Annotated in this window: 52 protein-coding genes and 1 tRNA gene; 29 read left to right on the plus strand and 24 right to left on the minus strand. The window is 69.5% G+C overall.

The features are described from left to right. Positions 1 to 306: 306 nt before the first annotated feature. Positions 307 to 1,077, minus strand: a complete 771-nt coding sequence (locus LDQ05_RS07845; protein ID WP_226436339.1) for a pyrimidine reductase family protein — start codon at positions 1,075 to 1,077, stop codon at positions 307 to 309. Between the two features lie 166 nt (positions 1,078 to 1,243). Next, the gene (locus LDQ05_RS07850) at positions 1,244 to 3,280 is read right to left on the minus strand and encodes a propionyl-CoA synthetase (RefSeq protein WP_264184608.1); all 2,037 of its coding nucleotides are present in this window, start codon (positions 3,278 to 3,280) and stop codon (positions 1,244 to 1,246) included. Between LDQ05_RS07850 and LDQ05_RS07855 the strand changes: the two genes are divergently transcribed. Further along, positions 3,279 to 3,947 (plus strand): GOLPH3/VPS74 family protein, encoded by a 669-nt coding sequence (locus LDQ05_RS07855; protein WP_226436341.1) that lies wholly within the window; start codon positions 3,279 to 3,281, stop codon positions 3,945 to 3,947. The two genes, LDQ05_RS07850 and LDQ05_RS07855, sit on opposite strands and share 2 nt — an antisense overlap. Before the next feature lie 9 nt (positions 3,948 to 3,956). Here the strand turns inward: LDQ05_RS07855 and LDQ05_RS07860 are convergent, their stop codons facing one another. The 10 genes from LDQ05_RS07860 to LDQ05_RS07905 all read right to left on the minus strand — a co-directional run bounded on the left by LDQ05_RS07860 (position 3,957) and on the right by LDQ05_RS07905 (position 14,438). Then, the gene (locus tag LDQ05_RS07860; RefSeq protein ID WP_226436342.1) at positions 3,957 to 5,462 is read right to left on the minus strand and encodes a carboxyl transferase domain-containing protein; all 1,506 of its coding nucleotides are present in this window, start codon (positions 5,460 to 5,462) and stop codon (positions 3,957 to 3,959) included. Between the two features lie 217 nt (positions 5,463 to 5,679). Next, positions 5,680 to 6,873, minus strand: coding sequence for an ABC transporter permease (locus LDQ05_RS07865; RefSeq protein ID WP_226436343.1), 1,194 nt, complete (start codon positions 6,871 to 6,873; stop codon positions 5,680 to 5,682). Beyond that, positions 6,870 to 7,760: an ABC transporter ATP-binding protein gene (locus LDQ05_RS07870; RefSeq protein WP_226436344.1), complete on the minus strand. Its 891-nt coding sequence runs from the start codon at positions 7,758 to 7,760 to the stop codon at positions 6,870 to 6,872. Before LDQ05_RS07870 ends, LDQ05_RS07865 begins: the two co-directional genes overlap by 4 nt. 1 nt (position 7,761) lies before the next feature. After that, on the minus strand, positions 7,762 to 8,292 hold the full coding sequence (locus tag LDQ05_RS07875; protein ID WP_226436345.1) for a hypothetical protein: 531 nt from the start codon (positions 8,290 to 8,292) through the stop codon (positions 7,762 to 7,764). Between the two features lies 1 nt (position 8,293). Beyond that, positions 8,294 to 8,566 carry a helix-turn-helix transcriptional regulator gene (locus LDQ05_RS07880; protein ID WP_226436346.1) on the minus strand — a complete coding sequence of 91 codons (273 nt, stop codon included), beginning with the start codon at positions 8,564 to 8,566 and terminating at the stop codon, positions 8,294 to 8,296. A gap of 192 nt (positions 8,567 to 8,758) precedes the next feature. Beyond that, the gene (locus LDQ05_RS07885; protein WP_226436347.1) at positions 8,759 to 9,133 is read right to left on the minus strand and encodes an RNA-binding S4 domain-containing protein; all 375 of its coding nucleotides are present in this window, start codon (positions 9,131 to 9,133) and stop codon (positions 8,759 to 8,761) included. Between the two features lie 2 nt (positions 9,134 to 9,135). Further along, positions 9,136 to 10,773, minus strand: coding sequence for an ABC-F family ATP-binding cassette domain-containing protein (locus LDQ05_RS07890; protein ID WP_226436348.1), 1,638 nt, complete (start codon positions 10,771 to 10,773; stop codon positions 9,136 to 9,138). 7 nt (positions 10,774 to 10,780) lie between these two features. Next, a complete protein-coding gene (locus tag LDQ05_RS07895; protein ID WP_226436349.1) occupies positions 10,781 to 12,121 on the minus strand; it encodes an MFS transporter in 1,341 nt (446 codons plus the stop codon). 95 nt (positions 12,122 to 12,216) lie between these two features. Continuing rightward, positions 12,217 to 13,320 carry a S1C family serine protease gene (locus LDQ05_RS07900; protein WP_226436350.1) on the minus strand — a complete coding sequence of 368 codons (1,104 nt, stop codon included), beginning with the start codon at positions 13,318 to 13,320 and terminating at the stop codon, positions 12,217 to 12,219. Next, a complete protein-coding gene (locus LDQ05_RS07905) occupies positions 13,317 to 14,438 on the minus strand; it encodes an NAD(P)-binding domain-containing protein (RefSeq protein ID WP_226436351.1) in 1,122 nt (373 codons plus the stop codon). The genes LDQ05_RS07900 and LDQ05_RS07905 overlap by 4 nt, the downstream gene beginning before the upstream one ends. A gap of 153 nt (positions 14,439 to 14,591) precedes the next feature. Here LDQ05_RS07905 and LDQ05_RS07910 point away from each other — a divergent pair, with 153 nt between their 5' ends. From LDQ05_RS07910 to LDQ05_RS07925, 4 genes are all read left to right on the plus strand, one after another. Further along, positions 14,592 to 15,479, plus strand: a complete 888-nt coding sequence (locus LDQ05_RS07910) for an SPFH domain-containing protein (protein WP_226436352.1) — start codon at positions 14,592 to 14,594, stop codon at positions 15,477 to 15,479. Positions 15,480 to 15,491: 12 nt separating this feature from the next. Continuing rightward, positions 15,492 to 15,695: a type II toxin-antitoxin system antitoxin gene (locus LDQ05_RS07915; protein ID WP_226436353.1), complete on the plus strand. Its 204-nt coding sequence runs from the start codon at positions 15,492 to 15,494 to the stop codon at positions 15,693 to 15,695. 115 nt (positions 15,696 to 15,810) lie between these two features. After that, a complete protein-coding gene (locus tag LDQ05_RS07920) occupies positions 15,811 to 17,544 on the plus strand; it encodes an ABC transporter ATP-binding protein (RefSeq protein WP_226436354.1) in 1,734 nt (577 codons plus the stop codon). Beyond that, positions 17,541 to 19,493, plus strand: a complete 1,953-nt coding sequence (locus tag LDQ05_RS07925) for an ABC transporter ATP-binding protein (RefSeq protein ID WP_226436355.1) — start codon at positions 17,541 to 17,543, stop codon at positions 19,491 to 19,493. Before LDQ05_RS07920 ends, LDQ05_RS07925 begins: the two co-directional genes overlap by 4 nt. A gap of 35 nt (positions 19,494 to 19,528) precedes the next feature. Here the strand turns inward: LDQ05_RS07925 and LDQ05_RS07930 are convergent, their stop codons facing one another. Beyond that, on the minus strand, positions 19,529 to 20,545 hold the full coding sequence (locus tag LDQ05_RS07930) for an Acg family FMN-binding oxidoreductase (RefSeq protein WP_226436356.1): 1,017 nt from the start codon (positions 20,543 to 20,545) through the stop codon (positions 19,529 to 19,531). Positions 20,546 to 20,746: 201 nt separating this feature from the next. Between LDQ05_RS07930 and LDQ05_RS07935 the strand changes: the two genes are divergently transcribed. The 15 genes from LDQ05_RS07935 (at position 20,747) to LDQ05_RS08005 (ending at position 37,275) form a co-directional block, all read left to right on the plus strand. Beyond that, positions 20,747 to 21,478, plus strand: a complete 732-nt coding sequence (locus LDQ05_RS07935) for an enoyl-CoA hydratase (protein ID WP_226436357.1) — start codon at positions 20,747 to 20,749, stop codon at positions 21,476 to 21,478. A 52-nt stretch (positions 21,479 to 21,530) separates the two neighbouring features. Beyond that, positions 21,531 to 22,685 carry an MBL fold metallo-hydrolase gene (locus LDQ05_RS07940; protein ID WP_226436388.1) on the plus strand — a complete coding sequence of 385 codons (1,155 nt, stop codon included), beginning with the start codon at positions 21,531 to 21,533 and terminating at the stop codon, positions 22,683 to 22,685. Between the two features lie 52 nt (positions 22,686 to 22,737). Then, positions 22,738 to 25,227: a cation-translocating P-type ATPase gene (locus tag LDQ05_RS07945; protein WP_226436358.1), complete on the plus strand. Its 2,490-nt coding sequence runs from the start codon at positions 22,738 to 22,740 to the stop codon at positions 25,225 to 25,227. A 65-nt stretch (positions 25,228 to 25,292) separates the two neighbouring features. Beyond that, the gene (locus tag LDQ05_RS07950) at positions 25,293 to 25,484 is read left to right on the plus strand and encodes an antitoxin (RefSeq protein ID WP_226436359.1); all 192 of its coding nucleotides are present in this window, start codon (positions 25,293 to 25,295) and stop codon (positions 25,482 to 25,484) included. A 25-nt stretch (positions 25,485 to 25,509) separates the two neighbouring features. Beyond that, positions 25,510 to 25,905 carry a thiol-disulfide oxidoreductase DCC family protein gene (locus LDQ05_RS07955; protein ID WP_226436360.1) on the plus strand — a complete coding sequence of 132 codons (396 nt, stop codon included), beginning with the start codon at positions 25,510 to 25,512 and terminating at the stop codon, positions 25,903 to 25,905. 39 nt (positions 25,906 to 25,944) lie between these two features. Continuing rightward, positions 25,945 to 27,582, plus strand: a complete 1,638-nt coding sequence (locus LDQ05_RS07960; protein ID WP_226436361.1) for a Na+/H+ antiporter — start codon at positions 25,945 to 25,947, stop codon at positions 27,580 to 27,582. 4 nt (positions 27,583 to 27,586) lie between these two features. Further along, positions 27,587 to 28,807 carry a sensor histidine kinase gene (locus tag LDQ05_RS07965; RefSeq protein WP_226436362.1) on the plus strand — a complete coding sequence of 407 codons (1,221 nt, stop codon included), beginning with the start codon at positions 27,587 to 27,589 and terminating at the stop codon, positions 28,805 to 28,807. Between the two features lie 31 nt (positions 28,808 to 28,838). Then, entirely contained in the window at positions 28,839 to 29,615 is a 777-nt protein-coding gene (locus LDQ05_RS07970; RefSeq protein ID WP_226436363.1) for a LytR/AlgR family response regulator transcription factor, read from the plus strand. Positions 29,616 to 29,770: 155 nt separating this feature from the next. After that, positions 29,771 to 30,103 carry a hypothetical protein gene (locus LDQ05_RS07975; protein ID WP_226436389.1) on the plus strand — a complete coding sequence of 111 codons (333 nt, stop codon included), beginning with the start codon at positions 29,771 to 29,773 and terminating at the stop codon, positions 30,101 to 30,103. Positions 30,104 to 30,110: 7 nt separating this feature from the next. Then, positions 30,111 to 31,943: a sodium/solute symporter gene (locus LDQ05_RS07980; RefSeq protein WP_226436364.1), complete on the plus strand. Its 1,833-nt coding sequence runs from the start codon at positions 30,111 to 30,113 to the stop codon at positions 31,941 to 31,943. A 215-nt stretch (positions 31,944 to 32,158) separates the two neighbouring features. Further along, positions 32,159 to 32,449: a DUF485 domain-containing protein gene (locus tag LDQ05_RS07985; RefSeq protein ID WP_372461056.1), complete on the plus strand. Its 291-nt coding sequence runs from the start codon at positions 32,159 to 32,161 to the stop codon at positions 32,447 to 32,449. After that, a complete protein-coding gene (locus tag LDQ05_RS07990; RefSeq protein ID WP_226436366.1) occupies positions 32,446 to 34,080 on the plus strand; it encodes a monocarboxylic acid transporter in 1,635 nt (544 codons plus the stop codon). Before LDQ05_RS07985 ends, LDQ05_RS07990 begins: the two co-directional genes overlap by 4 nt. A 122-nt stretch (positions 34,081 to 34,202) precedes the next feature. Continuing rightward, a complete protein-coding gene (locus LDQ05_RS07995) occupies positions 34,203 to 36,461 on the plus strand; it encodes an ATP-dependent DNA ligase (RefSeq protein ID WP_226436367.1) in 2,259 nt (752 codons plus the stop codon). A 133-nt stretch (positions 36,462 to 36,594) separates the two neighbouring features. Continuing rightward, a complete protein-coding gene (locus LDQ05_RS08000; RefSeq protein WP_226436368.1) occupies positions 36,595 to 36,897 on the plus strand; it encodes a LuxR C-terminal-related transcriptional regulator in 303 nt (100 codons plus the stop codon). 48 nt (positions 36,898 to 36,945) lie between these two features. Further along, positions 36,946 to 37,275, plus strand: coding sequence for a YnfA family protein (locus LDQ05_RS08005; protein WP_372461054.1), 330 nt, complete (start codon positions 36,946 to 36,948; stop codon positions 37,273 to 37,275). A 6-nt stretch (positions 37,276 to 37,281) separates the two neighbouring features. On the opposite strand, the gene LDQ05_RS08010 is transcribed toward LDQ05_RS08005, so the two are convergent. Beyond that, the gene (locus LDQ05_RS08010; RefSeq protein ID WP_226436369.1) at positions 37,282 to 37,740 is read right to left on the minus strand and encodes a hypothetical protein; all 459 of its coding nucleotides are present in this window, start codon (positions 37,738 to 37,740) and stop codon (positions 37,282 to 37,284) included. Between the two features lie 195 nt (positions 37,741 to 37,935). Between LDQ05_RS08010 and LDQ05_RS08015 the strand changes: the two genes are divergently transcribed. After that, positions 37,936 to 38,544: a GNAT family N-acetyltransferase gene (locus LDQ05_RS08015; protein WP_226436370.1), complete on the plus strand. Its 609-nt coding sequence runs from the start codon at positions 37,936 to 37,938 to the stop codon at positions 38,542 to 38,544. A 39-nt stretch (positions 38,545 to 38,583) separates the two neighbouring features. Continuing rightward, positions 38,584 to 39,474 (plus strand): siderophore-interacting protein, encoded by an 891-nt coding sequence (locus LDQ05_RS08020; RefSeq protein WP_226436371.1) that lies wholly within the window; start codon positions 38,584 to 38,586, stop codon positions 39,472 to 39,474. Positions 39,475 to 39,630: 156 nt separating this feature from the next. Here the strand turns inward: LDQ05_RS08020 and LDQ05_RS08025 are convergent. Beyond that, positions 39,631 to 39,703 (minus strand) — tRNA-Arg (locus LDQ05_RS08025). 243 nt (positions 39,704 to 39,946) lie between these two features. Between LDQ05_RS08025 and LDQ05_RS08030 the strand changes: the two genes are divergently transcribed. Both LDQ05_RS08030 and LDQ05_RS08035 read left to right on the plus strand, forming a co-directional pair. Further along, positions 39,947 to 40,777 (plus strand): M23 family metallopeptidase, encoded by an 831-nt coding sequence (locus tag LDQ05_RS08030; protein WP_226436372.1) that lies wholly within the window; start codon positions 39,947 to 39,949, stop codon positions 40,775 to 40,777. A gap of 116 nt (positions 40,778 to 40,893) precedes the next feature. After that, positions 40,894 to 42,420, plus strand: a complete 1,527-nt coding sequence (locus tag LDQ05_RS08035) for a glutamate-cysteine ligase family protein (protein ID WP_226436373.1) — start codon at positions 40,894 to 40,896, stop codon at positions 42,418 to 42,420. A 229-nt stretch (positions 42,421 to 42,649) separates the two neighbouring features. Here LDQ05_RS08035 and LDQ05_RS08040 read toward each other — a convergent pair whose 3' ends face one another. Continuing rightward, positions 42,650 to 43,876, minus strand: a complete 1,227-nt coding sequence (locus LDQ05_RS08040; protein ID WP_226436374.1) for a globin domain-containing protein — start codon at positions 43,874 to 43,876, stop codon at positions 42,650 to 42,652. An 18-nt stretch (positions 43,877 to 43,894) separates the two neighbouring features. Continuing rightward, the gene (locus LDQ05_RS08045) at positions 43,895 to 44,335 is read right to left on the minus strand and encodes an RrF2 family transcriptional regulator (protein WP_226436375.1); all 441 of its coding nucleotides are present in this window, start codon (positions 44,333 to 44,335) and stop codon (positions 43,895 to 43,897) included. A gap of 145 nt (positions 44,336 to 44,480) precedes the next feature. On the opposite strand from LDQ05_RS08045, the gene LDQ05_RS08050 reads away from it, so the two are divergent. From LDQ05_RS08050 to LDQ05_RS08060, 3 genes are all read left to right on the plus strand, one after another. Beyond that, positions 44,481 to 45,386 carry a universal stress protein gene (locus tag LDQ05_RS08050; RefSeq protein WP_372461055.1) on the plus strand — a complete coding sequence of 302 codons (906 nt, stop codon included), beginning with the start codon at positions 44,481 to 44,483 and terminating at the stop codon, positions 45,384 to 45,386. Positions 45,387 to 45,453: 67 nt separating this feature from the next. Beyond that, entirely contained in the window at positions 45,454 to 46,494 is a 1,041-nt protein-coding gene (locus LDQ05_RS08055; protein WP_226436377.1) for an LLM class F420-dependent oxidoreductase, read from the plus strand. A gap of 25 nt (positions 46,495 to 46,519) precedes the next feature. Next, positions 46,520 to 47,431 carry a universal stress protein gene (locus LDQ05_RS08060; protein ID WP_226436378.1) on the plus strand — a complete coding sequence of 304 codons (912 nt, stop codon included), beginning with the start codon at positions 46,520 to 46,522 and terminating at the stop codon, positions 47,429 to 47,431. Between the two features lie 48 nt (positions 47,432 to 47,479). Here the strand turns inward: LDQ05_RS08060 and LDQ05_RS08065 are convergent, their stop codons facing one another. Then, positions 47,480 to 47,758 (minus strand): hypothetical protein, encoded by a 279-nt coding sequence (locus LDQ05_RS08065; RefSeq protein ID WP_226436379.1) that lies wholly within the window; start codon positions 47,756 to 47,758, stop codon positions 47,480 to 47,482. Between the two features lie 22 nt (positions 47,759 to 47,780). Continuing rightward, positions 47,781 to 48,731, minus strand: coding sequence for a nitroreductase family protein (locus LDQ05_RS08070; protein ID WP_226436380.1), 951 nt, complete (start codon positions 48,729 to 48,731; stop codon positions 47,781 to 47,783). A gap of 187 nt (positions 48,732 to 48,918) precedes the next feature. Here LDQ05_RS08070 and LDQ05_RS08075 point away from each other — a divergent pair, with 187 nt between their 5' ends. Further along, entirely contained in the window at positions 48,919 to 49,566 is a 648-nt protein-coding gene (locus LDQ05_RS08075) for a response regulator transcription factor (RefSeq protein WP_226436381.1), read from the plus strand. Between the two features lie 14 nt (positions 49,567 to 49,580). Here LDQ05_RS08075 and LDQ05_RS08080 read toward each other — a convergent pair whose 3' ends face one another. Then, positions 49,581 to 50,600: an alpha/beta fold hydrolase gene (locus LDQ05_RS08080; RefSeq protein WP_226436382.1), complete on the minus strand. Its 1,020-nt coding sequence runs from the start codon at positions 50,598 to 50,600 to the stop codon at positions 49,581 to 49,583. A gap of 52 nt (positions 50,601 to 50,652) precedes the next feature. Between LDQ05_RS08080 and LDQ05_RS08085 the strand changes: the two genes are divergently transcribed. Next, complete coding sequence (locus LDQ05_RS08085) at positions 50,653 to 51,225, plus strand: TetR/AcrR family transcriptional regulator (protein ID WP_226436383.1); 573 nt, start codon at positions 50,653 to 50,655, stop codon at positions 51,223 to 51,225. Positions 51,226 to 51,261: 36 nt separating this feature from the next. Here LDQ05_RS08085 and LDQ05_RS08090 read toward each other — a convergent pair whose 3' ends face one another. The 4 genes from LDQ05_RS08090 to LDQ05_RS08105 are packed head-to-tail and all read right to left on the minus strand — an operon-like array spanning position 51,262 to position 55,586. After that, positions 51,262 to 52,926: a sensor histidine kinase gene (locus LDQ05_RS08090; RefSeq protein ID WP_226436384.1), complete on the minus strand. Its 1,665-nt coding sequence runs from the start codon at positions 52,924 to 52,926 to the stop codon at positions 51,262 to 51,264. Continuing rightward, on the minus strand, positions 52,923 to 53,567 hold the full coding sequence (locus tag LDQ05_RS08095) for an alpha/beta hydrolase family protein (RefSeq protein WP_226436385.1): 645 nt from the start codon (positions 53,565 to 53,567) through the stop codon (positions 52,923 to 52,925). Before LDQ05_RS08095 ends, LDQ05_RS08090 begins: the two co-directional genes overlap by 4 nt. Before the next feature lie 29 nt (positions 53,568 to 53,596). Beyond that, complete coding sequence (locus LDQ05_RS08100) at positions 53,597 to 54,670, minus strand: tellurite resistance/C4-dicarboxylate transporter family protein (protein ID WP_226436386.1); 1,074 nt, start codon at positions 54,668 to 54,670, stop codon at positions 53,597 to 53,599. A 49-nt stretch (positions 54,671 to 54,719) separates the two neighbouring features. Continuing rightward, the gene (locus LDQ05_RS08105) at positions 54,720 to 55,586 is read right to left on the minus strand and encodes an Fpg/Nei family DNA glycosylase (RefSeq protein ID WP_226436387.1); all 867 of its coding nucleotides are present in this window, start codon (positions 55,584 to 55,586) and stop codon (positions 54,720 to 54,722) included. Positions 55,587 to 55,650: the final 64 nt, after the last annotated feature.

Consider the following 55,650-nt stretch of genomic DNA (forward strand, 5'->3'; position numbering starts at 1 on the left):
TCGAACATCGCCCGCGCCTGCCGACGCCTGGCAGCAGACCCGTATCAGGCCGTCGGCCTGATCCTGGAAGGATGAAATAGCAGGTCACCGCCCTGACGGTCAACAACTACGGGACCCTGCTCGCGGTGCACCGCCACTTCGTAGCTCGTTCCGGGACCTTTGGTGAAGACGACGCGCATACCCGAACGGTAGACACGAGCGGTGGGTGCCCGCATCCGACTTTCCGTCGCGTGCCGAACCGAGCGGGCGTGTGCCGAGCCGACCGGGGCCGGTTCGGCACGCGGACGCCGCACCGTCCGTGCACGATCATCGGTCATCCGATGCCGCCGCCACGCGGATCCAGCGGGTGAGGACCGTGCCGTCGTCGTCGGCGACGATGTGCGCAGGTCGCATCCCGGTGACGACCGCGGTGGGTGCGGTGGCGATGCGGCCGGCGTCCCCGGCCGCCAGCACCGGCGCCCACGTCAGACACAGCTCGTCGACGACACCGTCCACGATCAACCGGCCGAACAACGACGGGCCACCCTCGCACAACACCCGTGTCCAGCCGGCGTCCGCGACGGCCGCTGTGAGCGTTGCACCGTCGATGTCGCGGTCGGCGATCACCCGCACGTCGGCGCCGGCATCACGCAACGCGGTCAGGGCGCTCTCGGGCGCGCGGCGGCTGGTGAACACCACCGTCGGCACCGTGGTGTCGGTGAACAGGCGCAGCCCGGGATCCAGGTTGCCGGACGAGGTGACGACCGCGATCGGCGGCACCGGCGACAACCCCGCCGCGACACGCCGCTGCCGTGTCACCTCACTCGTGCGGGCGCCGCCGTAGCCTTCGGCGCGCGCGGTGCCCGCACCGACGAGCACGACGTCGGCGAGCTCACGGAGCAGGCCGAACACCCTTCTGTCGGAAGGAGAACCGAGCGCGCCGGATCGCCCCTCGACGGACACGGCCCCGTCGAGCGACGACACGAAGTTGATGCGGATCCACGGTCGGGTCAGGTCGTCGGGGTAGGAGTACAGGGTGCGCAGGCCCGCGTCGTCGAGAACGTGGGTGGCGGTCGCAGGGTCGTCGAGTCGGCGCATGTCGTCGATCAGATCACGTGAGAGGCGCCACGTCACGCACCGCGGTCGGGAGCGGGGTGGGCCCGTGCCCCGTCCGGAGCCGCGCGAATGTGCCACTCGCTCGATCCAGTCGATCGAACGATACATTCGCGCGCAACGGAATCGGCGACTCGCCGAATCTCGGTGGTCAGCCCTGTAGCTGCTGCCGCAGGGCTTCGAGCACCGCGGGATCCTCGATGGTCGACGGCACCGAGTACTCCTCGTGATCGGCGATCTGCCGCATCGTCTTACGCAGGATCTTGCCGGAGCGGGTCTTCGGGAGTGCCTCGACGACGGTCACGTCGCGGAATGTCGCGACCGCGCCGATCTGGTCGCGGACCATCGTGACGAGTTCGGCACGCAACTTCTCGTGCTCGATGTCGACACCCGCCTTGAGTACGACGTACCCCGACGGGCGCTGGCCCTTGAGGTCGTCGCGGATTCCGACGACGGCGCATTCGGCGACCGCCGGGTGCGCCGCCACGACCGCTTCCATGCTCCCGGTCGAAAGCCGGTGTCCGGCAACGTTGATGACGTCGTCGGAGCGACCCAGGACGAAGACGTAGCCGTCGTCGTCGATGAATCCGGAGTCGCCGGTGAGGTAGTGGCCGGGGAAGGTATCGAGGTACGAGCGGCGGTAGCGCTCGTCGTCGCGCCACAGTCCGGTGAGGGTGCCCGGTGGCAGCGGCAGCCGCACCACGATGTTGCCCTCGGTGTTCGCGTCGACCGGTGTGCCCTCGCCGTCGACGATCTCCACCCGGTAACCGGGCACCGGCACGGTCGGGGAACCGGCCTTGATCGGCATGGGGTCGAGACCGCGCAGGTTCGCGACGATCGCCCAGCCCGTCTCGGTCTGCCACCAGTGGTCGACGACGGGGCGACCGAGGACCCGCGTGGCCCACTCGTAGGTGTCGGGGTCGAGGCGCTCACCGGCGGCGAACAGCGTCTGCATCGTCGAGATGTCGTACTCGGCGAGTTCTGCCGCGTCGGGGTCGGCCTTGCGTACGGCACGGATCGCGGTGGGTGCCGTGAACAGGGCCTTCACGCCGTACTCCGAGATGATTCGCCAGAACGCACCCGCGTCGGGGGTGCCGACGGGCTTGCCCTCGTACATCACCGTCGTCGCACCCCGCAGCAGGGGCCCGTACACGATGTACGAGTGCCCGACGACCCACCCCACATCGGAGGCGGTCCACCACACGTCACCGGGGGAGATGTCGTAGATGTTGCGCATCGACCACAGCAGCGCCACCGCATGACCACCGTTGTCGCGGACCACACCCTTCGGTTTCCCGGTGGTGCCGGAGGTGTACAGGATGTACAGCGGATCGGTGGCCGCGACCGGCACAGGGTCGGCGGGCGACGAGGCGGCGGTCAGTTCGTCCCAGTCGAACCACGCCGCGGACGAGGCCTTGTGGTCGGCGGCGGAACCGGGGACCTCCTCGCGGTTCTTCACGACGACGGTGTGCGGCGGGGTCTTCGACAGTTGCAGCGCCTGCTCGACCATCGGCAGGTATTCGATGGTGCGGCCGGGTTCCAACCCACCCGACGCCGTCACCAGCAGCACGGGCTGTGCGTCGTCGATGCGGGTGGCGAGTTCCTTCGCGGCGAACCCGCCGAACACGACCGAATGCACGGCACCGATGCGGGCGCACGCGAGCATCGCGACGGCGGCCTCCGGGATCATCGGCATGTAGATCACCACGCGGTCGCCGGCGACGACACCCTGATCGCGCAGCGCACCCGCGAAGGTGGCGACCTCGTCGAGGAGCTGCGCGTAGGTGTACGTGCGCTTGGCCGGGACCATCGCCGAATCCCAGATCAGGGCGGCGCGGTCGCCGTGGCCTGCGGCGACGTGCCGATCGAGGGCGTTGACGCTGGTGTTGAGGGTGGCGTCGGGAAACCAGCGGTAGGACGGCGCCTGCGAGTCGTCGAGGGCGCGAGTGGGTGCCGTCACCCACTCCACGTCCCGGGCGGCGGCGAGCCAGAACGTCTCCGGATCTTCCACGCTCTGCCGGAACGCGTTCTCGTACGAGCTCATCGGTTCGTGTCCTTCCTCGACAACGATGTGATCGCGACCACTGTATTCGACGCTCCGGGACGCGAGTGGGTGCCGACGGGAACCGTGCGCCCGACGGTGTCGAACGGTCGACGAGCGGAGGCGACGCTCGTAGGGTGAGCGCATGACTCTGCTCGCCGAGGATCTGCTGTTGCTGGCGCTCGACGACGACTCCGGCAAGGCCGTCGTCGACGGTGTGACGCTGCCGCGTGCGCTCGCCGGTGCCGTACTCCTCGAGTTGACTCTCGACGGTGTCGTGGTCCTCGACGGCGAGGGTGAGCGCCGACGCAGGGGGCGCGTCGTGGTCCGCGACGCGGTTCCGGCCGATCCGTTGCTCGCCGACGCGGTGGCGCAGCTGGGATCCCGGAAGCCGATGAAACCGGACGCAGCCATCGAGAAGCTGAGCGGGAAGATCCGCGAGCGTGTGCTCGAACGGGTCGTCGACAACGGATGGGTGCGTGAGGAACGTGGCAGGATCCTGGGGTTGTTCCCCACCCGGCGGTGGCCCGCGACCGACGACAGTCATGAGCGGCAGGTTCGCGCCGAGTTGCATTCCGTGCTCGTCGACGGTCTGACGCCGACGCCGCGCACCGCCGCGCTGATCTCCCTGCTGTCGGCGGCGAAGATGGTGCCGAAGACGCTTCCGGAAGCCGACCGGAAGCGGGTCGCCCAGCGTGCCGTGGAGATCGCGGACGGGAACTGGGCGGGTGCGGCCGTGCGCAGGGCGGTCGACTCGGTGAACGCCGCCATTCTGGTGGCGGTCGCGGTGCCGGCCGTGGTCGCGAGCAACTGACGTCCTCGGTTACCGGGGTGTGCCGAGTCGCCGGTAGCGTTCGAGGCGGCGGGCGCGCCGGGCGTCATCGGATTCTGTTGCCAGGGAACCGAGTTCGCAGGCGACGGCCGCGCCGACGCGCTTGAGGAATGCGACCGGCTCGTCGGCGGCATCCGGGTGTTCGGGCACGACTCCGTCGACGACACCGTCACGCAACAGATCTCGCGACCGGATGCCCTGGTCGGTGGCCATCCGGGGTGCGTGGACGGTGTCGCGGTGCACGATCGCGCTCGCCCCCTCCGGCGGCAGCGGGGCCAGCCAGCCGTGCTGCGCACACAGCACGCGGTCGGCGGGCAGCAAGGCCAGGGCGCCGCCGCCGGTGCCCTGCCCGAGCAGCACCGACACCGTGGGTGTCCGCAGGGTGACCAGATCCGCGAGGCACCGCGCGATCTCGGGCGCCAGACCACGTTCCTCGGCGTCCCGCGACAGGGCGGCACCCGACGTGTCGATGACGAGCACCAGAGGCAGACGCAACTCCTCCGCCAGGCGCATCGCGCGCCGTGCTTCCCGCAGCGCACCCGGACCCATCGGCGCCGCCGCGGTCTGGCCGCTGCGGTCCTGACCGAACAGGACGCAGGACACCCCGCGGAACCGGGCCAGCGAGAGCAGCACCGTCGCATCCGATTCGCCCTCTCCGGTGCCCGAGAGCGGTACCTGCGCGGACGCGGCGTGTCGCAGGAGTTGACGGATGCCGGGGCGGTCGGCGCGGCGGCTGAGCATCACCGACTGCCACGCCGGAACGTCCGGGACGGCGTCGACATTCGCGACGGCGGGTTCGGCGGCGGTGTCAGGACGGTTCTCCTCCACCAGGACCCGCAGCAGTCGGTGCACCACCTGTCGCAGCCCGTCCAGCGGGATGACACCGTCGATCACACCGCGTCGGTACAGGTTCTCCGCGGTCTGCACGCCCTCGGGGAAGTCCTCGTGGTACAGCGCCCGGTAGACGCGGGGGCCGAGGAACCCGACGAGGGCACCCGGCTGCGCTGCGGTGACGTGACCGAGAGACCCCCACGACGCGAACACCCCGCCTGTCGTCGGATCGCGCAAGTACACCAGGTAGCCGAGGTGAGCGGCCTTGTGGGCCGCGACCGCCGCAGCGATCTTCACCATCTGCACGAACGCAACGGTTCCCTCCTGCATACGGGTACCACCCGACGTGGGGGAGGCGAGCAGCGGAAGCCCTTCCGCGGTGGCGCGTTCGACCGCGGTGACGATGCGTTCGGCCGCCGCGACCCCGATCGACCCTGCAAGAAAAGCGAACTCGCAGGCGATCAGCGCGACGCGACGGCCGTGCACGGTACCCACGCCCGTGATCACCGACTCGTCGACCCCGGACCGCTCGGCTGCTCGGGCGAGGGCGTCGCGGTATTCGTCGTCCGCATCCACCCGAACCGGCGCGGTGTCCCACGACGTGAAACTGCCCGGGTCGAGTACCCGGTCGATGAATTCCTGCGCCGAGATCCTGTTGCCGGCCACGCCGCCTCCCTCGTCGATACGTCCGGGACAGACTGTACGAGACGGGAGGTGGCGGTGGCACACGATCGTGCGCAGCTCCCGCGGACCGAACTGTTTCCCGCGACGGCAGTTGCAGACGCGGGAAACAGTTGGGGCCGCAGGAACGGTTTCACCGTCGGGGTGTGGCCGAGCGCGATTTCCGATGGAAACTTGCGCACGGCCCCGTTCGACGGGACGGTCAGCGTCCCAGCGCTTCCTTCCACGTCACCGTGCGGCCGATCCTCAGGACCGAACGCTGGTAGATCTTCGCGGCCACCACGCCGAGCAGTGCGGTCGTGACGATCATCAGCACGACGGTACCCACGATCTGGAGTGGCGTCGCGACACCGGCGGCGATGCGCAGCGGCATGAGAACCGCGGAGAACGGGGGAATCCAGCTCAGGACGGTACTCCACGTGGCTTCCGGATCGTCGATCGACGCGAACGCCGCGAAGAACATCGCGAGGATGACGAACATCAACGGTCCGGACGTCGAGTTGACGTCCTCCTGTCGTGACACCATCGACCCGGCCGCGGCGTAGAGGACCGCGAAGAACGCGAAGCCGAGGACGAACCAACCGAGCGTGCTCGCGAACACTCCGAGCGCTGTTCCGGTGATGGTGAGGGTATCGGTGGCGAGCGCCGCACCGACACTCACCGCGCCGTACGCGGTGAGCTGCAGAAGACCGACCGCGCCGATGCCGAGGATCTTGCCCCACAGCAACTGCAGCGGCCGCAACGTCGACAGCAGCAACTCGACGACCCGCGACGATTTCTCCTCGACGACACCCATCGCGACGTACATGCCGAACATCAGGATCTGCATGTACAGCACGACCACGGCGACGATCGACAAGATGATGCGTTGTCCCTGTTCGGGGTCCGGAGGATCGATGGCCTCCACCGTCACGGTGGCCCGGGCCGTCGCCGCGGCGATGTCGGCCGGATCCACGCCGCGCTCGGTCAGTGCCGTCGCCTGCGCCTGCTGGGCGACCGCGGCGTCGAGGAGCGCCGACAGATCACTGTCGATGTCGGATTCGGTGAGCGCGGTGACGCTTCCGTCGTCGCCGGGAACCAGCGCGACATCGATCTCGCCGTCGGTGACCTGCGCGCGACCGGCGTCGGCGTCGGGCAGCTCGGAGAGGTCGAGCGGCATGCCGGTCGCCTCGCCGATGGTGCCGAGTGTCGCGCTGAGGCCCGACGTTCCGACGACGCCGACCCGGGGGCGGTCGTCGTCCCCGCCGCCGAGGAACGCCATCGCCACGATGCCGACGACGATCGCAACCAGGATCAGGCTGTTGCTGATGAGGAAGCTCTTCTTCCGGACCTGTGTCAGGAACTCCCGGCGGGCCACGAGGCCGATCGCACGGGTCGCGGTCAACGGGGCGCTCACGCGGCGACCACCTCTCGGAACAGATCGGTCAGGGACGGCTGATGCAGTGAGAATTCGTGGACGGGACCGGTTTCGAGCGCGGTCTCGAGGATCTTCTGATCGTCCACACCGGCGGTGACGGACAGGACGGTGCGGCCGTCGGTCCGGTCGACGGTCGTGACGCCGGGAAGTCCGTTCGCCCATCCGTGCGGGGCGTTCGGGGCGTGAACGACGAGGCGGGCGTCGCCGCCGGACCGCAGTTCGTCGACGGTGCCGACCGCTCTCATCCTGCCCTTCACGATGATGCCGACCCGGTGGCACAGGCGCTCGACGAGGTCGAGTTGGTGGCTCGAGAAGATCACCGGCACACCGCTGTTCGCCTTGTCGATCAATACCTCGCTCATGACGTCCACTGCGACGGGGTCCAGGCCCGAGAACGGTTCGTCGAGGACGAGCACCTTCGGGTCGTGGACGAGTGCGGCGGCGAGCTGGACTCGTTGCTGGTTGCCGAGCGAGAGTGAATCGACGGTGTCGCCGATGCGTTCGGCGATGCCGAGGCGTTCCGTCCAGCGGCGTACCGCATCCGACGCTTCTGATCTCGAAAGTCCATGCAGTTGAGCGAGATACGAAAGCTGCTCTCCGACCTTCATCTTCGGGTACAGGCCTCTCTCCTCGGGCATGTATCCGATGGTTCGGCGCACGTCCAGGTCGACGAGGCGGTCGTCGAGACGGACCTCCCCCGAATCGGCGGCGAGAACGCCGAGGGTGATGCGCATCGTGGTGGTCTTGCCGGCGCCGTTGCTTCCGACGAAACCGAAGAGTTCACCGGGGCGGACCTCGAAGCTCACTCCGTCGAGTGCGACGGTGCTCCCGTATCTCTTGGAGATGTTGTCGATGGTCAGGGTCATGTCAGTCCTCCGGGTCGTCGTCGGGCTGGTTCCAGGCGAGTAGGACGGCGGGCAGGCACCCGCTGAACAGTATCGAGGCGAGTGCGAATCCGCCCGCCGAGTAGGCGAGTTGCCGATGATCGACCGAGTCGAGGACGGAGCCGAAGATGAGAGCGAATATCGGTAGGAGAAGGAGCGATTGAGCCACCGACAGGCCGATGGAGCGGGCGCTGTTGCGTTCGGCGATCTCACGTTCGTCGAGTGCCAGTCGCGGCGCATCCGATTGCCGACCGGACACGATCTGCAGGCCTGTCCACACCGGAAGGAACAGGAGGGTGAGGGGGATCCAGGCGATCGCGACGGTCATCGTGAAGTACGACGCCACGGAGACGCTGAACGTTCCGATGAGCAGCGCGACGACGGCGCAGGCGAGGATCCGGCGTCGTTTCCGATTGCGCCAGCCCGGTAGCCATCCGGCGGTGAGCTCCTCGTTCCGCAGGAATCTGCGGGCGCGATGGTCCTCGTAGCGTTCGAGCAAAGTCCCGGTGGGCATGTCAGGCCTCCTTGCGGGGCTTGTAGAGCTCCGTCGACAACGGACCGAACTCGGTGCGAGAAAAGACGGCTTCGACGGGAAGCGAGAACACGTCGCAGATGCGGAATGCGAGATCGAGGCTGGGGTAGTGGTCGCCGCGTTCGAGCGCCCCGACGGTCTGGGGATTCACTTCGATGAGTTCGGCGAGTTGCGCGCGGCTCATGCCGCGTTCCACCCGCAGCACGCGGATGCGGTTGTGGATGGGGAGGGTCGCCCCACGTCTCACCGGACTCATGCGATGAAGTGTTGTAAAAACCCAACGTTTTGTCAACTGACGACAACCTCGTGGTGAGCGAGTGGTACACCGGATCGATTCAATCGAGCGAGCGATACATTCGCTCGGACGGCGGGGACGGCGGGCCGCAGCCGCAGCCGCAGCCGCAGCCGCAGCCGCAGACGCAGACGCAGCTGAGGTCGCGGGGTGGGGTCAGTCCTCGTTGAAGGTGCGGATGCGGTCGAGTTCGCGACGGTCCTTCTTCGTCGGTCGACCCGCACCGCGGTCGCGGCGGGGCATGGACGCGAGGATCTCCTTCGGCGGTGGGGGTGGACTGTGGTCGATGTACGCGGTCGCGGCGATCGGTGCACCGACCCGCTTGTTGACAAGTTGCGTGACCTCGACGATCTTCTCGAGACCGTGGGCGCGCACCCGCACCTCGGCGCCGATCGTCACGGGGGTGGACGGTTTCGCGGTGACGCCGTCGACCCGCACGTGCCCGGCGCGGCATGCCGAAGCCGCCGCCGACCGGGTCTTGAACAACCGCACCGACCACGTCCAGCTGTCCACCCGCACACTTCCGCTCATGGCTACAGCAACTCCTCGCTCAGTCGTCCGTCGTCGAGCATCCACCGGCGGGTGCACCTGGTGGTGTCGAGCATCCGCCGGTCGTGCGTGACCAGCAGCAGCGTGCCGTCGAAGGTGTCCACGGCCTCCTCCAGTTGCTCGATCGCCGGAAGATCCAGATGGTTGGTGGGTTCGTCGAGCACCAGCAGGTTCACGCCGCGGGCCTGCAGCAACGCGAGCCCCGCCCGGGTGCGTTCCCCCGGCGACAACGACGACGCGGGCCGCAACACGTGGTGGCCCTTGAGTGCGAACTTCGCAAGAAGCGTGCGGACGTCGGCGTCGGGCCACTCGGGGACGTTACGGCCGAACGCCTCGACGAGCGGTTCGTCGCCGTCGAACGCGCCCCGGGCCTGGTCGATCTCCCCGACCAGCACCCCCGACCCGAGCGAGGCGCGCCCCGAGTCGGGAGCGAGGGTGCCGAGCAGCAGACGCAGGAGTGTCGTCTTGCCCGCGCCGTTGGGTCCGGTGACGACGATGCGATCACCCCACTCCACCTGTGTCGTCACCGGCCCGAACGTGAACGACCCGCGGCGCACCGTCGCGTCGTCGAGGGTTGCGACGACGGTGCCGCTGCGCGGCGCCGACGCGATCGACATGCGCAGTTCCCATTCCTTGCGGGGTTCGGCGACCACCTCGAGCCGTTCGATGCGGCGCTGCGTCTGCCGGGCCTTCGCGGCCTGCTTCTCGGTGGCCTCGGCCCGGACCTTGCGGCCGGCCTTGTCGTTGTCCTTGCTCTTGCGGCGGGCGTTGCGGACTCCGTGTTCGAGCCAGTTGCGTTGCATCCGCGCTCGATCCTCGAGTTGTGCCTTGGTGTCGGCGTATTCCTCGTACTGTTCGCGGGCGTGCCGCCGCGCGACGGCGCGTTCGACGAGGTACGCCTCGTAGCCGCCGTCGTACACGGAGATCTGTTGCTGCACCGGATCGAGTTCGACGATGCCGGTGACCGTGCGGGCGAGGAACTCCCGGTCGTGACTGACGACGACGAGCGCGGTGCGGGTGTCGGCGACGAACCGTTCGAGACGTTCGAGTCCGGCGAGATCGAGGTCGTTGGTGGGTTCGTCGAGCAGGAGCACGTCGTAGCGCGACAGCAGCAGCGCCGCGAGACCGGCGCGTGCGGCCTGCCCACCGGACAGGTCGGTCATCGGTGCGTCGAGTCCCACGTCGAGTCCGAGATCGGCGACGACCTTCTCGGCGCGGTCGGCGAGGTCGGCGCCGCCCAGCGCGAGCCACCGTTCGAGGGCGGGGGTGTAGTCGTCGACGTCGGAGCTGCCCAACTGCCCGGCGGCGGTATTCATGATGGTCTCCGCGTCGGCGACGCCGGTGCGTCGACCGAGGAATCCGAGGATGGTCTCGCCGGCGATCCGGTCGGGTTCCTGCGCGAGATATCCGATCGTGGCGTCGGGCGGGCTGAGCGTGACGGTGCCGGTGACGTCTGCGTCGCCGACACCGGCGAGGGTGGTGAGCAGCGTCGACTTGCCCGCGCCGTTCGCACCGACCAGACCGATGACGTCGCCGGGGGCGACGGTCAGATCGAGGCCGTCGAACAGGGTGCGTTCGGCCCGGGACGCGGACAGGCCGCTGATACGAAGTGTTGCGCTCACCCCTCGATTATCCCCGAGCGGAGGATTCCGCCGGTTCTCCCGTGTCGGCTCCGTCGTCGTCGATGCGTTCGAGCGGAACGTCGAGGGGGTGTTCCATCTCGTCGCGCGTCATCCGCGCCGCGACGATCACGACCAGTGCCACCACGATCGGGACGCACCCGACGAGGACGAACACCGGGGTGAGACCGACGGTCGCGGCGAGAGGTCCGGCGAGGGCCATCGACACCGGCATGAACACGAGCGAGACGAAGAAGTCGAGGCTCGACACCCGGCCCAGCAGGTGCGGCGGTACCCGGCGTTGCAGCAGGGTGCCCCAGATCACGGTCGGTGCCTCGAACAGCACGCCGACGACGAACACGGCCGCGGCGATCATCACGATCGACTCCGCGAATCCGACGACGACGAGCGGGACCGATCCGATACCCCACATCAGCATCATCACCGTCAGGTAGCGCCGGGGGAGTCGCGTCGATGCCATCGCCAGAGCACCCACCGCGCCGCCCGCCCCGAACGCGGCCAGCACGAGTGCGTGGGCACCGGGGCCGCCACCGGGGATGTCCTTGATGACGAACGGGATCAGAACCTCGATCGGCCCCATCAACACCAGCACGATGATCGAGCCGAACAGGAGCGTGCCGAGCAGCCACGGTGTGCGGATCATGTACCGGAAGCCGTCGAGGAGATCGGTGGTGGCCGCGCGGAGCGGATGTCCGCCCGTGTCGGTCAGGTCGCGCCGCACCGGCGTCGGCTGCATCAGCAGCAGGCACAGCGCTCCCGCGACCTCGAACACGGCGACGGCGACCAGGGCCGCACCGGGCGAGATCGACGCCACCGCCGCGCCGGCCAGCGCGGGGCCCGCGGCCTGCATGCACACCGGTCGGAGAACGCCTTCGATTCCGTTGGCGGCCAGTAGATCCTGCGGTGGAACGATCGACGGAAGCAGTGCCGAGTAGGCGGGGTAGTGGAATCCCTCGCTGAGTCCGACGACGAATCCGGCGACCGCGAGATGCCAGAACGTCACTCGGCCGGTGAGCGCGAGAACCGCGACGACGGTGATGATCGCTGCCCGGACGGTGAACGCGGCCAGCAGGATCCGACGTTGCGGCACCCGATCGGCGAGGACGCCGCCGGCGAGACCGGTGAGGACCATGCCGACGGCCGGGCCCGTCGCGACGAGGGACAGCTGTGCGGGGCCGCCGCCGATCTCGATGACCTGCCAGACGAGCGCGACCAACCACATTCCTGCCGCGAGCATGCCCAGCGACAACGCCAGCACCAGCACACGGTACTGCAGCCACCGGAAGGGGCGCGCGGGTCCGCGCGCCCATCGCGTGGTGGTCTCGTGCACGGCGGTCGTCCCCTTCGGTCGGCTGATGTGGACCGATTCTCCGTCGGCGAGTGCGTTCCCATCAACGCATTTTCCGGTGGGCGCTCGGATCGACGTCAGCGCACCGGGCCCGAGTCGAGGACGAGGTCGGCGGTGTGCAGTGACCCGGACTCGTCCCGCCAGTCGATGCGGACGCGGTCGCCGGGAGCGCGGCGCGACAGGTGATCCTCGAGGTCGGCGGTGGAGGTGACGGGCGATCCGTCGAACGCGACGACGACGTCGCCGGATTCGAGCCCGGCGCGGTACGCGGGGGTTCCGTACGACACCCACAGGATCTCGGCGCCGCGACTCGTTCCGCCGCCGCGCGCGGTGGTCACGTTGATGCCGAGCAGCGGGGTGGGGCCGACGTGGACGCTGTCGGTGCTCACGCCGCTGCGCACCTGGTCGACGACGGCGAGCGCGTCGGCGATCGGCACCGCATACGCCTCGGGGGTGGTCTCGGAGGCGGATTGCGCCGCGCCCGGCCCCTCCGCATCGTCCGGGCCGACGGCACCGGCGGTGTTGATCCCGACGACCGCACCGTACGCGTCCACCAGCGGCCCGCCGGAATCGCCGGGGCGGATCGCGGCGTCGGTCTGCAGCATCCCGGTGAGCCGATGTCGGGAACCGTCACCGGAATCGCGGACGACGACGTCGCGTCCGTGTGCCACAACGGTTCCGGGGGCAGCGACGACGACGCCACCGCCGTCGGCGTTCCCGAACGCGGTGACCGGGGCGCCGATCGCGGGTGGTGCGTCGGCGAGCGTGGCGACGGGCAGGTCGTGGGCGGCGCCGAGGCCGAGGACGGCGATGTCGCGGTCGCGGTCGTAACCGAGCACGTCGACGTCGTAGATCAGTCCGGTGGCGGGGCTGACGGCGCGGATGTCGAGGGCGCCGCTGACCACGTGATGGTTGGTGAGCACCGAACCGTCCGCGGTGAGCACCACTCCGGTGCCGGCGACCCCTGTCCAGCCGTGACCGGCGTCGATCAGGACGATCACCGATTCGATGCGGGCGGCGACCTCGTCGGCCGTCGGTGGGGGCGGCGGGGGAGCGGCGGGGGCCGCGGCGGGTGCCGGTGGCGGGAGAGCGGGATCGTCGTTCGTGGCGGGGGCGCTGACGATCAGGCTGGCCGTCGTCGCGACGGCGACCAGCAGGACGGCTGCGCCGCGCCCGGTCACGGCGACGCGACCCCGGAGGTCAGATGATCGAGGAGTTCACGGGCGGCGGCGCGGCCGGCACGGTTCGCGCCGATCGTGGAGGCGGACGGTCCGTAGCCGACGAGATGGATGCGGGGGTCGGCGGCGACCCGGGTGGCGAGGCGTCCGGTCATGGTGATGCCTCCGCCCGGGTTGCGCAGCCCGAGCGGCGCGAGGTGATCGAGTGAGCTGCGGAATCCGGTGCACCACAGGATGACGTCGACGTCGAGTGCCGTGCCGTCGGCCCACCGGACGCCGGTCTCGGTGATCTCGTCGAACATCGGGAGTCGGTCGAGTGCACCACGTTCGCGGGCGGCGCGGACCGCGGGGGTGACGGGGAGTCCGGTGACGGACACGACGGATCCCGGCGGAAGCCCGCGACGAACGCGGTCCTCGACGGCCGCGACGGCGGCGCGTCCGATCTCGGGGCTGAATTCTTCGTCGCTCCAGGTGGGTTCGCGCCGGGTGACCCAGGTGGTGGCGGTGATGCGGGAGATCTCGTCGAGCAGCTGCACGGCGGAGATGCCGCCGCCGACGACGAGGACGTGTTGCCCGACGAATTCGTCGGCGGTCCGGTAGTTCCGGGTGTGCAGTTGACGGCCGAGGAAGCGCGCGACGCCGGGATACCAGGGCACGAACGGGCGTTCCCACGTCCCGGTGGCGTTGATGATCCCGCGGGCGCGGTAGGTGCCGGAGTCGGTCTCGACCCGGAGGTGGTCGCCGCGATCGCAGACGACGGTGACGCGGACGGGTCGGCGCACGGACAGGCCGAAGCGGGATTCGTAGTCGGCGTAGTACGCGGGGACGGCGGTGGACGCGGGGACGGATCCGGCGCCGGTGTCGACGACGTCGGAGAACGCGGATCCGGGGAGATCGTGAACGGCGTTGACGGTGCTCAGGGTCAGCGACGGCCAGCGGTGTTGCCATGCGCCCCCGGGGCCGAACGAACTGTCGAGGACGACGAATCCGGCTCCGGGTGCGAGGCCGAGGCGACGGAGGTGGTAGGCGGACGACAGTCCGGCCTGGCCGGCTCCGATCACCACGACGTCGACGTCGGCGACGATGTCGTCGACGGTCGGGGCGGGCGGTTCGACGGTCATGGGGTCTCCGCGTTCGGGGTGTCCTCGGGTTCCATCATGCCGTGACGGGAGGGGTCGACGCGGGGGAACGGGAGCGTGCGGGTGGCCGAGCGCACCGCGCAGCCGTAAATGTGATATCACTTTAATATCGTAATGATGACAAGGAGGAGCGTCATGGAACACCCCGAATCGTTCACCGTCGAACGTCCGGGTCACTCGACCGGTGGGTGGGCGGTCGCCGTCGCCGCGCTCGTCGCCGAGCTCGCCGCGATCGGTCTCATCGTGTGGGGCGCGATCGAGGTGATCGTTCCGCTGATCGTCGTGGGTGCAGTGCTCTCCGTGGTCGCCGGCATCGCGCTGGTCGGGCTCGTCCTCGTCGAGCCGAACGAGGCGCGGGTGCTCCAGCTGCTCGGCGGTTCCTACGCGGGTACGCTCCGCGAACCCGGCCTGCGGTGGATGAATCCGCTCAACTCCCGGCTCAAGGTCTCCACCCGCATCCGCAACCACGAGACGGGTCGCGCCAAGGTCAACGACGCCGACGGCAACCCCATCGAGATCTCCGCGATCATCGTGTGGCAGGTGGAGGACACCGCCCGCGCCGTGTTCGACGTCGACGACTTCGAGGAGTTCGTCGAGGTCCAGACGGAGGCGGCCGTCCGCCACATCGCCGGCAGCTATCCGTACGACGGTGACCGGGCGGTGATGTCGCTGCGTCAGAACGCCGACGAGATCACCACGAAACTGTCGGAGGAAGTGCGTGATCGGGTGCAATCCGCGGGTGTTCGCGTCATCGAGACCCGCATCAACCAACTCGCGTACGCACCGGAGATCGCGCAGGCGATGCTCCGCCGGCAGCAGGCCGGTGCGGTGATCGCGGCCCGCGAACAGATCGTGCACGGGGCCGTCTCGATGGTGGGCAACGCGCTCGAACGTCTCGAAGCCGAGCACACCGTCGAACTCGACGAGGAACGCAAGGCAGCGATGGTCTCCAACCTGCTCGTGGTGCTGTGCGGAGACCAGGGTGCCCAGCCGGTGGTCAACACGGGCACGCTCTACCAGTAACGGGAACCCGTCATGGCCGAACGCAAGAAGGTTCTGCTGCGGCTCGACCCGGCCGTCCACGACGCGCTCGCGCGGTGGGCGGCCGACGAGTTGCGCAGCACCAACGCCCAGATCGAGTTCGTGCTGCGCCACGCGCTGACCGAGGCGGGACGCATGCCCCGCGACGCCGGGCGGATCCGGCGGCCCGGCAGACCGAGATCGGGCGACCCCGACTAGCGAACCGCCGGTGCCCGCCGAGCGTGCCGCCGCACCACCGGCCGCGGCGCGGTCGTCGCGAAATCCGCTCGTGGACTGCGGGGTCAGCCGTTAGCGTGGTGGAGGTGATCGCACCGTGCTGACCCGCCTGATCGTCGCGTACCTGCCGCGCTACCGCGTGAACGTCGTCGCGGTGGTGCTGCTGCAGTTCGTGGCGACCGCCGCGATGCTGTACCTGCCGACGCTCAACGCCGACATCATCGACAACGGGGTCGCCCGCGGCGACACCGACTACATCCTGCGCGTCGGTGGCGTGATGTTTGCGGTGGCCCTCGTGCAGGTGCTGTGCATGGTGTGCGGACAGTACTTCGGGGCGCGCGGCGCACTCGGTGTCGGCCGCGACATCCGACACGACCTGCTGCACCGGGTGAACACGTTCTCCGCGCGGGAGGTCGGCAGGTTCGGGGCACCTTCGCTGATCACCCGCACCACCAACGACGTCCAGCAGGTTCAGCTGCTGCTGGTGATGAGTTCGTTCATCCTCGTGACCGCGCCGATCATGTGCATCGGCGGCATCGCCATGGGCATCCACGTCGCGTCCGGTCTCGCATGGATCCTGGTGGTGTCCGTGCCGGTGCTCGGCGTCGTGATGGCAGCGATCATCCGCGTGATGATCCCCGGATTCCGGGTGATGCAGGCCCGACTCGACAGCGTGAACCGGATCCTGCGGGAACAGATCACCGGCATCCGGGTGGTGCGCGCATTCGTGCGGGAACGCCACGAGACCGCCCGCTTCGCCGTCGCCAACGACGAACTCGCCGACGCGAGCCTGCGGGTGGGTCGCATGATGGCCCTGATGTTCCCGGTGGTCATGCTCATCACCAACGTCACGATCGTCGGGATCATCTGGATCGGCGGACACCGGATCTCCGACGGCAGCGTGGAGATCGGCGCGCTCACCGCGATGATCTCCTACGTCATGCAGATCATGATGTCGGTGATGATGGCCTCCTTCCTCGCGATGATGGCCCCGCGCGCATCCGTGTGCGCCGAACGCATCGGTGACGTCCTCGCCACCGAGACCTCGGTGCTCCGACCCGAGAACCCCGTCGGGTTCGCCGACGATCCCGCGACCGTCGACTTCCGCGGAGCCGAGTTCCGGTATCCCGGTGCCGACAGTCCCGTCGTGCACGACCTCACGTTCCGTGTCGCGCCGGGCACCACCACCGCGATCGTCGGATCCACCGGATCCGGCAAGACCACCCTGATCGGGCTGGTGCCGCGCCTGATCGACGTCACCGCCGGCGCCGTGCTCGTCGGCGGCACCGACGTCCGCCACCTCGACCCCGACACGTTGCGTTCGGCGATCGGGCTGGTGCCGCAACGGGCCTACCTGTTCTCGGGCACCGTCGCCTCCAACATCCGCTACGGCAGGCCCGATGCCGGCGACGACGAGATCTGGGCGGCGCTGCGCGTCGCGCAGGCCGAGGAGTTCGTCCGCGCGATGCCGCTGGGCCTGGACACTCCGATCGCGCAGGGCGGCACCACCGTCTCCGGCGGCCAGCGGCAGCGGCTCGCGATCGCCCGCGCACTCGTCCGCAGACCCGCCGTCTACCTGTTCGACGACGCCTTCTCGGCGCTCGATCTCGCCACCGACGCGCGACTGCGCTCGGCGCTGCGCCCCGCGACCGTCGACGCCGCCGTGCTCATCGTCGCCCAGCGCGTCTCCACGATCATGGACGCCGACCAGATCGTGGTGCTCGACCGGGGCCGGGTGGTCGGACTCGGCCGGCACACCGATCTGCTCGGAACGTGCGAGACGTACACCGAGATCGTCCGCTCCCAGCTCGCCGCGTCGGAATCCGCATGACGGGGCCGGGCGGCAGGCAGCCGATGGGTGCGCCCGGGCAGAAGGCCCGCTCGTTCGGGCCGTCGGTGCGACGCCTGCTGAGGCTGCTCGTGTCCTATCGCGGATTCATGGCGATGATTCTGGTCGCGACCGTCGCGTCCGTGATCCTCACCGCGATCTCCCCGCGGATCCTCGGGCACGCCACCGACCTGATCTTCGACGGTGTCATCGGGAGAACGCTTCCCGCCGGCACCACCAAGGACGAGGCCGTCGCCGACCTCCGCGCACGCGGCCAGGACACGTTCGCCGACATGGTCGCGTCGATGGACGTCACCCCCGGGGTCGGCATCGATTTCGCCGCGGTCGGCAAGGTGTTGTCGATCGTCCTCGCCCTGTACATCGGGTCGGCGTTGCTGTCGTGGATCGGCGCGTACCTGCTCAACATCGTCGTGGTCGGCACCATCCGGCGGTTGCGCTCCGAGGTGGAGGCGAAGGTGCACCGGCTCCCGTTGCGCTACTACGACACCATCCCCCGCGGCGATCTGCTCAGCCGCGTCACCAACGACCTCGACAACCTGTCGCAGAGCCTGCAGCAGACCGTCTCCCAGGCGTTGAACTCGGTGCTCACCGTCCTCGCGATCCTCGTGATGATGCTGTCGATCTCACCGCTGCTCACGCTCATCGCGCTCGTGACGATCCCCGCGGCGCTCGCCGCGACCGTGCTCATCGCGCGCCGCTCGAAACCGCATTTCGCGGCGCAGTGGTCGTCGACCGGGAAACTCAACGCCCAGGTCGAGGAAGCGTTCACCGGACACGAACTCCTGCAGGCGTTCGGGCGCCGGCACGAGGTCGAGGCCGAATTCGACATCCGCAACGACAAGCTCTACGACTCGAGCTGGCGCGCCCAGTTCATCTCCGGACTCGTGCAACCCGCCATCATGTTCCTCGGCAACCTCAATTTCGTCGCGGTCGCCGTCGTCGGCGGGCTTCAGGTCGCGTCCGGTTCGCTCAGCCTCGGCTCCGTGCAGGCGTTCATCCAGTACTCGCGGCAGTTCACCCAGCCTCTCGCTCAGATCGGCTCCATGTTCAACCTGCTGCAGAGTGGGGTGGCCTCCGCCGAACGCATCTTCGACATCCTCGACGCCGACGAACAGACGCCCGACCCCGCCGAACCGCGCACGCCGACGACGAATTGCGGACGCATCGAATTCGACGACGTCTCCTTCCGGTACGTCGACGCCGAGCCGCTCATCGAGAACCTGTCGCTCGTCGCCGAACCCGGGCACATGGTGGCCATCGTCGGGCCCACCGGTGCCGGCAAGACCACCCTCGTCAACCTCATCATGCGGTTCTACGACGTCGACACCGGAACGATCCGCGTCGACGGCGTGGACTCCACCGCCATGACCCGCGACGACCTGCGCGAACGCACCGGCATGGTGTTGCAGGACTCGTGGTTGTTCGGAGGCACCATCTACGAGAACATCGCCTACGGCGACCCCACCGCCACCCGCGACGAGGTGATGGAAGCCGCCGAACTGAGCCACGTCGACCACTTCGTGCGCTCACTGCCCGACGGTTACGACACCCGCATCGACGACGAGGGCGGGGGAGTCAGCGCCGGTGAGCGGCAGCTCATCACGATCGCGCGGGCCTTCCTCGCGAAACCGGTGGTGCTCATCCTCGACGAGGCGACCAGCTCCGTCGACACGCGCACCGAACTGCTCATCCAACAGGCCATGGCGACGCTGCGCACCGACCGGACGAGCTTCGTCATCGCCCACCGGCTCTCGACGATCCGCGACGCCGACGTCATCGTCGTCATGGACGGCGGGCGCATCGTCGAACAGGGCGACCACGACGACCTGCTCGCCGCGCGCGGCGCCTACTACGACCTGTACGTCAGCCAGTTCACCGGGCCGGCGGAGACACCGGACGACCCCGACCCGGTGTCGGTGGTCTCGGAATAGCTTCCCGCGGCCCGAATCGCTTCCCACGGATGTTGTTACCGTCGCGGGAAGCGATTCGGGTCGCGGGAGATCACTTGCGCCACCGTCAGCACGGCGTCCGTGGGCAGTCGCGGGGTGGGCTTCGGGCGGCCCTCGTCGGGTGTCGCACCGATCCGCACCAGCGCCTGCGGGTAGCCGCCGTCCGGGACGAGGCCCGCGACCGTGGACCGGCTGCGTGCCACCTCCGTCACGTGGGTGAGCGGGCACGTCGCGAACCGGTGAACGGTGGCTTCGAGCAGCAGGGCCGACAACGCCTCCCCGGCGGCGAGCCACGACGCGGTGTCGTCGTCGGAGGTCGAGATCAGCACGACCGTGGACCGGTCGGTGGTCGGGGGATGCGCGCCCGCGCCGCCGCGCGTGCCGGCGGGGAAACGTCGTCCGACGTCGACGCGGTCGCGCTGCTCGGCGGTGGCGAGCGCCTCGGCCGGAACCCCGGTGGCGCCGGTGGAATGCCCTGTCCACCAACTCAACTCTTCGTGGTAGGCGGAGTCGTAACGACGCTGGGCTGCGCTCTGCTCGGTGGCCTCGGCCAACACCGACCGGGCCGGGACGTCGAGCGCCGTCACCGTTGCCGGGGACACCGCCGCGGTGGCGGCCACGATCCGTTCCACCACCGGATCATCCACCGGCGCGAACGGGCGCCGGTCGGAGCTGCGTCGCCGGATCGCCGACACCAGATCGAAATCGTGCGAGGCGGGGCGGGCGTCGTGTCCGAACCGGACCGTCGCGAGCCGCTCCGAACGGCCGCCCTCGGGCAGGGTCAGCACGTCCGTCGACCATTTCAGGGCGGTGAATGCGACGCGCAGATGGTGCAGGGCCGCCCCGCAGCTGATGACGAGTTGGCGCCCCGACGGATCCGCCGATCGCACCGCCCGGGACGTGTCGCTGCACAGATCCAGTGCCGTCGTTCCGTACGTCCACCGCCACGGCTGGCTGTTGTGCACCGAGGGTGCGCGGCACGCGAGCGCCACGGCCATCCGCACCACATCGGTATCGGGTACGCGCACGCTCATGATCACTCCCGTGTTCGGTGCGTTGCCGAGGCATCCGGTTCCGCCCACCGGTCATCCCCCCGCCGGCTCCCTCCATTGTTCGCCCTGTGCGGCGTCCGGTCCAGTGCCCGGGCGGGAACGCGGTGGCCGGTCGGGGCGCAACGCGCGCGGCGCACGGATGGGATGATGCGTCAGGTCGGTGACGAAAGGACGGGACAACGCATGATCGGGATCAGCCGCGACGGGGACGTCGTGACCGTGGAACTGCAGCGGGAGGAGCGTCGCAACGCCCTCACCACCCAATTGTGCGTGGAGATCCGGGAAGCTGTGGAACGGGCCGTGGACGAGGACGCGCGGGTCGTCGTGATCACCGGGCGGGGTTCGGCGTTCTGCGCGGGCGCCGACCTGACCGGGGACGTCTACGCGGAAGGGTTCACCGACAGTCTCGCCGAGACACTGCGTACCCTCGTCGACGCACCGATCCCGATCGTCGCCGCGGTCAACGGCCCCGCGATCGGGGCGGGAACCCAACTCGCGTTGGCCTCCGATCTGCGTGTCGTGGCGCCCGGCGCGCGCTTCGCGGTTCCCGCCGTGAAACTGGGGATCTCCGTGGACCGGTGGACGGTGCGTCGGCTCGCGTCGCTGGTCGGTGGTGGCCCCGCCCGCACCGTGATGCTCACGTCCGACGCCATCGAGGCCGACGAGGCCTTCGCGCGGGGACTCGCGAACCGGATCGGCCACCTCGCGGACGCGCAGGCGTGGGCGCAGGAGATCGCGAAGCTGGCGCCGCTGTCGCTGCGCGCCCACAAACTGTTCCTCAACGACGACGGCACCCGCGGCGAGCCGGGACCCGAACAGACCGCGGCCGTCGCCGCGGCGTGGCTCAGCGAGGACGCGCAGGAGGCCCGGCAGGCCCGCACGGAACGCCGCGACCCGGTGTTCCGGGGCCGGTGAGACACGCCGCGGTGACCAGCGGACGGACGAACGGACGATGAGCGGGGAGCCGATGCACGCCGACGATGCGGAATCCGTGAACAGCAGGCCCGGTTTCGGGCGTCTCGTCGGCTCGGTCGCCGCGGGCGCCGGTGTCGCGTGGCTGGCTCGGGCCGCCCGTGGCCTACCCACGTCGATCGGTGCGACCGTCGCGGACATCCGCCCGTACGCCGCGGGATCGCCCCGCTACCGCGACGACCGATTCCACAACACCGAACCGTCCCACCCGCTCGGGCCCGAGCAGAGCGGCGGATTCGTCCGGGATCTGCTCACCCGCCGGGCGCTGGGTACCCCCGCCGGGCGGGTGCCGCTCGCCCCGTACCTCGCGCCGGTCGAGTCCACCGGCCTGGCCGTCACGTGGTTCGGGCATTCGAGTGTGCTCGTCGAGATCGACGGGCACCGGGTGCTCGCCGATCCGGTGTGGGGGGAGCGGGTGTCGCCGTCACGCACCGTCGGGCCGTCACGTCTGCACCCGGCACCGGTGGAGTTGGCGATGCTCCCGCCGATCGACGCCGTCGTGATCTCCCACGACCACTACGACCATCTCGACCGGTTCACCGTCGAGACGCTCGCGGCGACCCAGCCCGACGCGCGGTTCGTCGTGCCCCTCGGTGTCGGCGCCCACCTGCGGCGGTGGCGGATCCCGCACGACCGGATCGTCGAACTCGACTGGGACGAACGCACCGAGATCGGGTCGCTGACCCTCACCTGCACGGAGGCCAGGCACTTCTCCGGCCGAGGCCTGCTCCGCGACATCACCCTGTGGTCGTCGTGGGTGCTGCGCGGACCCACCCACTCGGTGTTCTTCGGTGGCGACAGCGGCTACACCCGCCGCTTCGCGGACGTCGGCGAGAAGTACGGTCCGTTCGATCTGACGTTGCTGCCCGTCGGCGCGTACGACCGGCGTTGGCCGGACATCCACATGAACCCGGAGGAAGCGGTCCGCACCCACCTCGACCTCGGTGGGATCGACCGGCCCGGGTCGCTGCTCGTTCCCGTGCACTGGGGCACCTTCAACCTGGCATTCCACTCCTGGTCCGAACCCGTCGACCGGCTGCTGCCGGCCGCGGCGGACGCGGCGGTGGCCACGGCCGTGCCGATGCCGGGGCAGCGGATCGACGTCACGCGGCCCGCGCCGACCGACCTGTGGTGGACGGAACTGCAGTGACCTGCGCGGCGTCGCCGCCGCCGGTGCCCGCGCTGGCATAACCTTTGTCACCATGGCATTCGAAGAGCCCACCGCGGTCGCCGCCGCGGCCGACGTGTGCACCGACGACCCGGTGTACGCGCAGCGCGGGTTGTCCACCGAACAGGTCGCCGAGCGGGTCGCGCGCGGCGACACCAACGACGTCCCGGCCCGCGCGTCCCGGTCGGTGAAGGACATCGTCCGCGGCAACGTCTTCACGCGGATCAACGCGATCCTCGGCGTGCTCCTGATCATCGTGCTCGCCACCGGATCGATCATCGACGGCATGTTCGGCCTGCTGATCATCGCGAACAGCGGCATCGGCATCATCCAGGAGATCCGCGCCAAACGGACCCTCGACAAGCTCGCGATCGTCGGGCAGGCCAAACCCGTGGTGCGGCGGGACGGTGCCGCCGGGGAACTCGCCCCGCGGGACGTGGTGCTCGACGACGTCATCGAACTCGGCCCCGGCGACCAGCTCGTCGTGGACGGTGTGGTCCTCGAGGCCGAAGGGCTCGAACTCGACGAGTCGCTGCTCACCGGGGAGGCCGATGCCATCGACAAGCCGCCGGGCGCGGCCGTCATGTCGGGTAGTTTCGTCGCCTCGGGGTCCGGCGCGTATCGGGCGACGAAGGTGGGCCGCGACGCCTACGCGGCGCGGCTCGCGGAGGAGGCCAGCAAGTTCACGTTGGTGCACTCGGAGCTGATGTCGGGGATCAACAAGATCCTCCAGCTCATCACCTACCTGATGATCCCCGCCGGGCTGCTCATCATCTACAACCAGTTGTTCTCCAGCGGAGAGGCGCTCGGGCCGGCGCTGAGCGGCATGGTCGCGGCGCTCGTGCCGATGGTGCCCGAAGGTCTGGTGTTGATGACGTCGATCGCGTTCGCGGTCGGTGTCATCCGGCTCGGCCGCCGTCAGTGCCTGGTGCAGGAACTGCCCGCGATCGAGGGGCTGGCCCGGGTCGACGTGGTGTGCGCCGACAAGACGGGCACGCTCACCGAGAACGGGATGCGGCTGCACGAGCTGGTTCCCGTCGACGACACCGATCAGGAGGTCGCGAAGCAGGCGTTGGCGTCGCTCGCCGCCGACGATCCGCGACCCAACGCGAGCGTCCTCGCGATCGCCGAGGCGTTCGGTGACGACCCGGGGTGGGGTGAGGCGACGGCCGTCGCCCCGTTCTCGTCGGCGAAGAAGTGGAGCGGCCAGTCGTACGGGCAGCACGGCAACTGGCTGCTCGGCGCACCCGACGTCCTCCTCGATCCGCAGTCGGCGACGGCGCGCCGCGCCGAGGAGATCGGCGGGCAGGGTCTGCGGGTGTTGCTGTTGGCCCGCAGCGACGTCCCCGTCGACGACGAGCGGGCGCCCGGCACCGTCACACCGGTGTCGCTGGTGGTGCTCGAACAACGGATCCGCCCCGACGCGCGCGACACCCTCGAATACTTCGCCGACCAGAAGGTCGAGGTGAAGGTGATCTCCGGCGACAACGCCGTGTCGGTCGGCGCGGTCGCGTCGTCGTTGGGTCTGCCGGGCGGCGAGACACCCGTCGATGCCCGCACCCTGCCCGAGGACCCGGACGCGCTCGCCGACACCGTCACGTCCGCGACGACCTTCGGCAGGGTCCGGCCCGACCAGAAACGTGCCATGGTCGGTGCGTTGCAGTCGCGCGGGCACACCGTGGCGATGACCGGCGACGGTGTGAACGACGTGCTGGCGCTCAAGGACGCCGACATCGGGGTGGCGATGGGGTCGGGGAGCCCGGCGACCCGATCCGTCGCGCAGATCGTGCTCCTCGACAACAGGTTCGCGACCTTGCCTTACGTGGTGGGGGAGGGGCGCCGCGTCATCGGCAACATCGAGCGTGTCTCGAACCTGTTCCTGACGAAGACCGTGTACTCGGTGCTCCTGGCGTTCCTCGTCGGGGTGTCCGGCGTTCTGTCGCAGACGTTCGATTTCGAACCGCTGCCGTATCCGTTCCTGCCGCGGCACGTGACGATCGCGGCGTGGTTCACCATCGGTATCCCCGCGTTCCTGTTGTCGCTGGCACCGAACAACGAGCGCGCCCGCAGCGGATTCGTGCCGCGGGTGATGCGCCTGGCGATCCCGTCGGGCGTGATCATCGGCATCACCACGTTCGTCTGCTACGTGCTGGTGTATGCGGGACCGGACCAGACCGACGCGGAGAAGATGCAGGCCGGCACGTCCGCGCTGATCACCTTGATCATGATCGCGTTGTGGGTGCTGGCGGTGGTCGCCCGCCCGTACGTGTGGTGGAAGCTGGTGTTGCTCGCCGGATCCGTGCTCGGCTACGTGATCCTGTTCGCGTTCCCCTTCACGCGCGAGTTCTTCGCGCTGGACATGTCCAACGAGGGCGCAACGATCACCGCGTTCACGTGCGGTGCGATCGGTGTGGTGCTGGTGGAGATCGCGTGGTGGGTCACGGGGCGCCTGCACGGTGAGCACCGCAGGCTGTTCGCGTCGAGTGACGACCTGCCCGGAGAGCACCCACCTGTGGCAGGGTGAGAAGCCCGGGTGGTTCGGAGACCGATACCGGTGGTTTCCGACCGGGCACACGAAAGGACCACGTCATGGGATTGCTGGACAGCGTCAAGGGTCTGGTCGGCAAGGGCAAGGAATTCGCGGCACAGAACCCCGACAAGGTCAACGATGCGATCGAGAAGGCCGGCGACGTCGCGGACGAGAAGACCGGCGGCAAGTACGCCCAGCACGTCGACAAGGCACAGGACGCGGCGCGCAAGGCACTCGGCTCGGAAGGATGAACCCGGCAGGCACGGGTTCGGGGGAATGATCTCGCGCGCAGAGAACCGGAGTCCGTACACGGTCGAGATCCTCTACGACCGCGACTGCGGCTTCTGCGTGCGGTGCGTGCACCTGCTGCGCCGGCTCGACCGGCGCGGCCGGGTGCGTGCCACCGCGTTGCAGGAACCCGGCGCACCCGCACGATTCGGGCTCCGCGTCGACGAAGCGCTCGAACAGGCCTGGGCCGTCGATTCCGACGGCCGCACACACGCCGGTGCCGGCGCGATCGACGCGGCACTGGCCGGTGCACTCGGCACCCGGCTTCCGCTGCACGTGTACCGGATCCCGGGAATCCACGCGTTGCAGGACGCCGCGTACCGGTGGGTCGCCGCGAACCGGTACCGGCTCCCCGGTGGTGGCGGTAGCTGCGCCGTCGAGTGAACCCGCCGAGATCCGCGGCCGACACGACACAATCGACGGGTGAACGGCACCCTGATCCTCCTCGTCGTCATCGCGGCCATCGCGGTGACCGGCCTCGCCAACCGCGGCAACCTGCAGGCCCCGCTCGTTCTCGTCACGATCGGTTCGATCGCGTCGTTCGTGCCGGGTGTGCCGCACCTGGAACTGCACCCGCACGTCATCCTCGGTGTGGTGCTGCCGCCGCTGCTGTACTCGGCGTCCCTACGTTTCTCCGTCGCCACGTTCCGGCGGCACCTCGGCCCCATCCTGCGGCTGGGCATCTTCATGGTTCTCGTCACCGCGTTCGTGGTGGCGTTCGTCGCCGACTCGATGATCCCGGAACTGACACTCGGGGCGGCCCTCGTCCTCGGCGCCGTGGTCGCGCCGACCGACGCGGTCAGCGCCGTCGCGGTCGGGCAGAAACTCGGATTGCCGCGCCGCGTCATCGCGATCCTCACCGGTGAGGGCCTCGTCAACGACGCGACCGCACTGACCCTGTTCGCGGTGGCGATCTCGGCGGTCGTCGGTTCGCGCGGTCTCGTCGACCAGCCCGTCGTGTTCTTCCTGTACGAGGTCGCCGGTGGAGTCGGAGTCGGTCTGCTGCTCGCGGTGATCGTGCACTGGGTGCGCGGCCGCATGTACGACTCGCCCCTCGAGACGGCGGCGGGCCTGGTGTTGCCGTTCGCCGCATACCTGGCCGCCGAGGAGATCGGGGCGTCCGGAGTGCTCGCCGTCGTCACCGCCGGGCTCTACATGGGGCACCGCGCCACCGACGTGTCGGTGGGCACCCGCATCCAGGAACGATCGGTGTGGGAGAGCGTCGACGTGCTCCTCGAGATGTTCGTCTTCGCCTACATGGGAATGCAACTGAAGTTCGTGGTCGACGGGGTCCGCGGGCACGGCATCGACCTCGGCGACGCCGCCGTCTACGCGGTCGTGGTGCTGGCCGTCGTCATGGCGATCCGACCGGTGTGGGTGCTGCTGCACTGGGCGCGCCGCGGCGTGATGCGGCGCATGGGGTGGCGCCGCGCGGGCTACGACCATCTGAACGTGCGCGAGCACATCGTCGTGTCGTGGGCCGGTATGCGCGGTGTCGTCACCCTCGCGGCCGCCGGCGGTGTGCCGTTCGTCCTCGCGAACGGTGACCCGTTCCCGGGCCGTGAGATCATTCAGGCGCTCGCCTTCGTCGTCGCCGTCGGAACCCTGCTCATCCAGGGCGCGACGATGCCCCTGCTCATCAGGAGACTCGACGTGTCCGACCCGTACGAACGGATCCGCGCCGAAGAACAACTCGCGCTCGCCCGCCGGATCTCCCGCAAGGCCGGTGAGGACACGATGCGCACCCTCGCGGAGAACCCACCCGACGGTGTGGACGGGACCGTCGTCGCCACCACCCTCGAGCGGGTGCACCGATCCATGCAGTCCCGGCTCGACGCGCAACGCGCCGAGGACACCGGCGAACTCGATCCCGCCGCCATCCGCGCCGGAATCCTGTTCGACGACTTCCGTCGCGCAACCCTGCGCGCCCAGCGGGACGCGCTGATCGCCGCCCGTGACGCCGGGGACCTCGACGACGAAACCCTCCGCGGGGTGCTCGAGAGCCTCGACACGGAGGAAGCCGCCGTCGAGGAACGCGTCAACCGGCGCGCACGGCGGTGATCGCGTGACCGCCGTCGCCGTCCTCGTCCTCCTCCTCGTGATCACGGTGGTCGCGGCAGGATTCGCCGCCGTATGGTTGCGGACCCGCCGCGTCGTGACCACCCCCGCCGAACGTGCCGTCCACAGCACCCTGCACACCGCGTCGCTCGCGGCGCGGCCACTGCGCCGCGGCCTCGACGCCGACTCGGCCGCCGAGGCCGCACCGCACCTGAGGCAACTGCTCGGCGGGGCACAGGCGGTCGCGTTGATCGACGCGGACGGTGCTCTCCTCGCGTGGCACGGCCCGTTCGAGGCACTCACCGGGCAACTCGTCGACGCCGCCGCCCGCGCGATCGACGGTGAACGCCGCGTCCTCGTCGGGCACGGCACCCTGGACCGCGGCCCCGCCGACATCGCCGCCCGCGCCCTGATCGCGCAGCCGCTCGTCGTCGACGACGTGGGCGTCGCCGGGGTGCTCGGTGTGGTCACCACCACCGACCCGGGACCGGCGTTGCTGGGGGCGCTCACCGAGGTCGCCCGGTACGCGTGCAGCCAACTCGAACTCGCCGAACTCGACGCGTCCCGCGCCCGACTCGACCGCGCCGAGGTGCGTGCCCTGCGTGCGCAGATCAGCCCGCACTTCGTGTACAACGCCCTCAACACCGTCGCGTCGTTCGTCCGCACCGACCCCGACCGGGCACGCGAACTGCTCCTCGAATTCGCCGACTTCACCCGCTACTCGTTCCGCGCGACCGGCGAGTACACGCTGCTCGCCGACGAACTGCGCAACATCGACCGCTATCTGACCCTCGAACGAGCCCGGTTCGGCAACGCCCTCGAGGTGCGCCTGCAGATCGCACCGGAAGTCCTCAACGTCGCACTGCCGTTCCTCGCGTTGCAGCCGCTCGTCGAGAACGCGGTGCGGCACGGCATCGCCGGCAAGTCGACGCGTGCCGGCACCATCACCATCGTCGCCGCCGACGAGGGAACCGACTGCGTCATCACCGTCGAGGACGACGGCGTCGGCATGGATCCCGAACTGCTGCGGTCCGGGGTGCTCGACTCCACCCGGGACGGTGACGGCACCGCAGTGAAGGAATCCGCACACGTCGGCCTCGCGAACGTCGACGACAGGCTGCGCGCCGCGTTCGGCAACGACTACGGCCTGGTCGTCGACACCGCGCCGGGCGCCGGCACGAAGGTCGGCATGCGCGTCCCGAAGTTCCGGGCGGGTATCCGGCCGTGACCGGGAACGCTCGTGGCACGATGGGTGCGCTGTGAACGAGATCACCGACACCCTCGCCGTCCTCGCCGTCGACGACGAACCGCCCGCCCTCGACGAGTTGGCCTTTCTGCTGCGCGCCCGACCAGAGGTCGGGCACGTCCACACCGCGGGAGAGGCCACGACCGCGTTGCGGCTCCTGCAGGGCGGGGGGATCGACGCCGTGTTCCTCGACATCAGCATGCCCGGACTCGACGGCCTCGAACTCGCCGGGATCCTCCGCAACTTCGCGACACCACCGGACGTGGTGTTCGTGACCGCACACGACGACCGCGCGGTGTCCGCGTTCGACCTCGGTGCCGTGGACTACGTCCTCAAACCGCTCCGGGAGGAACGCCTCGCCGAGGCGGTGCGGCGCATCGCGCAGCGCCGCGCCCCCGCCACCGGCACCGACACGACCCCCGGCGACGAGGTGATTCCCGTCGAACTCGGCGGCATCACCACGCTCGTCCCGCGGTCGTCGGTGCGGTGGGTCGAAGCCGACGGAGACTACGCCCGACTCCACACCGACACCGCGTCACACCTCGTCCGCATCCCCCTCTCGTCGCTGGAGAGCCGCTGGGCGGACGCCGGGTTCCTCCGGGTACACCGCTCGTATCTGGTGGCATTACCACTGGTCACAGGGATCCGCAGCGTCGGATCCGGTCTCGTCGTGTGCATGCGGCCCGTCGGCGACGAAGCACCCGTCGAACTGCCCGTCAGCCGCCGACACACCCGCGAACTCAAGGACCGCCTGATCCGCGGACCGATGCAGAGTTGGACATCGCGGTGACCGGATCACAGGACGACGACCCGCGGCAGCATCCGAGTGCCGCACCGCGGCAGCGCCCGAGTGCCGCACCGCGGCAGCGCCCGAGTGCCGCACCGCGGCAGCGCCCGAGTGCCGCACCGCGGCAGCGCCCGAGTACCGCACCGCGGCAGCGGGTCGTGCTCGCCGAACGGCGCGGCGCCCGGATCGTCCGAACCCGCGTCGAGGTGCAACAGCAGACGGCGGTCGGCGACGCGATGGTGCGCGGCCTCGTCCGGGCCCAACTCGGACTGGCACTGCGGGTCGCGTTGACCGTTGTGTGCCTGCTCGGCGCCGTCCCACTGATCTCCCACCTGCTGCCCGGTGTCGCGGGCGTGACGATCCTCGGGGTGCCGCTGCTGTGGATCGGGCTCGGCGCCGGCGCCTACCTGCTGCTGTTCGCGTTCGCGTGGCTGTACGTGCGGCTCGCCGAACGCAACGAACAGGACTTCACCGACATCACCGACGCCTGACCCGCACATGGACTCACCCGTGCCCGTGCTCACCGTCGTCGGTCTCGTCGTCGCCGCCGTCGCGACCGTCGCGATCGGCGTGTACGGGGTACGCATGGCGCGCACCACCTCCGACTTCCTCGTCGCGTCCCGCAGCGTGGGGCCGCGTTGGAACGCCGCCGCGATCTCCGGCGAATACCTGTCGGCGGCATCGTTCCTCGGCGTTGCGGGGCTCGTCGCCAAGTACGGGGCCGACGCACTCTGGTATCCGGTGGGATTCACCGCCGGCTACCTCGGCCTGCTGCTGTTCGTCGCGGCGCCGCTGCGCCGTTCCGGTGCCTACACGGTGCCCGACTTCGCCGAGTACCGGCTCGGGCAGCCGTGGCTGCGCACCCTCGCGATGCTCGTCGTCGCCGTCATCTGCGTCCTCTACCTGGTACCGCAGTTCCAGGGTGCGGGACTGACCCTCAACATCCTGCTCGGACTGCCCGGCTGGGTGGGGGTCGCCGTCGTCGGTGTCATCGTCATCGCCAACGTCGTCGGCGGCGGCATGCGCTCGATCACCTTCGTGCAGGCCTTCCAGTACTGGCTCAAACTCACCGCGGTGGCGTTGCCCGCGCTGGTACTCGCGGTGCACTTCGCGGGCGACGACCGGGCGGTGGACGAGCCGCTGCCGCCGACCGTCGTGGACGCGACGACCGTCGACATCACCGTCGACGTCGTCGTGCAGGTCGCCGAACCGTTGACCGTCACCGTTCGCGGTGAGGTCGACGCGCGACCCGTCGACGGCCGCATCACCCTGGCGCCCGGCGAACACGAGCTCGCCGCCGGCACCGAACTCGCCCTCGACGCGGGCTCCTCCGTCCCGGTGGTCGCGGGTGCGCCGAGCGACGGCGCGGCATGGTCGTCGCCGGGCGCCGGGATCGGTGAGGGCCCGCAGCACCACCTGTTCCAGGTGTACTCGCTGATGATCGCCACATTCCTCGGCACGATGGGTCTCCCGCACGTCCTCGTCCGCTTCTACACCAATCCCGACGGGCGAGCCGCCCGCATCACGTCCCTCGCGGTGATCGCGCTGCTCGGCGTGTTCTATCTGTTCCCGACGCTGCTCGGGGTGTTCGCGCGCCTGTACGTACCGCAACTGCTCATCACCGGCCGGTCCGACGCCGCTGTGCTGCTGCTCCCCGGCTCGGTGCTGTCGGGGTGGGGTGGGCAGCTGCTCGCGGCGCTCGTCGCGTCCGGCGCCATCGCCGCGTTCCTGTCCACGTCGTCGGGGTTGCTCGTCAGTGTCGCCGGGGTGCTGTCGACGGACGTGCTGCGCGGCCGTGTCCGCGACTTCCGGATCGCGGCGGTCCTCGCCGGGGTGGTGCCGCTGCTGTTGGCGCTGTCGGTGACGTCACTGGACCTGTCGAGGTGGGTGGGGCAGGTGTTCGGGATCGCCGCGTCCACGCTGTGTCCGCTGCTGATCCTGGGTATCTGGTGGCGGGGGCTGACAGCGGTCGGTGCTGCCGCGGGCATGATCGTCGGCGGGGCGGTGGCCGGTGGCGCCGCGCTGCTGGCGGTCGTCGCCCCGTTCGATCCGGCGACGGCCGGGGGGTGGCCGTCGGTGCTGTCGGCATACCCGGCGGCGATCAGTGTTCCGCTGGCGTTCTCGACCATGGTGCTGGTGAGCCTCGCGACGCGCAGTCGGATACCGGTGGACGTCGGCCGGGTGTTCTCCCAGATGCACGTGCCGGAACGACTCGGACTGGGCCGGGACCGCGAGCTCGGGGCATTCGACGACCGGCATTCGGCCACCGCGGTTCCGGAGCCGCAACCCGTTCCGGACGAACACGACCGACCGGGTGGGACCATCGGGTAGTGCCGTTCGTCGCTGTCGGTCGACCGTTCGGCGCACGGCACGACAGTTCGGCGTGCAGCCGGTACGCACCCCTTCTGGTGTGATGCCCATCTCATTAGCGTCTGTGGTCACCACAACTCACACGTACGACCGAGGAGTCGGCAGTGACCACAGCAGCCCCGAGGGAGAGCTCGGTACCGGAGCGGCGTATCCCCTCACCGCAAGAATTCGTCGACATGCAGGCCAGCCCCGAGTTCCAGGAACTGCGCAGCCGGCTGCGCCGGTTCGTGTTCCCGGTGACGGCGTTCTTCCTGTCCTGGTACGCCCTGTACGTGCTCCTCGCGACCTACGCCGACGAGTTCATGGCGACCAAGGTGATCGGCAACATCAACGTCGGCCTGATCCTGGGGCTCGGCCAGTTCGTGACGACCTTCGCCATCACCGCCCTGTACGTCAAGTTCGCCGGGCGCGAGCTGGATCCGCGGTCCGCCGCGATCCGTGAAGAGCTGGAAGGACCGCAGCAGTGAACGTACTCGCGCAGGCGCACACCGACGTCGGCAATCCCATCCTCAACATCGCGATCTTCATCGCGTTCGTCGTCGTCACCATGGGCCTGGTCATCAAGGCCAGCCGCACCACGAAGAAGGCCTCCGACTTCTACACCGGCGGCGGCCAGTTCTCCGGTCCGCAGAACGGGTTCGCGATCGCCGGTGACTACCTGTCGGCCGCGTCGTTCCTCGGCATCGCCGGTGCCATCGCCGTCTACGGCTACGACGGATTCCTCTACTCGATCGGGTTCCTCGTCGCGTGGCTCGTGGCGCTGCTGCTCGTCGCCGAACTGCTCCGCAACACCGGGCGGTTCACCATGGCCGACGTGCTGAGCTTCCGGCTCAAGCAACGGCCCGTGCGGATGGCCGCGGCCCTGTCGACGCTCGCTGTGTCGCTGTTCTACCTGCTCGCGCAGATGGCCGGTGCCGGTGGTCTCGTCGCGCTGCTGCTCGACATCGAAGGCACGACCGGACAGGCGATCGTCGTCGCGATCGTCGGTGCGCTCATGATCGTGTACGTGCTCATCGGGGGCATGAAGGGCACCACCTACGTGCAGATGGTCAAGGCCGTTCTGCTCGTCGCCGGTGCCGCCGTGATGTTCCTGCTGGTGCTGTTCGCCGTGCGCGGCAACTTCTCGCAGCTGCTGGCCGACGCGCAGGCCATGGCCTCGAACTCCGCGGACGAGACCGTCGCGAACCGCGACATCCTCGCTCCCGGCGCCAAGTACGGCATCAGCGGCATGACCCGCATCGACTTCATCTCGCTCGGTATCGCACTCGTACTCGGTACCGCCGGTCTGCCGCACGTGCTCATGCGCTTCTACACGGTGCCCACCGCGAAGGAGGCCCGCCGTTCGGTGACCTGGGCGATCTCCCTGATCGGCGCCTTCTACCTGTTCACGCTGGTGCTCGGCTACGGTGCCGCGAAGACGGTCGGCCCCGACGTCATCCTCGGTGCCCCCGGCGGTGAGAACGCCGCCGCGCCGCTGCTCGCCTTCGAACTCGGCGGAACCGTGTTCCTCGCGGTGATCTCGGCGGTCGCGTTCGCCACGATCCTCGCCGTCGTCGCGGGGCTCGCCATCACGGCATCCGCGTCGTTCGCCCACGACATCTACGCCAACGTCCTCAAGCGCGGCAACGCCACCGAGGACGAGCAGGTACGCGTCTCCCGGATCACCGTCGTCGTGATCGGTGTTCTGTCGATCGTGCTCGGCATCCTGGCGATGGGGCAGAACATCGCCTTCCTGGTGGCACTGGCCTTCGCGGTGGCCGCGTCGGCGAACCTGCCGACCCTGCTGTACTCGCTGTTCTGGAAGAAGTTCAACACCACCGGCGCACTGTTCAGCATCTACGGTGGTCTCATCAGCTGCCTGCTGCTGATCGTGTTCTCGCCGGCCGTGTCGGGCAAGGCGTCGTCGATGTTCCCGAACGCCGACTTCGCGTGGTTCCCGCTGTCCAACCCGGGCATCGTGTCCATCCCGCTGGCGTTCGTCCTCGGCATCGTCGGCACCTACGTCGGCCGCAACAAGACGGAAGATCCGTTCAAGCAGGCCGAGATGGAGGTCCGTTCCCTCACCGGTGTCGGTGTGGAGAAGGCGGTCGCCCACTGACGTCGGGGTGGATGACCCACCCCCCACCCCCCTGAGTGAGCGAACGGTACACCCGATCGATCGGATCGATCGGGTGTACCACTCGCTCACGGGTGGGGGCGGGTGGGCGGCACAATGAGGGCATGCCGACCCGCACGGTCGACGGGCTGCGACTGAACGTCACGAACGTCGACAAGGTGCTGTACCCGAGCACCGGCACCGTCAAGGGCGACGTCATCGACTACTACATCGCCGTCGCCGGTGCGATGCTGCCGCACGTCGCCGGACGCCCCGGCACCCGCAAACGCTGGCCGAACGGGGTGGACGAACCCGCCTTCTTCGAGAAGAACCTCGCCGCGCACGCACCGTCGTGGCTCGACCGCCGCACCGTCCGACACCGGCACAGCACCGTCACCTACCCGGTGATCGACTCGGCGGCGGGGCTGGCGTGGCTCGGGCAGCAGGCCGCCCTCGAACTGCACGTGCCGCAGTGGCGATTCCACGGCCCTGTCCCGGGCATCGCGACCCGGCTCGTGTTCGACCTCGACCCCGGACCCGGCGTGGGCCTGACCCAGTGCGCGCGGGTGGCGGGATACGTCCGCGACACCGTCGCGGAGTTGGGCTGGACGGCCTATCCGGTGACCAGCGGCAGCAAAGGAATCCACGTCTACGTTCCCCTCGACCGGGAACTCGCCGCCGACGGTGCGTCCACCGTCGCGCGACAGGTCGCGATGAACCTCGCGACACTCCACCCGGACCTGGTGACGGCGACGATGTCGAAGGCCGTCCGCGGAGGCAGGGTGTTCGTCGACTGGAGTCAGAACAACGCCGCGAAGACCACCGTTGCCCCGTACTCGCTGCGGGGCCGCGACGAACCGTGGGTGGCGGCGCCCCGCACCTGGGACGAACTCGACGATCCCGAGCTGCGACATCTGCGGTTCGACGAGGTCCTCGACCGCATCGCCGAACACGGTGATCTGCTGGACGGACTCGACCCACCGCTGCCCGACGACCCGCCGGCCGATGCGCTGAGCGTCTACCGTGCCAAGCGCAACGCCGCACGCACCCCCGAACCCGTCCCCGACACGATCGGCGACGGAGCCGACGACAACCGGTTCGTCATCCACGAACACCACGCGCGGCGCCTGCATTTCGACCTGCGTCTCGAACACGACGGGGTACTCGCGTCCTGGGCGGTGCCGAAGAACCTGCCGGAGGACACCGGAACGAACCATCTGGCGGTCCGCACCGAGGACCACCCCCTCGAATACCTGGGGTTCCACGGAACCATCCCCCGGGGCGAATACGGAGCCGGGGAGATGTCGGTGTGGGACACGGGGACGTTCGACACCGAGAAGTGGCGCGACGACGAGGTGATCGTGTGGCTGCGCGGCACCCGGCTGACGGGACGGTACGCCCTCATCCGCACCGGTGGGCGCCAGTGGCTCGCGCACCGCATGAAGCGGCAGACCCCCCGATTCCCCGACGGCGTCCTGCCGATGTCGGCGACACCCGGCACCGTCGACGATCTCGACGCCGCGCGGTGGGCGTTCGAAGGGAAATGGGACGGCTATCGTGCGATCGCCGAGATCCGGGATTCCACCGTGCGATTGCGGGCACGGTCCGGTCGCGACATCACCGACGAGTACCCGACGCTGGGCGACCTCGCGCGGATCCTCGCCGGCCACGACGCGGTACTCGACGGCGAGATCGTCGCGGTCGCGCCGGACGGCACCACGAGCTTCCGGTTGCTGCAGCACGGCGGGGTACCGCAGTACCGGGTCTTCGACGTCCTGTATCTCGACGGCGTGTCACTGCTCGGCAAACCGTACGACGATCGTCGCCGCGTACTCGACGCGCTGGCCGCGGCCGTCGACGGACTGTGCGTCCCGGAGCCGATCGCGGGCGACGGCGCGGCAGCGGTGCGCGCCGCGGCGGACCGCGGCTGGGAGGGTGTCGTCGCGAAACGACGCGACTCGCCGTACCTGCCGGGCAAGCGCAGTCCGACGTGGATCAAGGCGAAGAACTGGCTCACACAGTCGGTGGTCGTCGGCGGATACCGGTGGGGGAAGGGTGCGCGCACGGCGACGTTCGGGTCGCTGCTCGTGGGTGTCCACACCGACGACGGACTCGTGTACGCGGGCCGGGTCGGCACCGGTTTCGACGATCGCGACCTGGCGTATCTGACGGCCGAACTGCATGCGCGCGAACGCCCCGACTGCCCGTTCACCGGTGGCGTGCCCGAGGCGGATCGCGGTGACGCGGTGTGGGTCGCGCCCGAGCTGGTGGGGGAGGTGCAATTCCAGGCGTGGACCGACGGGGGGCGTCTGCGGCATCCCAGCTGGCTGGGAACACGCGACGATCTCGGCCCCGAGGCGGTGCGGCGGGAGGACACGACGTGAACACGATTCGCGGGCCGTCGACGTGTCTGCGCCCCGATGCCCCGGGAAAAATGTAGCGTTACTCGCAGACCGGACCGCAGTCCGTCGGGGAACCGCCCGGTCGTCGGTGCAGCCCAGCTCGAGGATTCGTGTCATGACCAGTGCGCTCGGCCCCTCCCCGATATCAGGTCCCGCGCGGGTCCGTTCCGTACTCGCCGCGCCACCGTCGGCGCCCGTGCGGTTGTCGGACCGTGAGATCGAGATCCTCCGCATGTGGCTGATGACCGAGTCGAAAGCGGAGGTCGCGGCGTGTCTGCACGTCACGGTGGCGACGGTGAGCACGCACATCTCGCGGATCCGCGAGAAGTACACGCGGGTGGGTCGTCCCGCACCGACGAAGACCGCGTTGCTCGTGCGTGCGCTGCAGGACGGCGTGATCACGATCGACGAGTTGTGACGTCACGCGAATTGTGACGGGACGGTCGGCGACGTACTGTCGCGGGCCGTGACTGTCGTCAAATCGATCGTTCTGTTCGTGGTTGCCGCGCTGTTCGAGATCGGTGGTGCGTGGCTCGTGTGGCAGGGCGTGCGCGAACACCGCGGTTGGATCTGGGTCGGTCTCGGCGTCCTGGCGCTCGGCGCATACGGATTCGTCGCGACCCTGCAACCCGACGCTCACTTCGGGCGGATTCTCGCCGCCTACGGCGGGGTGTTCGTTGCGGGATCGCTCGTGTGGGCGATGGTGATGGACGGCTTCCGGCCCGACAGGTGGGACGTCACCGGTGCCCTCGTGTGTCTCGTCGGGGTCGCCGTCATCATGTACGCGCCGCGCTGACGCAGGTCAGCCGACGACGACGGTGCCTGTCGCCGGGGTCGAGTTGCAGAGCGGTCCGCTGCCGAGGCTCACGGACCCGAACACGGTGACCAGTACCTCGCCGGCGCCGGTCTCGACATCCGCCGACAGGTTCGGGTACGTACCCGCGAGGTCGGCCATCCCCGCCGCACCGGTGTCGCGGTTGAGCCACGCCACCGACACCTGGCCTGCCGCGGGCATGATCCCGATCGCCGGCCCCGTCGAGAACACCACGTGACCGGGTGCGATCGCCGGGTCGGTCTCGGGCCCCGGTTGCGCGGTGACGGTGGTGAACGACGCGAGACTGCCCTGGTTGAGGCAGCCGATGGTGACGGCCGTACCCACCGGCTGGGCGGGTGCCGCGGTGGCGGCGCCGGCCAGCGCGACGGCGGCCGCGACGGGTGCGGCGAGGGTGAGTGCTCGACGGATGGCTCGCAATGCAGGCATGCTGCAGGCTCCTCGATGTCCGGGTCCTCATCGCCGGGTGCCCACCGCCGGTTCAGCAGGCGGCGCGTCCCGTACCGATGACTCCGGTGAGTGTATCGGGAAGACGCTGTGCGACGAGGCGATTCGACGAGGGTGGGTGCCGTGATTCCGCGGTGCGCCCACCGCGCCGAACCGAACGGTGGTTATCGTCGACGGATGGATTTCCTCGCGATCCCCACACTGACCGGACGCCTCGTCACGCTCGAACCGCTCGGGCGCGAGCATCGCGACGACCTGGCGGATGCGGTCGCGGAGGACGGCCTGTACGAGAAGGCCTGGTACACGCGGACACCGTCACCCGAGGGGATGGGCGCGGCGATCGATGCGAAGTCGGCCGAGCACGCCGCCGGTCGCGTCGTCCCGTGGGTGATCCGACGGGCCGCCGACGGCACGGCGGTGGGCATGACGACGTTTCTGAACATCCGCGCCGACCACCGGCGTCTCGAGATCGGCTCGACCTGGCTGTCGGCGAGCGCGCAGGGAACGGGAATCAACACCGAGGCCAAGCTCCTCCAACTCACCCACGCCTTCGAGACGTTGCAGTGCATCGCCGTGGAATTCCGCACGCACTGGCACAACCGGCGGTCGCGGCGTGCGATCGAGGCACTCGGTGCGAAGCAGGACGGGGTTCTGCGCAACCATGATCTGTGGCGCGACGGGACGATGCGCGACGTCGTGGTCTTCTCGATCATCGAGAACGAGTGGCCGACGGTGAAACTGGGACTGACCGAGAAGCTGCGTGCCGGTCCGGTGCCGCGGACCTGACCCGGGCGCCACCCACACACCCTGAGTTAGGGTGACCTCATGAAATGGGAGAACTTCGTTTCCACCCTGGTCGGCAGCGAATCGGTCACCGCGAACCTGCTGCGCCTCCGCTTCGAGATCGGTGGCGGCACCGGACCCGGCTACGTGCCGATCGCGCCGGGGGACGAGGCCGTCGCCTTCTACTTCTCCGGCGACGGTGAGGAACTGCACGCTCGGCCCAGCGACAATCCCGCCGCGCTGGGCGGCTGGGAGATCGCCGACGAGGAACGCAGCGTCGGGCACCGCAACTACACGGTGCGCGCGTTCGATCCGTCGACGCGGACGATGACCGTCGATGTCGCCGTCCACGATCACGGCCCCGCGATCGACTGGTTCCGGGCCGCCGAACCCGGCTGGCGTGTCCTCACCGCGGGGCCGCGCTCCTGGTACGAGCCGCCGGCCGCCGGTCGGCACGTACTCGCCGGTGATCTTGCGGCGTTGCCCGCGCTCGCTCGGATCCTCGAGGCGACCGACGAGTCGATCCCGGTGACCGTGATCGCGGAGGTCCTCGACCGCAGCGACCTCGACTACCTTCCCGCCCGCGCGAACACCGAGATCGTCGAACTCGTCGGATCGGGCAACGGTGCGGCACCGACACGACTGTCGTCGGCGTTGACCGAACTGGACCTGCCCGCGGACGCGTACTGCTGGTTCTCGGGTGAGGCAGCCGACATCCGCGCTGCGAAGAAGCACCTGCGGTCGCTGGGGTGGTCGCGCGACCGGTTCGACATCGTCGGCTACTGGCGTGAGGACGCCGAGAAGTGGGCAGTGAAGTTCGAAGAATGCGGCGACGAACTGCGTCGGATCTACGCGGACGCCCTCGCGGACGGCAAGTCGGTCGAGGAGGCCATGGACGTCTACGAGGAAGCATTGGAGAAGGCCGGACTCTGATCGCCCCGGTCGCGCCGGTGCCCGCCGAGTCGCGGGTGCCACCCGCCCCGGTGAGCGAATGTATCGCTCGCTCGATTGATTCGAGCGAGCGATACATTCGCTCGATTGGCAGGGGAGGGGGAGGCGAAAACGTGCCTTTACCAGGAAAAATCTGTGTGCCCCCGGCAGGATTCGAACCTGCGACACCCGCTTTAGGAGAGCGGTGCTCTATCCCCTGAGCTACGAGGGCGTGTGCTGATCGGGTGGTCCCGACCGGCGCGCTGTGAGTGTAGCGGTCCGCGGTGCTCGATGCCGAAGCGAGCGCCGCGACCGGCCGCTCGTTACGTACCGGTCGGTTCGTTTCCCGCGTTGTGAGATCACTGGAAGGTCACGCTGGACCACCGCTATATCGTTTTGTTACCTTGAGTCGCCAAGGACGGCCGGAGCGTTACAGCGATGGTCGGGATCGGGACGACGGAACGGGACGGCGACTGTGGCACGGCACCAGCGGACACGCGACGAGGCACCTGCATTCGAGATCGACCAGGCGGGTACGCCGATCGCGCGGGGTCGGCACCGGCTCGAGCCGACCGGTACGTCCGCGCCGGTGAAGGCCGCGACCGTCGCCGCCGCGACGGGTGCGTTCTTCGCCATCGGATCGCAGTTCGCGGCCGGTACCGCTGCCGCGCATCCCGGGCACGACGCCCCCGTGCAGGCCACCCCGCCGCAGACCGGCAACCTTCCGTTCGAGCTGCCCGCGGGCCTGCTTCCGGAAGGCGTCGAGATCCCGGTGATCCCCGGCGTCACCGCACCCGCCGAGCAGGGTGCGCCCCAGCTGCCCGTCGAGGTCGCCGACCTCGTCCAGCAGTTCACCGGCGGCAACAACTGGCTCGACGACCTCAACCCCGTCAAGCCCAGCACCGTGCAGCCCGTCTCCGGCACGTTGACCTCCGACTTCGGCCAGCGGTGGGGCGCCCACCACGGCGGTATCGACATCGCCGCCCCGATCGGCACCCCGATCCAGTCGGCGTCCGACGGCACCGTCGTCGACGCGGGCGCCGCATCCGGATACGGGCAGTGGGTGAGGATCCAGAACGACGACGGCACCACCGCCGTCTACGGGCACGTCGACACCTACCAGGTTTCCGCGGGGCAGCGGGTGTCCGCGGGGCAGCAGATCGCGACTGTCGGCAACCGCGGGTGGTCCACCGGACCGCACCTGCACTTCGAAGTGTGGGATCAGAACGGCGCCAAGACCGATCCGAACGCGTGGCTGAACAACCGCGGCGTGTTCGCCGACTGGGACATCAACCGCTCGCTCTGACCGGAGCGGACTCCGCACCCGCCCTCCCGTCCCCGCTGCTCTTCTGATCCACGCAACGCCGCGCGTCACAGCGTTAGGCTTGCCGGAAGAGCCGCCGGAAGATCGAGAGGGCGCCCATGGGCACCGATATCACCGCGTGCGCCTTCACCGGCGCCGATCGGCGCCGCTTCCGGCGCAAGGTCGCCGACTGCATGGATGCTCTCGAACGTATGCTCCGCGACGGCACCTTCGCCGACGTGCACGCGTCCCCGGAACCCCAACTGGGTATGGAGATCGAGTTCAACCTCGTCCGCGACGACATGTCGCCGGCGATGTCGAACCTCGAGGTGCTGCAGGCCATCGACGACCACGCCGTGTTCCAGACCGAACTCGGCCAGTTCAACGTCGAGATGAATGTGGAACCGGGACCGCTCAGTGGTGACGCGACCCTCGACGTCGAGGAATCCCTGCGCGAATCCCTGCGCCGCGCGGACGACCGCATGCACCTGTTCGACGCGCAGCTCGTCATGATCGGGATGCTCCCCACCCTCGAACTCGACCATCTGGGCCGCGACCGCATCACCGCCAATCCCCGTTACGAGGCGCTCAACGAGCAGATCTTCGCGGCCCGCGGGGAGGACATCGAACTCGAACTCGACGGGGTTCCGCTACCGGGCACCGACGTCGCCGAACGGTTGCGGGCCGACACCAACTCGGTGGTGCCGGAGGCGGCGTGCACGTCGCTGCAACTGCATCTGCGGCTCGCTCCCGACGACTTCGCGCCGCACTGGAACGCCGCGCAGTGCCTGGCGGGTGTGCAGGTGGCGCTCGCCGCGAACTCGCCGTTCCTCGCGGGCAAGGCCCTGTGGCACGAGACTCGCATCCCGCTGTTCGCGCAGGCCACCGACACCCGACCGCTGGAACTGAAGAACCAGGGCGTGCGACCGCGCGTGTGGTTCGGGGAACGCTGGATCGAGTCACCGCTCGACCTGTTCGAGGAGAATGCGCGGTATTTCACCGCGTTGCTGCCGGAGGTGTCCGACGCGGATCCCCTCGCCGATCTCGCGGAAGGGCGTATCCCGGCGCTGCGCGAGTTGCAGATGCACAACGGCACGATCTACCGGTGGAACCGCCCGGTGTACGACGTGAGCGACGGGCAGGCGCACCTGCGGATCGAGAATCGAGTGCTGCCGGCCGGGCCGACGGTGCTCGACACGATGGCCAACGCCGCCTTCTACTACGGCGCGTTGCGCGCGGTGGTGGACGCCGACATCCCACTGTGGCGGCGGATGACGTTCGACGCCGCACACGAGAATCTGAGGCTCGCCGCGGAATTCGGGTTGGATGCGCGCCTGTACTGGCCGGATGTCGGCTGGGTCGGTGCCGACGAACTGGTGTTGCGGCGGTTGCTGCCGCTCGCCGACGCCGGTCTCGCGTCGTTCGGACTGTCGGCGCGAGCCCGCGACCGGTACCTCGGCATCATCGAGGGCCGCTGCCTGAACCGGCGGACGGGCGCGGCGTGGCAGCGGCACAACGTCGCGGCCCGTGAGCGTGCGGGGGAGGACCGTCGTGTCGCGTTGACCGGGATGCTCCGCGACTACGTGGCCGCCATGACCGACGGTCGACCCGTCCACGAATGGGATGTCGCGCGGTCGGAGTCGTAGCGACCGCGACACCGCGACCGTCGGTGTGGTCACCACCCGGTCGGCGGGCACCAGCACCGCGGAGAGGACGGCGAGCAGACCGAGCACGCCCACGGAAGCGGCTGGGTGGGGTCGGGCGCCGTCGGGCGATGTCGTCGGACACGGCGGTGTCCATGAACCGAGGGTGGACGCGAAACGGGTGGTGCTCCGGCCGTCGGGCCGGGGCACCACCCGTCATCGGTCGACGAGATCAGGCTCCGGTGGGCGCCCAGCTGTCGGGGCCGAACACCTCGTAGTGGATGTTCTCGGCGGGGACGTTGCGCTCGATCAGGGCCTCACGCAGCGACAGCATGAACGGCAGCGGGCCGCACAGGTAGGCCTGCGTCTTCGGATCCAGCGGCACCGAGGAGATGTCGGCGCGGCCGAGGCGGATCGTCTCGATGGGCTGACGGGCGCCGAGGTCCTCGTACCAGCGGTACACGTCGGCGGACGGGATCTTCTCGACGAGGGTCGCGAGCTCGTGCCGGTGGGCGTGGGCGGCGGCCGACCGGTCGGCGTGCAGCACGGAGATCTTGCGCTGGTCGCCGATCTCGGCCAGGTGCGAGAGCATCCCGATCATCGGGGTGCAGCCGATGCCGGCGGATGCGAGGAAGATCGGGGCGTCCTCGTCGCCGAGCACCAGGTCGCCGAACGGGGTGGTGACCTGCAGCTCGTCGCCCTCGAACAGGTTGTCGAACAGGAAGTTCGAGACCTCACCGGCGGGGATGACGGTGCCGTCGGGGCCGGTGGTGGCGGCGACCCGCTTGACGGTGATACGCCAATCGCCCTGCGACGGTGCGCTCGACAGGCTGTACTGGCGGATCTGGCGTGCGCCGTCGGGCAGCTTCACGCCGACCGACAGATACTGGCCGGGGCGGAACGACGGCAGCGGCGCGCCGTCGAGGGAGGTCAGGACGAAGGAGACGGTGTCGGACGACTGGTAGAGACGCTCGGCGACACGGACGGTGCGCCAGACCTCACCGGTCTCGACGCCCGCCGACGCGTAGAGGTTGGCCTCGAGGTCGATGAGGGTGTTCGCCATCAGCCAGTACAGCTCGTCCCAGGCCTTCGCGACCTCGGGAGTGATTGCCTCACCGAGGATTTCGACGATCGCCTCGAACAGGTGCTTGTGCACGATCCAGTACTCGTCGGGCTTGATGCCGAGGGAGGCGTGCTTGTGCGCGATGCGCGACAGGACGGCCTCGACACGCGCGGGGTCGGGATCGAGCTGGAGGGTGGCGAAGGCGGCGATCGACCCGGCGAGGGCCTTCTGCTGCTCACCCTGCTTCTGGTTGCCCCGGTTGAACAGATCTCGTTCGAGTTCAGGGTGCTCGCCGAACATCTTCCGGTAGAAGAGGGGCGTGATGTCGCCGATGGCAGCACCGACCGCGGGGAGGGTGGCCGCGATGACTTCCTTGGACTCGGATGAGAGTGCCATGGTGAACTCCATTTCCATTCAGGGTGTGGGCTGTATCAGGGTCAACAGGACGGGCTCGATCTTGGACTTCGCGAGATCGGCGACCGTCACGCCGTCGAGTGAGGAGAAGAAGGCCTCCTGGGCTTCGCGGAGAGCCTTGCGGAGACGGCAGCCGTTGCGCAACGGGCAGGGTTTCGCGCCGTCGCACTCGACCGTCTCTCCGTCTCCCTCGAGCTGTCGTGTCAGCCATCCGATGGTGGCGACACGACCGAGTTCGGTGATGGCCAGTCCGCCCCCTCGTCCGCGGCGGGTGGTCACGACACCGAGTTCGCTCAATCGGGCAACCACCTTCGTCGTATGTGCGTACGAGATGTGCAGCTGCTCGGCAACGGTTTTGGTCCTGGGTGTACTGTCCGCCGGGGCGGCGGCCAGGTACATGACAACTCGCAGTCCGAGATCGGTGAACTGCGTGAGCTGCATGGCTGCAGCCTAGTTAATTTGCATCCACGATGACAATTTAATGTGACGTAGATCGCGGACGCAAACCCGTTGTCTCCCTTGTCGCCCCGGCAACAGGGGCGAAAGTCCATTCCACACCACAATGTTTGCGACTAGCCTCTCCGTTGTGACACTTCCAGGCGAACACCCCCGGGACTACAACAACGTAACGGTCGGTGTGGACGGATCGCCCGCATCGGGTAGAGCGGTCGCGTGGGCCGCGGCCACCGCCGCCGCGCGCGGCGCGGCCCTGCACCTCGTGCACGCCGTCGACTTCGTCTCGACCGGGTGGGCCGCCACGCCCTTCGTGCAGACCTCCCAGGTGTTCGAGTGGGCGGAGGAGGACGCACGCGCCGTCCTGAAGGACGCCGAACGCATCGCCCGCGACACCGCACCCGACCTCGAGATCACCGCGGCCCTGTCGTTGACCGGCAGCGCCAAGTGGCTCGTCGAACTGTCGCGGCAGACCCTCATGCTCGTGCTCGGTGCGTCCGGCAGCGGCCGGATCGGTGAGGTGTTGCTGGGCTCCACGCCGGTCGCCGTCGTCGGGCACGCCGAGTGCCCCGTCGTGGTGGTGCGCGGCGACCGGGAGATCGACGCCGACGGTCCGGTCGTCGTGGGTGTCGACGGCAGTCCCCTGAGCGAGGATGCGCTCGCCGCGGCGTTCGAGGAGGCATCGTTCCGCAACGTGGACCTCGTGGCCGTGCACGTGTGGAGCGACGTGAGGTCCGGGGCGGTCGACCGCTCGCCCCTCGTGTTCGATCCCCGTGCGTTCGAGGAGAGCGAGCACGCCCTCCTCGCCGAACGGCTCGCCGGATACCGCGAGCGGTACCCCGACGTCGCCGTCGACCGCAAGGTGTACATCGACGGACCCCGCACCCACCTGCTGGAGTGGAGCGAGAAGGCGCAGCTCGTCGTCGTGGGTAGTCGCGGCCGCGGCGGCTTCACCGGTCTGATCCTCGGATCCACCAGTCAGGCGTTGCTACGCGCGGCCCGCTGCCCGGTGATGGTGGTGCGGCCCGACGAGACCTGACGGCGGTAGTGTGCGTGACGACGGTCCGTCAGCGTGCGCCGCACGCGAGGAGAGAACGAGGTCGCGCATGCGCATCGGAATGGGTCTGAACTACAGTGCCGGGTTCGCCGAGACAGCGGCGGAGGTGACCGACCTCGAGCGCGCCGGCCTCGACATCCTGTTCGTCCCCGAGGCGTACTCGTTCGACGCGGTCAGCCAGATCGGGTACCTCGCCGCGAAGACCTCCCGCGTCGAACTCGCCTCCGGCATCTTCCAGCTGTACACGCGCACCCCGGCGCTGACCGCGATGACCGCGGCCGGCCTCGACTACGTCTCCGACGGGCGCTTCGTCATGGGGATCGGCGCGTCGGGACCGCAGGTCATCGAAGGTTTCCACGGTGTGCCCTACCACGCTCCGCTGGGCCGCACCCGCGAGATCGTGGAGATCTGCCGGAAGGTGTGGCGACGCGAGAAGCTCGAATACCAGGGCAAGTACTACCAGCTGCCGTTGCCGGAGGACCGGGGCACCGGGCTCGGCAAGCCGCTCAAGCTCATCAACCATCCGGTGCGCGAGCGCATCCCGATCGTCATCGCGTCCCTCGGACCGAAGAACGTGGCGATGACCGCCGAGATCGCCGAGGGCTGGGAGCCCATCTTCTACTTCCCGGAGAAGGCCGCCGACGTGTGGGGCGAGTCGCTCGCCAAGGGCAAGGCCAAGCGCGACCCGGCGCTCGGCGACCTGCAGATCTACGTGCAGGCGGCCCTCGCGATCGGCGACGACGTCGACCACATGATCGACTGGGTGCGCCCCACCCTCGCGCTCTACATCGGCGGGATGGGCGCGAAGGGCAAGAACTTCTACAACGATCTCGCGGTCCGGTACGGCTACGCCGAGGAGGCCGAACGCATCCAGGATCTGTACCTGGCCGGTAAGAAGCAGGAGGCCGCGGCCGCGGTGCCCGACGAGTTGGTGCGCGCGGTGTCGCTGATCGGCCCCGAGAGTTACGTCCGCGAGCGGGTCGCCGCGTTCGCGGAATCGGGTGTCACCACCCTCAACGTCCTCCCGCTCGCGGCCGACACCGCGGGGCGGGTCCGCCTGATCGAGCAGTTGCGGAACATCTGCGACTGACCGACCGACTGGATAGGCTGCGACCATGAGCGAACTCGATCCCATCGTCGTGGCGGTCGACGGTTCCGAATCTGCGTCCACCGCGGTGATCTGGGCGGCACGCGCCGCCGCGGTGCGCGAGCGGACGTTGCGGATCGTCACGGTGGTGCACATCCCCGCGTTCTACTACTCGGAACCGTATCTCGCGCAGAGCTTCCACGAGGAGATGAAGGCCACGGCCCGCGACCGCCTGGCCTCCGCGGCGGTCCTCGCCCGCCAGGTCGTCGACGAGACGGACGCGACGGTGACGATCACCACCGACCGGATCGAGGGCAAGGTCGCGCCCGTCCTCATCGACGTCGCCGCCCGCGCCGACCGGCTCGTGGTGGGATCCCGCGGGCTCGGCGAGGTCAAGGGACTGCTCGCCGGATCGGTGTCCACGTCGGTCGCCGCGCACTCTGCGGCGCCGGTCGTCGTCGTCCGGGGCCGCACCCTCGAGGGGGCGCCACCGAACGACGGACCGGTCGTCGTCGGTATCGACGGGTCGGAATCGTGCCGTGCCGCAGTCGACGTCGCGTTCGAGGAGGCGTCGGCGCGAGGTGCGACCCTCGTCGCCGTCAACGTGTGGAGCGACGTGAGCGTGCAGCCCTCCCTCGGGGCCGTCCCGGAGGATCCGCACTGGGAACGCATCCAGACCGGCGAGGAGATCGTCCTCGCCGAACGTCTCGCCGGATATCAGGAGCGGTATCCGGACGTCGTCGTGGAACGGGTCGTCGCCCGCGACCGGCCGGTACGGGTGCTCAGCGAGTTCGCCGAACGCGCGCAGTTGCTGGTCGTGGGCAGCCGCGGACGCGGCGGGTTCAAGGGTCTGCTGCTGGGATCGACCAGCAACGCGCTGATCCAGACCGCCGACTGCCCGGTGATGGTGGTGCGGTCGCCGGTCGAGGAGGCCTCCTGACGCCGATCGGGATTTCCCCGGTCGGCGGGAGTGCCGCCGCGCGTCGGCTCAGCCGAAATCGTCGAGACCCCGCCGCCCCAGGTCGCGCCAGGCGTCGGCCGGATGCACACCGCGGCGGACGGCCTCGTTCTCGATGAGCACCCCGAGCATCGCGGTGCTCAGATAGGCGAGATCGTCGAGCGATGCGCCGCGGTAGCGGGCGGCGAGCCACCCCGACGAGTTGCCGGCCTTCGCGGCCTGGGCCATGTCGAGCACCGTCCGGAACAGTTCCGCGCCCGACGGGTCGGGCGCGGGGTCGCGGTCGAATGCGGTGAGGTGTCGTGTCACGTGGTGGTCCCTTTCCCCCCGGTCAATAACCGATACGCATGATCAGTTGCGGCGCGACGGGCATGCCCAGGCGCGCGGCGAGGCGTTGCGCGGAGTCCCCGATCCGCAGCGGGTGGGTCAGCACCGACGCCGACAGGCGCGCGTCCACCGCGGCGAGCCACGCCCGTTCGGTGGCCATCCCGATCCGGACGAGTTCGACCGGATCGTCGGATTCGGCACTGAACAACAGCACCGATTCGCGGTCGATCGCGTCGGCGAGAGCGGACGTATCGGGAATTCCCGTGGTGATCAATGCTTTTCCGGCTGCGCCGTGATCGTCGAGGGTGGCGCTCCAGGTGGTGACGATCTCGGTGTTGCCCTGCGGCTGCCAATGCGACGTCCACGAGAACAACTCGCGCTGGTAATGCGGGTTGCGACGTCTGATCTCCGCCGAGTAGGTGAGCATGTCGGCGAGCGCGGGTGCTTCGTCGGACGCCAGCAGTCGGATGTCGACGCCGGGCACCCGGGTGCCGGCCGCGACGATGTCGCCGAGACATTCGGCGGGAACCGGGATGTCGGCGAACGCGTCACGGTGACTGTGCCGATGTGAGATCGCCGCGTACAGCCGCAGATCCGAGCTCGTCGGCACCGACGCCCCCCGCGATTCGACGCGGGCGATCAGGGACGGCCGGTCGGGATCGGGGAACAGGACGGTGTGGGTGTTCCTGCCGAGCACCCGGATGGCCAGTTCCAGATTCGCGACGGCGGTGCCGCACGAGATGAACCGGTCCGGTCGCAGCGTGTCGGTGCCGGGGTCGGTGAACGCGCCGGGGTCGACGAAGGTGCTGAACGCGCTGCGTTCCTCGAGTTCCGCGGCGTGCGCGGGAAGGAGAAGATTCCACGGTTGCGCGTCGTGCACCGACGGTGCTTCGATGACCGCGCGGGCGATGATGTCGGTGTCCTCGACCGACCAGGTTCCGGATTCGATGGTCACCTTCACCTTCTCTCACGGTCGTGTGCCGCGGACACGTCACGCGGTCTACCGTCCAGGTTCCCCCTGTGCCGTCCGGGCGGCCAGGGGACGAAGGTCCCGAACGTGCCGTCGAACGGCCCGGTCGTGCACGGTGGGGTGTGGGACTGCGACGATGTACCCATCGGATGTGCAACGAAAGGTGCGTGAGATGCCCCGCGTATTTCTCGTCGACGACCACGAGATCGTGCGACGTGGACTGGTGGACCTGCTGAGCAGCGTGCCGGACTTCACGGTCGTCGGCGAGGCGGCGTCCGTCGGTGAGGCCCTGGCCCGGATTCCGGGCAGCGGCGCCGACGTCGCCGTGCTCGACGTGCGACTCCCCGACGGCAACGGTGTCGAACTGTGCCGCGAGCTGCGCGCACGGATGCCGGAGCTGCGGGCCCTGATGCTCACGTCGTACTCCGACGACGAGGCGTTGTTCGACGCGATCATGGCGGGTGCATCGGGGTTCGTGCTCAAACAGATCCTCGGCACCGATCTGGTCTCGGCGATCCGCACGGTGGGGGAGGGCGGTTCGCTGCTCGACAGCCGCGCCACCGCCGCGCTGATGGATCGCATCCGCGCGTCCCGGGACGCCGACCCCCTCGCCGACCTGTCCGATCAGGAACGCGCCGTGTTCGAGCTGATCGGGGAGGGATTGACGAACCGCGAGATCGCCGAGCGACTGTTCCTGGCGGAGAAGACCGTCAAGAACTACGTGTCGCGGTTGCTCGCGAAGCTGGGGATGCAGCGACGTACCCAGGCCGCGGTCCTGGCGACCGAACTGCGGAAGGGCCGCCCGCACGACCACCACTGAGCGGGCCGTCGGTTCTACTCGGCTGCGCGCCAGAACGCGGGGAGTTCCGCGTCGAGTCGGTCCTTCGCCTGCATGGGAAGCGAGTGGGTGGTGTCCGGGAACACGTGGACGACGGCGCGGGGCAGTTCCCGCGCCCGGTCGGCTGCCTGCTCACCGCCGGCGAGCGAGTCCCGTTCCGCGATGGCGACATAGGTGGGCATCGTGAGGGCGCGAAGGTCGTCGTCGCCGAGCGGGGAGGGGGTGGGCAACGCGGCGGAGAAGTGTCGACTCGCCTGCTCGATCATCGCAGCCGTGTCGTCGGTGGGGTCGTGGTCGTCGACGCCCCCGACCTTCCCGAGGGCGGTGTGGCGCCAACCGTCCGGAATGCCGGGCAGGGTGGACACCGCCGCCCACCACAGCATCCGGGCCGGCGGGTGGGCGAACGTGAGGGCGGGTTCGAGCAGGGTCAGTGACCGGACGTTGTCGGGGAAGTGCCTCGCGTACGCCGCGGCGCTCGCCCCACCGAACGAATGCCCGACCACGTGCGCGTCGTCGGCGTCGAGTTGCGCGAGGGCGTCGGCGATCCACAGGGCCTGGTCGTCGGTGGACGCCAGCGGCACACCCTGCACGGACAGTCCGGCGTCGCCGAGCGCATCGAAGGCGAGGACGCGGTGGTGTGCGAGGAAACCGGGGAGGTTCTCCGTCCACATCGGGACGCCGGACGACCTGCCCGGAACGAGAACGACGGGGACGGTGTCGGCTCGCTCCGGTGAACTCCATTCGTACGCGCGCACCGTCCCGAACGCGGTGGTGACGTCGTGGGTGGCGGTCGGTGTCGGCAGCGCCGCCATCGCCTTCTCGTAGGCCGCGACGTACTCGGCGCGTCCGTCGATGCTGCGGAAGTGCCCGACGCCGGGTGCTCCGAAGAAGAACTGCCCGGTGGCAACCACCCCGGCGACGGTGAACACCGCGACCAGCGCGATGCCGGTGCGCCGGGCGATTCTGCGTGCCCGGCGGGGTGGGGGTCGATCGGTGGGGGATGCATGCTCGGTCACGGGAACCCCTGACTGCCGCTTTTGCAATATGTTCATACCGTATCATGGGGGCATGCCGAGGATCGTCGACCATGCCCAGCGCCGCCGGGAGATCGTGTGGGCGCTGTGGGCCGTCATCCACGACCGCGGAATCGACGGCGTGACCTTCCGGGCGGTGGCCGCGGCGGGAGGTGTGTCGATCGGACGGGTGCAGCACTACTTCGAATCGAGGGAACACCTCATCCGTGCGGGCGCCGAACACATGGTCGCCGAGGCCGAACTGCGCTACCGGCACGACGGATCGCCGACGGACCCCCGGGCGGCTCTCGTCGCGCTCCTCACCCGGCCCGTGCCCACGGACGACTCGGGTCGCCCGGGTGTCTCCGTCTGGTACGCCTACCTCGCCGAATCGGCGAGCGACCCGTGGATCCGGGCGTTCCTCGCCGACGCGACCCGCGGAACGGTCGCCGAGACCGAGCGACTGCTCACCGATCTCGGTGTGCCCGAGGACGTCAGCGGCCCGGCCGCGCTCCGCCTCGTCGCGGTGAGCAACGGAGTCACGCAGGCGGTGCTCCTCGGCGCGATGGATCCGGACGTCGGCATCGGACTCGTCACCGCCGAGGCGGATGCCCACACCCGTCGGTGACCATCGAACGGGCCGACGGACACGGACGCCCCGCGGTCACGGCTGGAACGGGGCCTGCCACCGGACGCGGGTGCCACCCGCGTCACCCGCCCCGACCGCGAACGTACCGCCGCACTGCTGAGCGCGACGCTCCAGGTTCGCGAGCCCGCTGCGCCGCGGGGTATCGGGCAGCCCGGTTCCGTCGTCGACGATCTCGATGACGAAATCGTCTGCGGCGCGGACGGAGACGGTGATGTTCTCGGACTGCGAATGCCGCAGCGCGTTGCTGAGACCTTCCCGCAACACGGCCTCGGCGTGCGGATGGATGCGATGGGGCACCAACGTGTCGATGGGCCCGACGAACTGCACGTTGGGCGCGACCGACGAGTGCACGCTCAGGTCGCCGACCACGTCCAGAAGACGGCGTCGCAGACTCGTCGACGCGGCCGCACCCGTGGTGTGCAGATCGAAGATCGTCGTGCGGATCTCCCGCACCGTCCGGTCCAACTGCTCGACGGCGTGCAACACGACGTCGGTGACCCGTTCGGAGTCGGCGCCGGGCACCATCGCGCTCTGCAGGCTCATACCCGTCGCGAACAGTCGCTGGATCACGTTGTCGTGCAGGTCCTGCGCGATGCGATCGCGGTCGGCGAGCACATCGAGCAGACGCTTCTTGCGTTGCTGCTCGGCGAATTCGAGCGCGACCGCCGCCAGATTCGCCATCGACTCGAGCCGCGCGACATCCTCCTCGTCCCACGGATCGTTGCCCCGCGCCCGGGTGACGATCAACACGCCGGTGACGGTGGACGTCGCCGACAACGGCAGCACCACCGCGGTGCCGTCGTCGCCGTCGCCCGCCGACGGGAGCCCCGTGAGCGTGCGCGTGCGCACCGGCCTGCGGGTACGCAGCACGTCCAGGACGGGTGAGCCGGCCAGGTCGATGCGCACCGGGTCGGTGGTCGGAGCGGTCGGCGACGCCGCCCGGACCGTGCCGTGGGTGCCGTCGACGAGGACGACGAACGCACCTGCGCCGCGCGCCAGCTCGCGGACCTGGCCGGTGAGGAGCCCGAGCGTCTCGTCGACCGACCCTCCGACGAGCAGCCGGGCGTTGATCGAGGCCATCGCGGCGAGCCACCGCTCCCGGGTGAGTGACCCCTCGAACAGCCGGGCGTTGTCCACGGCCATCGCCGCCGACGTCGCGAGGACCTTGAGGATGACCTCGTCCTCCTCGGTGAACTCGGGCCCACCCAGCTTCTCCGTCAGGTAGATGCTGCCGAACACCTTGCCCCGGATCATGATCGGGGTGCCGAGGAAACTCTTCATCGGGGGATGGTTCGGTGGGAAACCGATCGACGCGGGATGCGTCGACAGGTCGGCGAGCCGCACCGGACGCGGATCGTTGATGAGCAGCCCGAGGATGCCGCGACCCTCGGGAAGGTGCCCCATCACGCTGCGCTGCTCCGGGTTGATGCCCTCGTACACGAACTCCGACAGTCCACCGTCGGCGGCGCGGACCCCGAGCGCGCCGTAGCGGGCGTCGAGCAGCGCCGTCGCCGACTGCACGATGCGTTGCAGCATCGAATCGAGCTCGAGACCGGAACCGACGACCAGCACCGCCTCGAGGAGCCCGCGCAGGGTCGCCGCCGTGGAATCGGCGTCGTCGAGCCGGTCGCGCAGGTCCGCCAGCAGGGTGTCGAGATCCGATCCCGTGACACCGCTCATGCCGCGCCTCCGATCAGGGCGACGGCAGCGGCGACCGCCGCGGCGGACGGATCGACCCTGGCGCGCCCGAGGTCGTGACCGGCGCCGTCGACCTCGACGAACGCGGTCGCGGCAGGGATCAGGTCTGCGGCCGCGCGGATCTCGTCGACGGTGCCGAACGGGTCGCGCGTACCCGAGACGAACAGCGTGGGCACGGTCACGGCGGGTAGATGCTCGACACGGGCCCGCTCCGGTCTACCCGGCGGATGCAGCGGATACGACAGCAGCACCAGTGTGTCGCAGAGCGACGGTTGCTCGGCGACCAGCATCGACGCCTGCCGGCCACCGTAGGAGACGCCACCGAGCAGCAGCGGTCCGTCGACGCGCTCGCGCAGGACGGCGGCGGTCGCGGCGATCCCGGCGCGGTCGTCGGCGGCCCGGGCCACCGACGGTGGGCCCTTCGGGCGGAGCCGACGGAACGGCAGGTCGTAGCGCAACGCGAGACAGCCGTGTTCGGCGAACCGGTCGCATACGCGCTGCAGGATCGCCGAGTCGCTGTTGCCGCCGGCGCCGTGGGTCAGGGCCACCGCGCCGCGGGGTGTTCCGTCCGGAACATGGAGGACACCGTGCACGGCGTCGGTGTCCAGCGGTTCGGTGTCCATGCCGACCACGGTAGTCGCGGGCCGTGCCGTCATGACGTCGGCGCCCCGACGACGGCGTCGGTGACCCGAGGTCGACGGAGCACCGTCGTCCAGATCCGGTGGAGCATCGCGGCGAACATCAGCGCCCACACAGCCCCCGCCACCCACAGTTCCGCGGCACCCACCGCGCCGACGAGCGGAAGTTCGTCGGCGCGACCCAGGTAGATCCCGGCGACGGCGTACATGCCGAGCGGGAACACGATCGACCACAGCGACGGGTCGTACGTCAACGGCACCTTGTGGATGCGGTGGCGCCACCACCCGGCGGCGATCAGCGGCGGGAACAGCCACGTCGCGAACGCCCAGATCACCACCGCCAGGCCCGCGATCAGCCCGCGTGTGGCGTCGACCATCGGCGCGTCGGACATCTCCACGATCCGTGCCCCGGCGACCACCGTGATCGAACACGCGCCCATCGACACCCAGTAGGGCGCTGTCAGATCGGCGGGGCGCAGCGGGTACTGCAGCATGCGCGCCGCGACGAAGATTCCGGCCGCCGCGTACAGGAACAGGCCGACGCCCCACGCGAACACGGCGACGGCCGCGAGCAGCCGGCCGAGGTCGGTGTAGATCGGTTGCAGCGACGCCGCGGCGACCGCCACGGATTCGCTGGCGACCACCCACACGAACCACGTGCCGTTGGCCTTGGCCAGCACGGGGCGTTCGGTGGTGCCCAGCACCGCCGTCCACGGGATCACGTACCCGAGGACGAGCCAGGTGATCGCCGCGACGAGCAACAACGCCGCGGCGGTGTGGTGCCAGCCCTCCACGATCAACCGCACACCGAGCACGTTGCTGCCCGCGATGAACGTGAAGAACCCGAAGGCTCGCCCCGAGTCGGCCATGTCGGCGGCGAGATCCGCGCGGTACGCGACGAGTCGCCACAGCGACAGCACGGTGAGCACGACGTAGCAGACGACGGCGACGAACAGCAGCACCTTCGACGGGACGGTCAGGCCCTTCAGATCCAGTCCGAGGGAGACGATCCCGGTCGCCATGACGAGCGCGTAGTACCCGGGCGCCAGTGTCCGGACTGCGTTGCGGAGCCGAGTCGGAAAGTCCACGGTCGTGAACGTTACTTCAGGTGTTGTGCGGCATTCGGGCAGGTCCGCCTTACTTCAGTAGCCGGGACAGTTTCCGGTCCGCGAGGATCCGCCCGCCGGTCTGGCACGTCGGGCAGTACTGGAACGACCGGTCCGTGTATTCCACCTGCCGTACGGTGTCGCCGCACACCGGGCACGGCAGGCCGGTGCGCGCGTGCACCCGCAGACCCGATCTCTTCTCCGCTTTCAGGCGCGCGGCGCCCTGCCCGACGGACCGGGCAACCGCGTCGGTGAGCACCGAGCGGATGGCGGCGTGGAGTGCCGCCGACTCGTCGTCGGTCAGTCTCCCGGCGGTCGCGAACGGCGACAGTTGCGCTGTGTGCAGGATCTCGTCGGAGTAGGCGTTGCCGATCCCGGCGAGCACCCGTTGGTCGACGAGCACCGTCTTCAGGCGTGATGTGTTGCCGTGCAGCAGGGCGGCGAGGTCGTCGACGGTGATGTCGAGGGCGTCCGGACCCAGCCGCGCGACACCGGGAACGTCGCGGGGGTCGTGCACGACCCACACGGCGAGTCGTTTCCTGGTGCCCGCCTCGGTGAGGTCGATCGCCGGGGTCGTCGCGTCGGGCGCGAACAGGTGGATGCGCAGGGCGAGGGGACCGCGACCCAGTTTCGGAGGGGTCGGGGACGGCTCGTCGACCCAGCGCAACCATCCGCCGCGCGACAGGTGGGTCACCATCGTGAGGTCGCCGCTGTCGACGGTGAGGAACTTGCCGAACCGGCGGGAGCCGGTGATGTCGCGGCCCTGCAGCGCCGTGATCGGTGGGTCGGCGGTCTGCAGCGCACTGAGCGCGGCCACGTCGATGCGGCCCACCACCGAGCCGACGGCGTGGTCGCGCAGGAACACCGACAACGCCTCCACCTCGGGCAGCTCCGGCATGTCGCCCACGCTACGACCCGTGCGCCTTTGTGGTAGATCGAAGGCGGTCTGCCATGCGGCGCGT

Source organism: Rhodococcus yananensis, assembly GCF_020515525.1.
GTDB lineage: Bacteria > Actinomycetota > Actinomycetes > Mycobacteriales > Mycobacteriaceae > Rhodococcus > Rhodococcus yananensis.

Coding starts and splice junctions, on each gene's coding strand:
- LDQ05_RS08020 (WP_226436371.1), top strand. CDS start 38,584: ATGAAATGGGAGAACTTCGTTTCCACCCTGGTCGGCAGCGAATCGGTC.
- LDQ05_RS08040 (WP_226436374.1), bottom strand. CDS start 43,876: ATGGCACTCTCATCCGAGTCCAAGGAAGTCATCGCGGCCACCCTCCCC.
- LDQ05_RS07880 (WP_226436346.1), bottom strand. CDS start 8,566: ATGAGTCCGGTGAGACGTGGGGCGACCCTCCCCATCCACAACCGCATC.
- LDQ05_RS07935 (WP_226436357.1), top strand. CDS start 20,747: ATGATCGGGATCAGCCGCGACGGGGACGTCGTGACCGTGGAACTGCAG.
- LDQ05_RS08035 (WP_226436373.1), top strand. CDS start 40,894: ATGGGCACCGATATCACCGCGTGCGCCTTCACCGGCGCCGATCGGCGC.
- LDQ05_RS08060 (WP_226436378.1), top strand. CDS start 46,520: ATGAGCGAACTCGATCCCATCGTCGTGGCGGTCGACGGTTCCGAATCT.
- LDQ05_RS08085 (WP_226436383.1), top strand. CDS start 50,653: ATGCCGAGGATCGTCGACCATGCCCAGCGCCGCCGGGAGATCGTGTGG.
- LDQ05_RS07905 (WP_226436351.1), bottom strand. CDS start 14,438: ATGACCGTCGAACCGCCCGCCCCGACCGTCGACGACATCGTCGCCGAC.
- LDQ05_RS08010 (WP_226436369.1), bottom strand. CDS start 37,740: ATGCCTGCATTGCGAGCCATCCGTCGAGCACTCACCCTCGCCGCACCC.
- LDQ05_RS07885 (WP_226436347.1), bottom strand. CDS start 9,133: ATGAGCGGAAGTGTGCGGGTGGACAGCTGGACGTGGTCGGTGCGGTTG.
- LDQ05_RS08015 (WP_226436370.1), top strand. CDS start 37,936: ATGGATTTCCTCGCGATCCCCACACTGACCGGACGCCTCGTCACGCTC.
- LDQ05_RS08000 (WP_226436368.1), top strand. CDS start 36,595: ATGACCAGTGCGCTCGGCCCCTCCCCGATATCAGGTCCCGCGCGGGTC.
- LDQ05_RS07850 (WP_264184608.1), bottom strand. CDS start 3,280: ATGCGCTCACCCTACGAGCGTCGCCTCCGCTCGTCGACCGTTCGACAC.
- LDQ05_RS07995 (WP_226436367.1), top strand. CDS start 34,203: ATGCCGACCCGCACGGTCGACGGGCTGCGACTGAACGTCACGAACGTC.
- LDQ05_RS07870 (WP_226436344.1), bottom strand. CDS start 7,760: ATGACCCTGACCATCGACAACATCTCCAAGAGATACGGGAGCACCGTC.
- LDQ05_RS08045 (WP_226436375.1), bottom strand. CDS start 44,335: ATGCAGCTCACGCAGTTCACCGATCTCGGACTGCGAGTTGTCATGTAC.
- LDQ05_RS07930 (WP_226436356.1), bottom strand. CDS start 20,545: ATGAGCGTGCGCGTACCCGATACCGATGTGGTGCGGATGGCCGTGGCG.
- LDQ05_RS07925 (WP_226436355.1), top strand. CDS start 17,541: ATGACGGGGCCGGGCGGCAGGCAGCCGATGGGTGCGCCCGGGCAGAAG.
- LDQ05_RS08105 (WP_226436387.1), bottom strand. CDS start 55,586: ATGCCGGAGCTGCCCGAGGTGGAGGCGTTGTCGGTGTTCCTGCGCGAC.
- LDQ05_RS08075 (WP_226436381.1), top strand. CDS start 48,919: ATGCCCCGCGTATTTCTCGTCGACGACCACGAGATCGTGCGACGTGGA.
- LDQ05_RS07950 (WP_226436359.1), top strand. CDS start 25,293: ATGGGATTGCTGGACAGCGTCAAGGGTCTGGTCGGCAAGGGCAAGGAA.
- LDQ05_RS08055 (WP_226436377.1), top strand. CDS start 45,454: ATGCGCATCGGAATGGGTCTGAACTACAGTGCCGGGTTCGCCGAGACA.
- LDQ05_RS07980 (WP_226436364.1), top strand. CDS start 30,111: ATGGACTCACCCGTGCCCGTGCTCACCGTCGTCGGTCTCGTCGTCGCC.
- LDQ05_RS07910 (WP_226436352.1), top strand. CDS start 14,592: ATGGAACACCCCGAATCGTTCACCGTCGAACGTCCGGGTCACTCGACC.
- LDQ05_RS07875 (WP_226436345.1), bottom strand. CDS start 8,292: ATGCCCACCGGGACTTTGCTCGAACGCTACGAGGACCATCGCGCCCGC.
- LDQ05_RS08090 (WP_226436384.1), bottom strand. CDS start 52,926: ATGAGCGGTGTCACGGGATCGGATCTCGACACCCTGCTGGCGGACCTG.
- LDQ05_RS07845 (WP_226436339.1), bottom strand. CDS start 1,077: ATGCGCCGACTCGACGACCCTGCGACCGCCACCCACGTTCTCGACGAC.
- LDQ05_RS07940 (WP_226436388.1), top strand. CDS start 21,531: ATGCACGCCGACGATGCGGAATCCGTGAACAGCAGGCCCGGTTTCGGG.
- LDQ05_RS07915 (WP_226436353.1), top strand. CDS start 15,492: ATGGCCGAACGCAAGAAGGTTCTGCTGCGGCTCGACCCGGCCGTCCAC.
- LDQ05_RS08095 (WP_226436385.1), bottom strand. CDS start 53,567: ATGGACACCGAACCGCTGGACACCGACGCCGTGCACGGTGTCCTCCAT.
- LDQ05_RS07945 (WP_226436358.1), top strand. CDS start 22,738: ATGGCATTCGAAGAGCCCACCGCGGTCGCCGCCGCGGCCGACGTGTGC.
- LDQ05_RS07855 (WP_226436341.1), top strand. CDS start 3,279: ATGACTCTGCTCGCCGAGGATCTGCTGTTGCTGGCGCTCGACGACGAC.
- LDQ05_RS07955 (WP_226436360.1), top strand. CDS start 25,510: ATGATCTCGCGCGCAGAGAACCGGAGTCCGTACACGGTCGAGATCCTC.
- LDQ05_RS07985 (WP_372461056.1), top strand. CDS start 32,159: ATGCAGGCCAGCCCCGAGTTCCAGGAACTGCGCAGCCGGCTGCGCCGG.